Genomic DNA, 56,928 nt, shown 5'->3' with positions numbered 1-56,928 from the left:
CGTGGCGCTGGGCAACGGCCAGGCCGTGATCAAGCTCGCCAAGCTGGACGGCGCCGCCATCAAGCAGCTGTCGGACACCTACAACCAGATCGTGCGCCAGTACATGCTGGGCGCCAGCGACGAAGGCCTGAAGGACGAGCAGTTCGACGCCGTGCTGGAAAACGCCGGCAAGCTGCTCAACGGCAACCCCACGTTCAGCATCGACCCGATCAGCTGGAAGACCGACAAGGGCGAAAGCAAGCTGACCTTCGCGCTGGACCTGACCAATCCGCCCAACGTCAAGGACCTGACGCCGCAGGAGATCATGGTCAAGGCCATCAAGCAGATCGATGCGACGCTGGTCATCTCCAAGCCCATGGTGCGGGAACTGATCGTCCAGTACGCCGTCAAGAAGCAGGGCTTGACCGCGGAAAAGGCGGCCGAGGAAGCCGACGACCAGATGCGCTCGATGTCCGGCATGGCTGAAATGCTCAACGTCGGCAAGAACGACGGCGACAACATCATCGGCAAGTTCCACTACGCCGATGGCATGGGCGACCTGAACGGCCAGAAGATCCCCGCCGACGAACTGTTCTCGGGCCTGCTGGGCGCGACCGGAATGGACGACGACATGGATGACATGGACGGCATGGAAGAGGAAGGCGAACCGGCCGAAGGCGCGGAACTTGCCGCGCCCTCCGACACCGCGTCCGTGGCCGGCTACATGCAGGACTTCGACCTGGACACCGTGACGACCATGCTGGACGACATGGTCTACAACCCCCGCAAGCAAGACGGCGACGAAGGTCCCGTCCTGATCCTGGATCCCCGCGACACCGGCGCCAGCGAGCTGCGCGTCGACTTCCTGTGCAACGACTTCACCGAGAAGTGCCATGACCTCGTCGTGACCGCGACCTACAGCAGCAAGAAGCCGGTCTCGCTCAAGGCCATCAACGCCTGGAACCAGGAATACCGCTGGACCCGCGCCTACCTGGACGACAAGAACCGGGCCGTGCTGCAGATGGACATGAACTCGGAAGGCGGCATCGGCAAGGAAAACCTGCAGATCATGCTCAACACGTTCTTCAGCATCGCGGAAGACTTCTCGGTGGCCAGCAAGGCCGCGCCGGCGAAGTAAACCTCGGCTGACGCGAGACAAAAAAATCCCCCATCTTTCGGATGGGGGATTTTTTTTGCCTTGGGCCCGGCTCGCGCCGGGCCTCCCGGCCCGCATTTATGCGTAGGCTTCGATCGGCAAGCAGGCGCACACCAGGTTGCGGTCGCCATAGGCGTTGTCCACGCGGGCAACCGGCGGCCAGTACTTGGCGTCGCGCAGCGAGGCCACCGGGTAGGCGGCCTGCTGGCGCGGGTACGCGTGCAGCCATTCCTCGGCCAGCAGCATCTGCGCGGTGTGCGGCGCGTTCTTCAGGACGTTGTCCTCGGCATCGCGCTCGCCGCGCTCGACCTGGGCGATTTCTTCGCGGATCGAGATCATCGCGTCGATGAAGCGGTCCAGTTCGGCAACGCCTTCCGATTCGGTCGGCTCGACCATCAGCGTGCCGGCCACCGGGAAGCTCATGGTGGGCGCATGGAAGCCGTAGTCCATCAGGCGCTTGGCGATGTCTTCGGCGCTGATGCCGCTGGTTTCCTTGAGCGGACGCACATCGAGGATGCACTCGTGCGCCACGCGGCCGTTGCGGCCCGCGTACAGGACCGGATAGTGGTCACGCAGGCGGGTGGCGATGTAATTGGCGTTCAGGATGGCGACTTCAGTGGCGCGGCGCAGGCCGTCGGCGCCCATCAGCGAGATGTACACGAACGGAATCGGCAGGATGCCCGCGGAACCGAACGGCGCGGCCGACACCGGACCGACCTTGGCGTCGCCAGGCAGCTTGCCCTGCTCGTTCACCACGCCCGGCAGGTACGGAGCCAGGTGCGCGCGCACCGCCACGGGGCCCACGCCGGGGCCGCCGCCGCCGTGCGGAATGCAGAAGGTCTTGTGCAGGTTCAGGTGGGACACGTCCGAACCGAACTTGCCCGGCTGGGCCACGCCCACCATCGCGTTCATGTTGGCGCCGTCCAGGTAGACCTGGCCGCCGGCCTGGTGCACCAGATCGCAGATCTCGGTGACGGCTTCCTCGAACACGCCGTGGGTCGACGGATACGTGATCATCAAAGCGGCCAGCTTGTCGCCGACCTGTTCGATCTTGGCGCGCAGGTCGGCCAGATCGACGTTGCCGTTGGCATCCGACGCCACCACCACCACGTCCATGCCGGCCAGTTGCGCCGAGGCCGGGTTGGTGCCGTGCGCCGACGACGGGATCAGGCAGATGTTGCGCTGATGCTGGCCGTTGGCCTGATGGTAGCCGCGGATGGCCAGGAGGCCTGCGTACTCGCCCTGCGCACCCGAGTTGGGCTGCAGGCTGATGTTGTCGTAGCCGGTGATCTCGCACAGCGCGGCCGACAGGCGGTCGATCAGTTCGTTGTAGCCCTGGCTTTGCGAAGCCGGCGCGAACGGGTGGATCAGCGCGAACTCGGGCCAGGTGATGGGGATCATCTCGGCGGTCGCGTTGAGCTTCATGGTGCACGAGCCCAGCGGAATCATGGTGCGGTCCAGCGCCAGATCCTTGTCGGCCAGCTTGCGCAGGTAGCGCAGCATGTCGGTTTCCGACTGCACGCTGGAGAACACCGGGTGCGTCAGGATCGCGCTTTCGCGCGCCACGCCGGCGGGAATGCCGCTGGCGGCGGCCGCGTCCAGCGCGTCGATGTCGAGTTCGACGTCATCGCGTTCCAGGCCGGCGGCGAAGACGTTGACCAGCGCCTGCAGGTCAGCCGCGGTCACGGTCTCGTCCAGCGACACCGCCAGGCGGGCGCCATCGACGCGGCGCAGGTTGATGTGCGCGCAATCGGCGGCGGTCAGGATGGCGGGCGTGGCCGCCCCGGTTTCCAGCAGCAGCGTGTCGAAGAAGGTGTCGTTGACGACCTTCACGCCCAGCTTGACCAGCTCGGCGCGCAGGATGGCGGTGCTGCGCTGCACGCGTTCGGCGATGCGGCGGATGCCGGCCGGGCCGTGCCAAACGGCATACATGCCAGCCATCACGGCCAGCAGCACTTGCGCGGTGCAGATGTTGGAGGTGGCCTTTTCGCGGCGGATGTGCTGTTCGCGCGTCTGCAGCGCCAGGCGCATGGCCGGGTTGCCCTGCGCGTCCTTGGACACGCCGACCAGGCGGCCAGCCATGTTGCGCTTGAAGGCGTCCTTGCAGGCCATGAAGCCGGCATGCGGGCCGCCGAAACCGAACGGCACGCCGAAGCGCTGGGCCGAACCGATGGCGATATCCGCGCCCCATTCGCCGGGCGCGGCCAGCAGGGCCAGCGCCAGCAGGTCAGTCGCGACGGCCACGATGGCGCCCTGCGCATGCGCGGCTTCGGCCAGCTTGCGGTAGTCGGCGACGGAGCCGGTGCTGTGCGGGTACTGCAGCAACACGCCGAAGCACTCGGGCAGGCCTTCGGCCTCGTCGCCGATGGTGATTTCGATGTCCAGTCCTTCGGCGCGCGTGCGCACGACTTCGATGGTCTGGGGATGCACGTGGCGCGAAATGAAGAACACCGGGCTCTTCGACTTCGCGCTGCGACGCGCCAGCGTCATGGCTTCGGCGGCGGCGGTGCTTTCGTCCAGCAGCGAGGCGTTGGAGATGTCCAGCCCGGTCAGGTCGGCGACCATGGTCTGGTAGTTCAGCAGGGCTTCGAGGCGGCCCTGCGAGATCTCGGGCTGGTAGGGCGTGTAGGCCGTGTACCAGGCGGGATTCTCAAGAATGTTGCGCAACACCACGTTGGGCGTCTGCGTGCCGTAGTACCCCTGGCCGATATAGCTGCGGTAGACCTTGTTGCGGCCGGCGATCTGCTTCAGTTCGGCCAGCACGTCGGTTTCGCTGCGCGAGGCGGGCAGCGCCAGCGGGGCCTGGCTGCGGATCTTGGGCGGCACGACTTCTTCGATCAGGGCGTCCAGGCTGGCGCTGCCGATGACGGCAAGCATGGCGGCCTGGTCGGCGTCGGAAGGGCCGATGTGGCGGGGAATGAAGTCGGTGTGGGTGTCTAGGGCGCGCGACATGGAGAGGTCTCGGGATAGCGGGTGTCGTCGGAGGACGGACGGTATTGCATCTTGCGGAACAGGCGCGTGGCGGGTGCCCTGCGCCCGTTCCAGCCAGGCTGGCTTAGCCGTTGGCGACGGCTTCGTAGCCGGCGGCGTCGAGCAGCTTGTCGGCGTCGGCGGCGTTGACCGGCTTGATCTTGAAGATCCAGGCGGTGAAGGCCGATTCGTTGATCAGGTTGGGATTGTTTTCCAGCTCTTCGTTGAACGCGACGATCTCGCCGGCCACGGGAGCGTAGATGTCCGAAGCGGCCTTGACCGATTCGACCACGCCAGCGGTTTCACCGGCGTTCAGCTTGGCGCCGACCTTCACGTCGCCAACGAAGACCAGGTCGCCCAATTGATCCTGGGCGGTATCGGTGATGCCGACGACGAACACATCGCCTTCGGCTTTGACCCATTCATGGGACTCGGTGTACTTGCGATCGGTGGGCAGACTCATGGGAACTCCTGAGGGAATGCGGGTAGATGAATGGTGTTGCGCGCCTCGCGCGGGCGGCCGTCGCCCCAGGGGCCGGCGGCTCGCGCGAAGCTTCGAGTTTACGAGTGTTCGACCGCTTTGCCGTTACGCACGAACGGCAATTTGCAGGCCAGGGCGGGCACCCACTTACCGCGGATGTCGACCTCGACCGTGTCGCCCGCCTTGACGCCTTGAGGCAGACGGGCAAAGCCGATCGACACGCCCAGCGTAGGCGACATGGTGCCGCTGGTGAGTTCGCCCGTGCCTTCCTTGGTGCGCACGGCCATGTGCGCGCGCATCACGCCGCGCTCTTGCAGCTTCAGGCCGATGAAGGTGGCGGGGGTGGCGAATTGTTCCAGCGCGTCGCGGCCGATGAAGCGGCGCTCGGCGTTCTTCAGGGACACGGTCCAGGTCAGGCCGGCCTGGTCGGGCTGGGTCAGCTCGTCCATGTCCTGGCCGTACAGATTCATGCCGGCTTCCAGGCGCAGCGTGTCGCGCGCGCCCAGGCCGCAGGGACGCACGCCCTGGGCGACCAGGTCGCGCCACAGCTGCACGACTTCGGCGGCCGGCAGCACGATTTCAAAGCCGTCCTCGCCGGTGTAGCCGGTACGGGCCACCAGGGTGTCGTCGCCCACGCGGGCGGCCACGAAGGGGGTCAGCGGCTCGCTGGCGGCCTGCCAGGCCGGGCGCGCGGCCCAGACCTTGGCGCGGGCGTTGGGGCCTTGCACGGCCACCATGGCCAGATCGCGGCGCGGCGTGATGGCAACGTCGAACTGGCCAGCCTGCTTGACGCGCTGCATCCAGGCGACGTCCTTGTCGGCCGTGCCTGCGTTGACCACGACGCGCCATTCGTCGGCGGCGAAGAAATAGATGATCAGGTCGTCGATCACGCCGCCTTGCGGGTTCAGCATGCAGCTGTACAACGCCTTGCCGGGCACGGTCAGCTTGGACACGTCGTTGGCGACCAGGCGCTGCAGGAAGGCGAACGTGTCGGGACCGGCCACGTCGACGTTCAGCATGTGCGACACGTCGAACATGCCGGCGTCCTGGCGCACGGCGTGGTGCTCTTCCAGCTGCGAACCGTAGGCCAGCGGCATGTCCCAGCCGCCGAAGTCGACCATGCGGGCGCCAGAGGCGATGTGTTCTTCGGCCAGCGGGGTGCGTTTGAGGGTTGCGGACATGCGCGGAAACTCCGGGGCGGCAGTGTTGCCAGGGTTACGGAATGCCAGTGGTGCCAAGCGGGGTGCGCTTGTACAACGGCTGAATCTTCCGCCCCTCTGTCCTTTTGCCTGAGAGTTGCCCCGCATGGCGGGTTTGCACCTTCGGCGCCTGGGCTGCTCGCTATGTCCCTAGTTCAGGGCCGGCGCCAGGTCTCTCCAGAGTACTGTTTTGCCGCGTCCGCACGGTGAGAAAACCGGGACAGGGCAAGCATGGGCGGTATGGGTTACCTGAGCGATTCCGGGCGAATTGCGCCTTCGGCGGCGGCCGGACGTACAGGCCGCTCTCTCCCGCAACATGCGTGACAGCGGCGCAAGCATACAACGAAAGCCGCGGCCAGGGAATGCCCGCGGCGGCTCAGCCCAGCGCCGTGTCCAGCAGCATCATCAGCACGAAACCCAGCATCAGGCCGCAGGTCGCGTAGACCTCATGCCCCTTGCGGTGCGATTCGGGGATGATCTCGTGGCTGATCACGAACAGCATGGCGCCTGCGGCAAAACCCAGGCCCCAGGGCAGAAGCGGCTCGGACCAGCCGACCACTGCGGCGCCGAGCACCGCGCCCAGCGGCTCGACCAGCCCGGACAGCATGCCCAGCGCCACGGCGAAGGCGCGCTGATAGCCCGCCGCCAGCAGCGCCACCGCCACCACCAGCCCCTCGGGAATGTCCTGGATCGCAATGCCGGTGGCCAGCGCGGTGCCGCGCATGGCGTCGTTGCCCGCGTAGCCCACGCCTATGGCCAGGCCTTCCGGCAGGTTGTGCAGGGTGATGGCGAAGACGAACAGCCAGGTGCGGCGCAGGCGGTGCGCCTCGATGCCTTCCCGGCCCTTGATGAAATGTTCGTGCGGCAGGGTACGGTCCATGAGCAGCAGCACCGCCGCCCCCAGCAGTACGGCCGCGCCCACCGTCAAGCCGGCGCCCCAGGGGCCATAGCCCAGGTCGCGGCCCGCGGCGATGCCCGGCGCCACCAGCGAGAAGGCGCTGGCGGCCAGCATCACGCCGGCGCCGAAGCCGAACATGCTGTCCTGCATTTTCTGGGGGATGGTCCGGGCAAACAGGATGGGCAAAGTACCCAGGGCCGTAGCGCCCGCGGCCACCAGCCCGCCCAGGAGGGCATCGGCCACGTGCGGCGCGCGCACGTCCAGATAGGCCCACAACTGGTGCAGGCCCAGGCATGCCACCAATACGGCCAGGGTCCACACGCTGATGCTGGTGGCCGCCGGCCGCACGCGATGACGGCTGAAGGTATTCATGTGCCGCTGCCCTCCTTGCGAGAGATGCGCTCAGCGCTGGGCTGCCGCGTAGCGGCGCGCCACTTCAGGCCAATTCACGACATTGTAAAAGGCGCCGATGTACTCGGGCCTGCGGTTCTGGTACTTCAGGTAATAGGCGTGCTCCCACACGTCCAGCCCCAGAATGGGCGTGTTGCCGTGCATCAGCGGGCTGTCCTGGTTGGCGCTGCTTTCCACCGCAAGCTTGCCGGCCGGCGTGACCGAGAGCCAGGCCCAACCGCTGCCGAAGCGGGTCAGCGCAGCCTTGGTGAACGCGTCGCGGAAGGCGGCCTGCCCGCCCAGTTCGGACTCGATGGCCGCTGCCAATGCGCCGTCCGGCTCACCCCCGCCCTCGGGCGACATGACCGACCAGAACAGGCTGTGGTTGGCGTGGCCCCCGCCGTGGTTGCGCACGGCGCCGCGGATGGCTTCGGGCAACTGCTCCAGCCGCGCCACCAGGGACTCGACCGGCTCGTTGGTGACGATGCCCGCGCCTTCCAGCGCGGCGTTCAGGCTGTTGACGTAGGTCTGATGGTGCTTGCTGTAGTGGATCTCCATCGTCATCGCGTCGATGTGAGGTTCCAGGGCGTCGTAGGCATACGGCAGGGGCGGAAGAGTGTAGGCCATGCATGTCTCCGTTGGATCCGCCCCCCGATTCAGGGTTTGGATCAATATCGAAAACATAAATGATAAGTATTTTTATTTGATATAACAATGGCAGGCTTCCAATACCTGCCATAGCGCCGGCCTATCGGCGCCCTGTCCCGCCAGAGGACGCTACAGCGCCTTGCCGCAGGCCACGCCCGAAGCCCAGGCCCACTGGAAGTTGTAGCCGCCCAGCCAGCCCGTGACGTCCACGGCTTCGCCGATGAAATAGAGGCCGGCGACGGTCTTGGCCTGCATGGACTTCTGGTCCAGCCCGCGCGTGTCCACGCCGCCGCGCATGACTTCGGCCTTCTTGTAGCCGGCCGTGCCGCTGGGCACCAGGCTCCATTGATGGATGTCCTGGGCCAGCGTGCGCAAGGTCTTGTCCGGCGCGTCGGCCGGGCGCAGCGCCGCCAGGCCCGGCTTGCCGCCCTGCTCCGCCAGGTGCAGCCAGCGGTCGGCCAGGCGCTTGGGCCAGAGGCCCGCCAGGACGGTATGCAGCTGCTGCCGGTTGCCCGACTTCGACGCCAGCAGTTCTTCCGCCAGATCGCGGCCAGGCGCCAGATCGATCACGATGGGCTCCCCAGGTTTCCAGTAGCTGGAGATCTGCAGAATGGCAGGTCCGGACAGGCCGCGATGGGTAAAGAGCAGGTCCTCGAGAAACTCGCCGCGCGCCTTGCCCTGCCCCGTGTGCAGATTGACCTCCAGCGCCACGCCGGACAATTCGGAAAGGGACCGCCACTGCTCGGCATCGAAGGTCAGCGGCACCAGGGCGGGACGCGGTTCCACGACCTTCAGGCCGAACTGCCGCGCGATCTTCAGGCCAAAATCGGTGGCGCCCAGTTGGGGAATGGCCATGCCGCCGGTCGCGATCACCAGTTTCGCGGCGCGGATCGTGCCCTGGCTGGTGTGCAGCTCGTAACCCTGCTCGCCATGGCCGATCTCGGCCACCGAGCATCCCATGCGCCACTGCACCCTGCCCGCGTCGCACTCCGCGCGCAGCATTTCGATGATGGATTCGCTGGAATCGTCGCAGAACAGCTGGCCGCGATGCTTCTCATGCCAGGCGATGTGGTGGCGCTTCATCAGCGCCAGGAAATCCTGCGGCGTGTAACCGGCCAAGGCCGAACGGCAGAAATGCGGATTGTCGGAGAGGAAGTTGGCGGGGCCGGCGCCGATATTGGTGAAGTTGCAGCGGCCGCCACCGGAAATGCGGATCTTCTCCGCCAGGCGCTCGGCGTGGTCGACCAGCACCACGCGCAAGCCGCGCTGGCCGGCGACCGCGGCACACATCATGCCCGCGGCGCCGGCGCCGAGTACTGCTACATCGAACATCAGTCTTCGATCAGGCAGTCGACGTAATAGCGCTTTTCGCCATCCGGACCCACTTCGTCGGCCAGGCCGTGGATGTAGGTTTCGAAGCCCGGGAAGCGCTGGTTGAACTCGCGCGCGAACTGCAGGTACTGGACGATGGTGCGGTTGAAGCGTTCGCCCGGGATCAAGAGCGGGATGCCCGGAGGATACGGGGTCAGCAGCACGCCGGTGACGCGGCCTTCGAGCTTGTCGATGTCGACGCGCTCGACCTCGCGGTGCGCCATGCGGGCGAAGGCATCCGACGGCTTGAGGGCCGGCACCATGTCGCTCAGGTACATCTCGGTGGTCAGGCGGGCCACGTCACGCGCGCGATAGGCTTCGTGGATCTCCTGGCACAAGTCGCGCAGGCCCATGCGCTCGTAGCGGCGATGGTCGCGGCAGAATTCCGGCAGGATGCGCCACAGCGGCTGGTTGCGGTCGTAGTCGTCCTTGAATTGCTGCAAGGCGGTCAGCAGCGTGTTCCAGCGGCCCTTGGTGATGCCGATGGTGAACAGGATGAAGAACGAATACAGGCCGGTCTTCTCGACCACCACGCCGTGCTCGGTCAGGTACTTGGAGACCAGCGCGGCGGGAATGCCGGTTTCGCCGAAGCTGCCCGACATATCCAGGCCCGGGGTGATGATGGTGGCCTTGATCGGGTCCAGCATGTTGAAGCCTTCGGCCATTTCGCCGAAGCCATGCCAGTGGTCGTTGGACTCCAGGATCCATTCGTCGCGGTTGCCGATGCCTTCCGAAACCAGGCGGTTCGGCCCCCAGACCTTGAACCACCAGTCGTTCTTGCCGAATTCGGATTCCACCTTGCGCATGGCGCGACGGAAGTCCAGGGCTTCGCGGATGCTTTCCTCGACCAGCGCGGTGCCTCCCGGCGGCTCCATCATGGCGGCGGCCACGTCGCAGGACGCGATGATCGCGTACTGGGGCGAGGTGGACGTGTGCATCAGGTAGGCTTCGTTGAAGACGTTGCGGTCCAGCTTGCGGGTCTCGGACTCCTGCACGATGATCTGCGAGGCCTGCGAAATGCCGGCCAGCAGCTTGTGCGTGGAGTGGGTGGCGAACACCATCGCGTCCTGGCTGCGCGGACGGTCCTGGCCGATGGCGTGCATGTCCTGGTAGTACTCGTGGAACGACGCGTGCGGCAGCCAGGCTTCGTCGAAGTGCAGCGTGTCGACGTAGCTCCCCAGCTGCTTCTTGATCATTTCGACGTTGTAGATGACGCCGTCGTAGGTGCTCTGCGTCAGCGTCAGGATGCGCGGGTTCTTGTTCACCGCTTCGCGCGCGAAGGGGTTGGCCTCGATCTTCTTGCGGATGTTGTCCGGGTGGAATTCTTCCAGCGGAATCGGACCGATGATGCCCAGGTGGTTGCGCGTGGGGCGCAGGAACACCGGAATCGCGCCCGTCATCGTGATGGCGTGCAGGATCGACTTGTGGCAGTTGCGGTCCACCACCACCACGTCGCCCGCGGCCACGTTGGCATGCCACACCACCTTGTTGGAGGTGGAGGTGCCGTTGGTCACGAAGAAACAGTGGTCGGCGTGGAAGATGCGCGCGGCGTTCAGTTCGGATTCGGCCACGGGACCGGTGTGGTCCAGCAGCTGGCCCAGTTCGTCCACGGCGTTGCAGACGTCTGCGCGCAGCATGTTCTCGCCGAAGAACTGGTGGAACATCTGGCCCACCGGGCTCTTCAGGAACGCCACGCCGCCGGAGTGGCCGGGGCAGTGCCAGGAGTACGAGCCGTCCTGCGCGTACTTGACCAGTTCACGAAAGAACGGCGGCGGCAGGCTGTCGACGTAGCTGCGGGCTTCGCGGATGATGTGGCGCGCCACGAATTCGGGGGTGTCCTCGAACATGTGGATGAAGCCGTGCAGCTCGCGCAGGATGTCGTTGGGGATGTGCTCGGACGTGCGCGTCTCGCCGTACAGGTAGATGGGGATGTCGGCATTGCGGAAACGCAGCTCGCCGATGAAGGCGCGCAGGTTCTTGATGGCGCTGGCCACGTCCTCGGGCGAATCCACGTCGAACTCTTCGTCGTCGATCGACAGGATGAAGGCGCTGGCCCGGCTCTGCTGCTGGGCGAACGAGCTCAGATCGCCGTAACTGGTCACCCCGATCACCTCGACGCCCTCGGCCTCGATCGCCGCGGACAAGGCGCGGATACCCAGACCGGACGCGTTCTCGGAACGGTAGTCTTCGTCGATGATGAAAATGGGGAAGCGGAATTTCATGCAGGCGCTCCTGGGGGCAAGGCGGGTTCGGACGCGTAACGCGGCGCGAGTGTACTTCTAGTAAAAATCCGCCTGATGACAGACGGCGCGAGCACCCGCCAGGGCGGCGGGAATGGCCGAATTGTAGGGCTGTTTTTCTTACAGCCCTAAGGGAAATCCCGGAATGGCCCGGACGGCCGTTGTCATCGCGCCAAAAGCGGACGTTTTCAGCACAGAGAGCCGGGCCGCACGGGGAAGCAAACCGGGCGCCCGAAGCGCCGGGACGCTAGCGGATGGTGCGGGCCTCGCCCGCCTGCAAGGCCATCAGGAACTGTTCGAAATAAGGTGGGATGGCCTCGGCGGAGCCGTAACGGATGCGCCTTTCGACCTTGGCGATGGCGCCGAAGCAGACCTCGGAATCGGGCTCGCCGCAGACCAGCACCACTGGGTCCTCGTCATCGCACACTTCGTAGAGGCCGCCATACGCGCGGCGTCCCACCTCGTAGAGGTAGGCGGCGGCGCCGACGGTCTGCATGGGAGTGAGAGGCAAGGTCCCGAGATGGGCGGCCTCCAGCGCTTCGTCCAGCGCATGGACGCTGGATGGCGTGTAATCCAGCACGGCGCCAGCCGAGCCGGCTGCCTGGACGAAGTCCTGCGCAGCACCCGCCACGCGCGCCACGAACTCTTCCTGGACTTCGTCGCGCTTGGCGTCCTGGTTTGTCTTGAGGAAACCGAACATCATTGGCTCCTTTGTGAAAACCGCAAGCGGCGTTAGGACCATTATAGGCAGCGCGTCCCCCTATACTGGCGAATCCACCGCCGAACGTTCCCTATTCCCAACACTTGCCGACCATGTCCCCGATCACCGTCCGACGCCTTGTTCCCGCCGACGCGGCGCCGCTGCGCCAATTGCGCCTGGACGCCCTGGTGGAAACCCCTGAATCGTTCGGATCGAGTTACGAAGAGGAACACACGCTGACATTGGAGGATATCCGCGGCTGGATCCAGCCTTCGGACGACAGCGCAATGTTTGGCGCGTTCTGCGGCGGGGTCCTGGCCGGCATGGTCGGCGTGGGCCGCCAGCGCAAACTGAAGATGCGCCACAAAGCGCACATCTGGAGCATGTACGTGGCGCCGGCGCAGCGCGGTCAGGGCCTGGCCCGGCAACTGATGCAGGCGGCGATCGCCCATGCCTCGGGCATGCGCGGCATCCGCCAGGTGCAGCTGAGCGTGACCGCCAACAATCAGGCGGCCACCGCGCTGTATCTAAGCCTGGGCTTTGCCGAATACGGGCGCGAGCGCGAAGCGCTATGCGTGAACGGCGAACTCTACGACGAAGCGCTGATGGCGCTGCCGCTGGCCGGCAAGTAGCGGCGCGGCATCAGGCCGCGCCAGTCCGGCGCCGCGTGCTGAACGCCCGCACCAGATTGCGGCCTTCGTCCTTGGCTTTGTAGAGCGCCTGATCCGCCGCCTTGATCACCGCGTCGGGCGCGCGCAGGGAGTCGCTGCGTTCGGCTACGCCTATGCTGACCGTCACCCGCAGCGGCCGCGCATTGCGCGCGTCGCGCCCGCCGCGGCGGCGCAGGCCGATCTGGTCGGCCTTGGGGCGCACCGGCTTGTCGCGCAGGCGCATCTGGTAGGCCTCGATGGAGCGCCTGACGCTTTCCAGGTGCGGCATGCTTTCCGCCGCGGTCTTGCCCGGGAACACCAGCGTGAATTCCTCGCCGCCGTAGCGGTAGGCCCGGCCGCCGCCCGGCACGCGCCGCAACTGCGCCGCCACCATGCGCAGGACCTGGTCGCCTACGTCATGCCCGTGGGTGTCGTTGAAAGCCTTGAAGTTGTCGACGTCGGCCATCGCCAGCGTATAGACGCGCCCCATGCGCTGCAGACGCTCGTTCAGCGCGCGCCGGCCCGGCAGGCCGGTCAGCTCGTCGCGAAACGCCATGTGGAAACCTTCGTGGGCCAGCGAGATGCACAGGGCCGTCAGCGCGGCGGTAGACATCAGCGCCAGTTCGACGGGATGCTCCGCCCCGCGCGGCAAGGCCCACGCCATGCACACGAATCCTAGCCACTGCCCCGCCTGCTGCGGACGCCCATAGCGCAGCAACAGCAGGGTCAGCGTCAGGCCCGTGGCCAGCAAGGCGATCAATCCTTCGATCGGCACGCTCAGGTGGGCCAACCTGCCCTGCACGGAGAGCATGCCAAGCAGATCGTTCACGCCGTCCTTGCCGGCCAGCGCAATCGCCGCCGCGCCGGCGGCGATCATGCCGATGCGGGCGGCCAGGTCCAGCAACATGCTGGAGCGCTCGGACCACAGGGCGTTGATGGTGTAGGCCAGGGACCACCACGCCAGCGCCGGTCCGACGGCCCAGGGCGCTTCCGTGGCCAGCGCCGGCCAGGCCGCCGTGGCGGCCAGCACGCTGAGCATCAGCACCATGGTCTGTGCGCGCTGGTACATCAGGCACACGGCAACGCCGATCAGCGCCATCACCCAAGGCACGAACGGCACGATCTGCGTCAAGGCCGGCGGCCATTCGCGCCACAGCAGCAGCCCCACCGCAGCGGCCACCGGCAGCGCAGGATAGAACAACAAAGGCAGCCAGGGGATATGGGGGTAACGCACGGGTCGGGGCTTTTTTACGCTTGCGGAGATGACGTCGCCAAATCGGCAAACACATGTACTGTCATTTACGGACGCGGCCGCGATGTTCTTTAGCGGATTTGCAAGTAACACCGCGCGCCGCGGCCATGATATGTTTTTTTCTTCACTCAGCAGACGGCCCCACAATGCACATCCTGGTCAACATCGACGTGCCCGATCTCGAACACGCCATCGACTTCTATCAACGCGCGTTCGGCCTGGCACTGCGACGCCGGATAGGACCGACGGTGGCCGAGATGGCAGGGGCCGAGGCGCCCATCTATCTGCTGGAAAAGGCGGCGGGTACGCCTGCCGCCGGCGCCACGCGCCAGCCGCGCGACTATGCGCGGCACTGGACGCCGGTGCATCTGGACGTGGTGGTGGAGGACGCGGACCGCGCGGTCGCACAGGCGGTGGCCGCTGGCGCGCGCCTGGAAGACCCGGCCGTCTCGCACAACTGGGGCCGCATCGCCCACCTGAGCGATCCCTACGGTCACGGTATCTGCATCCTGCAGTTCCTGGGCCGGGGCTACGATGAGCTGTCCACGCCGCAGCTGCAATACGCCCCGGTCTCGGAAGCGGATTTCGAAGACCTGCTGGCGCTGCGCATCGAAGCCATGCGCGAAAGCCTGGAGCGCCTGGGGCGCTTCGATCCTGAACGCGCGCGCTCGCGGCTGCGCAGCACATTCCGGCCGGAACACACCTGGTCCATCGAGCAAGATGGCCAGCGGATCGGGTTTTACGCGCTGCGCCCGGAGGGTGACGGCTTGCGCCTGGATCATCTGTACATCCGCCCCGCCGCGCAGGGTTCGGGGCTAGGCGGACAGGTCATGCGCAAGATCCTGCAGGAGGCCGACCGCCTGGGGCTGGCGGTAAGCCTGGGCGCGCTGCGCGACAGCGATTCCAACCGCTTCTACCGCCAGCACGGGTTCGTGCAGACGGGCGAAAGCGAGTGGGATATCGACTACCTGCGTCCGGCGCCGCGGCGCGCGGACTGAGACTTCAGGTGCGCGGCAGGGTCACGCCGCGCTGGCCCTGGTACTTGCCGCCGCGATCGCGGTAAGAGGTCTCGCAGACTTCGTCGCTTTCCAGGAACAGCATCTGCGCGCAGCCTTCGCCCGCGTAGATCTTGGCCGGCAGCGGCGTGGTGTTCGAGAACTCCAGCGTCACGTGGCCTTCCCATTCGGGTTCCAGCGGCGTGACGTTGACGATGATGCCGCAGCGCGCATAGGTGCTCTTGCCCAGGCAAACCGTCAGGACGCTGCGCGGGATGCGGAAGTACTCGACCGTGCGGGCCAGCGCGAAGGAATTGGGCGGGATGATGCAGACGTCGCCCTTGAAATCCACGAACGAGCCTTCGTCGAAGTTCTTCGGATCGACGATGGTGGAATTGATGTTGGTGAAGATCTTGAACTCGTCCGCGCAGCGCACGTCGTAGCCGTAGCTGCTGGTGCCGTAGCTGACGATACGCCCGCCATTGGCCGTGCGGACCTGCCCTGCTTCGAAGGGTTCGATCATGCCGGCTTCGGCCTGGCGGCGGATCCAGCGGTCGCTTTTGATGCTCATGGTGGGAATGGTGCTAGGGAATGGAATGGACGCCATTTTATCCCGAGTGCGGATGCGCCACCGGCGAGGGGCCGGGCGGGACCGTGCCGCCCGGTTCCGCCTCAGTTCCCCCAGAAGGTCCGGTAGACCAGCGCGATGCCGTTGACCGCCCCGCCCTTCAGGTCCACCGACAAGCCGCGCGCCAGCCTGTAGCTGGCGCGGCCGACGGTATCGCTGCCCGCCAGCGCCTGTTCCACGCTCAGGGTGATGCCGTTGGCGAAGGTCTTGCTGGCCACCAGGAATTGCGTGGCCAGCTGGCTGTCGCTGTCCCGGTTGACGTCGCCGGCCACCGTGCGGTCCGGCAGGATGCTGCCGGAGCTGCCGATGTTGCCCGTCTTGATGCTGACGTCGTCCAGGCCGAACTGCTTGTAGAACGGCTGCCCGCCGCCCAGCAGCGCGGTACCCACCGACATCAGCAGCGCCGCGTCGCCGCCGCTTTCGTCGGGGCCGCGGCCGAGCAGCAGCCAGGACAGCTTTTCCACGTCGCTGACGTCCGGGTACGACACCAGGTCGATGCGCGGCCGCTGCGCCGTGCCGACCACCTTGACGCCCGCCTCGACCTGTTCGCCCGTGCGCAGCGCCTCGATATCCAGCAAGGGGTTGTCCAGACGGCCCTGGAAGGTCAGCGTGCCGCGGCTCAGGCGCAGCTTCTGGCCGTAGGCTTCGATGCCGCCGCCACGGGTGCGCAGCGCGCCCACGCCGGTCAGGCGTCCATCGTTCAGCATGATCTGAATGGAGCCCAGCAGGCCGGCGTCCAGTCCCATGCCGGTGATGTAGAAGCGCGGCCCCATGTCGAACTTCAGGTTCATGCTGGTCTGCAGCGGCGTGGAGACGGTGCCAGGGTCATCGCCGGGCCGGCGCACCTTGACGTCATCGTCCAGCGACGGCACGCCCTGCAGGATTTCCAGGCTGAACCAGCCGGCGTCCGCCTTCAGGTCGCCCACGATGTCGATGCGCGGCATGGCCGCCTTCACGTCGATGACCCCGGACACCATGGCGTAGCGGTCCGAACGCTGCAGCGCCGGGAAGCGGTACAGGGTCAGCCGGATATCGCCGCCGCCATCGATGAAATTCCACTGCCCCTTGGCTTCGGCGTAGCCGCCCTTTGCCTCGGGATTGGTGGTGATCCATTCCTTGGTGCGCCATTCGGCCGGCATCACCCGCAACGAGGCCGGGAAGCGCAGGCTTTCCAGCACCACCCGGTCGCCGTCCAGGCGCGCGGACAAGGTGCCGTCGATCAGCCGCACGCCGTCGTCGATGCGCACCACGCGCAGCTTGTCGCCGCGGATGCTGCCGCTGGCCGACCATTTGCCCGCCAGGGTGCCCTGGGCTTCCAGATTGGCCTTGACCGTGCCGCCGACTTCCATCGAGTCGCCCACGAACAGGCCAACCCAGGCCAGGTCGGCGATATCCGCGTCCAGCTTGGCGCGCAGCGGCTGGCGCGGGTCCAGCGCCATGCCGCCCTTGGCGTCCACCACCAACACGGCGGTGCCGGTGCCGTTGATGAGGCCCATCTTGTCGGTGGCCAGATTGACCTTGGCGTCCAGGCGGCTGGCGTTGGCGGAGGTCGGCGTGGCGGTCAGGTCCAGCACCAGCGCCTTCAGTCCCAGCGGGATGGGAGGATCGCCCGGTATCAGCAGGTCGCCCTCGCGGCGCGCGATGCGCGCGCGGCCGCCCAGCCGGCCGTCGAACTTCAGGTCCCACAAGACGTCCAGCGCGATGCGGCGCTGGCCCTCGGGCACCATCGCGTTCACGCGGCCGGGCCGCTTGCCCAGCTTGGCCGCGGCCTCGGGATCGAAGGCGCCTATCACCTGGCGCGCCATGGCGGCCGTGATCACCAGGTTGTCGGCCTTGCCCGCCGTTTCCCAACGCTTGCCGCCCCCCCGCGAACCCTGGTGCGCCAGGACCACGCGCTCCTTGCCAGGCAGGGTCAGGCTCAGCGCCGTCTGCCCCACCTGCCACTGCCATTGCGGTTCCACGGCGGAAGGCACGAAAGCCAACGTAACCGGACGGTCCACGGCCACGGTGAAGCCGGCGGTCTCTGCCGTCAGCCTCGAGAACGTGCCGCGCCATCCCGGCAGGGCTGCGTCGGGCGTGCCGGCCGGCCCCTTGCCCCAGGAACCGGCAAAGACGATGTTGGCCTTGGCGGGCGCCTCGCCCAGCACGCCCGGGCGCGGCTTGGGCGGCGTGTAGCCGGCCGCGAGCTCGCCGCGGTGCGCAGCCAGCGTGCCCGCCAGCTTGCCCTTCAATTCCGCGCCGCCGGGGACGCCCGGCCAGAACGCGTCGAGCTGGGGCGCCTGGGCGTCCAGCAACAGCGCGCCGTCCTTGGCGTCCAGCTCGCCCCTGGCCTGGACCCGGTTGCGGCCCAGCTTCAGGTCCACGTCCAGGCCGTGGATGCGCAGCCCGGCCAGAGGATCGGCCTCGGGCAAGGCGGCACCGTTCGGCACGGCGGCGGATTCCGCGCTATTGGTCGCTGCGGCGATATCCACCTGGGCCTTGAGCGCGCCAGTCAGGGGCTGCTTGTTCCAGCGCGTGCCCTCTTCGAAGCGCAGATCGACCGCGGCGTGGCGTAGCTGGCTCAGGTTCTCGATGTCGGCTTGGACGTCGCCGCGCACGGTCAGGACCGCAGGCGGAACATCCTTGCCCAGCCAGGGCGACAAATCCAGGCGCTGGGCGCTTATCGTGCCCGCGATGCGGTCGCGGCCCGTCCCTTGCGTGCTATCGGATTGCAGGTCTAGCTGCGCGGCCAGGGTCGATTTGTCAGGCAGTTGCGCCTGCGCCCGGGCGCTGCGCAGCACCAGCGCCGTGCGCGGCGCAAGGTCGGCGGTCAGGTCCAGCAGCAGGCCGGAGCCCTCGCCCTCCAGCTTGGCCTGGATACCATCCAGGGAACCGGCGGCATCGGCGCGCAGCACCACCTGGCAGGCGGGCCGGGGCGGCTCGGAAGGCGTCGCCTTGGGATCTGTCCTGGCCCCGGCTTTGGATTCATCCTTGGGGTCGGCCTTGGCGCCAGGCTTGGGCTCAGGCTTCTTGGCAGCGCCCGCCTGACGCTCATACACGCCACTCAGCTTGTCGGCTTCGCACAGCGGGGAATCGGAGCCGGTCCCGCGCGCGGTCACGTCCAGGCGAGCGGCGAACGGCCAGGGATCGGCCATGCCTTGCAGTTCGGCCTGCCCGGAGATGTCCGCCTGCGCAGCCTCGTGGCCCACCCGCAGGCTGGCGATGCGCAACTGCGCGCCCTGCTTGCCCGCGGCGAAGGTGGCGTCCAGATTGCCCAGGGTCACGGGCAAGGGTTCGCCGTCCTGGTCCAACTGGAAGTCGCCCAGCGCCACCCGGTCGATAGCGATGTCCACCGGCAGTTCGGGCAAGGAGAAAGGCTCGCCGTCGTCCTCGGCAGGCGCCGTCTCGGGTGTTGCGGTCAGGCCGATGTAAACCGAGCCCGCCGATACATCGCGCACGTGCAGCAGACGGTCGCCCAGGGCGCGCCAGTTCACGTCCAGGTGCAGGTCCGTGATGTCGACGCGGGTGCCGCTGACGTCCAGGTCCAGCTTGCCCACGGAGACGCCGCGCAACAGCGAGCCGCTCACGTCCAGCGCCTGGCCATTCAATTGCTGGGCGGCGGTGGTCAGGAGCAGCCGCGTGCCGTTCTGCGAACCGACCAGCCAGAACAGGAAGCCGCCCGCCAGCACGGCCAGCATGGCCAGGCCCGGTAACCACCACACCAGCACATGGCGCAGGAATTTGCGCAAGGCCTTCAAAACGCGATCCCCAAGGAAAAGTGCAGGCGCAGGTCGCGGTCGCGCTGGCCATAGGCCACGTCCAGGAACAAGGGCCCGGCCGGCGTGCGCACGCGGGCGCCTACGCCGTAGCCCACCGCCATCGACATGTCGCCGAACGATTCCGCGGCGTCGCCCGCGTCCACGAACACGCCCATGCCCCAGCGCTCATTGAAATAGTGGTCGTACTCGATGCTGCCGACCAGCAGCGTGGGCGCGCCCACCACAGCGTCGTCTTGCTTCACGCCTATGCTCTGGTACTTGTAGCCGCGGATCGAACGCGCGCCGCCGGTGCGGAAACCGAAATCGTCCGGCACGCGCACCTTGCTGTTGGACCAGACCCGGCCGACTTCGCCGCGCACGGTCAGCACGTCCAGCTTGCCGATGGGCCACCATTTCTGGGCCCGCAGCCGGGCGCGGGTGTAGGGTTCGCCGGAGTCCAGCGTCACGCCCACGCCGCCGCCCACCGCGATCAGGTTGCCTTCGCGCGGGTCGTACTTGTTATCGACATCGCGGCGCAGCCATTCGGCCGTGGCGGTCAGGGTCGGCAGCTTGTACTGGTCGCCGCCGTCGATCTTCACGTGATCCTCCGCCAGCAGCAGGCCCCAGCGGGTCTCGTATTCGACCCGGCTATCGCCCGCGCCCTTGCGCTCCTGCAGGCGCGTAGCGCCCAGCGCGTAACGCGTCACGTCCAGCCCCTGGATGTCGGAGTGGTCGTACAGGACTCCGAAGGAATCCTTGTAGCCGCGCTGGTTCGGCGGCAACAGGAAGTCCGCGTAGGCGCGCTGCTGCAGCCGGTCCACGCTGAAGCCCGTCTCCAGGGTGACCGGCTGGCCAAAGACCACGTTCTGCCGGTACAGCGACTCCACGCGCAGGCCGGCCTCGTCGTCCACGCCTATCGATCCGGTGAACCGCTTGGGCGGCGCTTCCACCACCCGTACCTGCACCGGCAAGGTCACTTCGCCGTTCGAGTCGTAGGCGGGCGCAGGCGGCGGCATGCCGCCGGACACGGAAGGATCTCCCGCCGGCGTGGCAGCCGCCAGATCGGTCGAGCCCGGCGCGCGTGCGCGGTCGGCATTGGGCGCAGGAGTCGGCTGCGCCTGGCCCGGCTGCTCCAGCGACACGAACGCGCCGCGGAAGAACGCAGTGGATTGCAGGTCCTGCTGCCAGGTGTCCAGCTTGTTCTGGTCATAGGCGGCGCCCGGCGAGTAGCGCACATAGCGCTCCACCAGCTTCTCTGGCACCCGTTTCAGGCCTTCCGTGGTGAGCTCGCCCATGCGCACCTGGGGGCCGCTGTCTATTGTGACGCGCAGGGCGGCCGATGCCGTATCGGCCTCGATTTCCGCCTGCGACGCGGTCATGCGCGCCAGCATGAAGTCACGCGAGGACACCGCGTCCAGCAGGTTCGACTTGGCCTTGTTCCAGTCGCTGTTGATGAAGGGCTGGCCCGTCTTGAGCTGCCAGTCGTCGCGCAGTTTCTGCACCCGCGCCGCGAACTCGGGCCGGGTGATGCGGCCGGTGAAGCTCAGGTCCACGGACGTAACGGTGGTGCGCTTGCCCGAAACGATACTGATGTCCCAGGTTTCTCCGCCGATATCGGTGCCGGCTTCGAGCTTCACCGTGGGCGAGAAATAGCCCTGGGTGGCCAGGGCCGCCAGCGTCGCGTCGCGCGCGCGCCGACGCAGGCGGTTGATTTCACCGCCGTCCTGGTCTTCCGCCAGCCGCGCGATCGCATCGACGGCTTCGGTAATCGCCTGCAGGGCGGCCGGCGGCACGCCGCCGGGGTCCACAATGATTTCCGGGCGCTTGGCCAACGCCTCGCCCGTCACCACAACAAGTCCTGCCAAGAAGGCGCGGGCTGCCCACCGCATGCGTCAGGTCGGTTGCTGCACGACGATGGACGGGAACTTCCCGGCCATGTCGCGGGGAAGCGCCGCCACGCCAGCTGCCAGCTTGCGGGCGATGCCGCGATACAGCGCCGCGGCTTCGCTGCCCGGATCCGACACCACGGTCGGCGAACCGGCATCGGTCTGCTCGCGGATCGCCAGCGTCAGCGGCAGGCTGCCCAGCCAGGGCGTCTGGTATTGCTCCGCCATGCGCTGGCCGCCGCCCTCGCCGAAGATATGCTCGGCATGGCCGCATTGCGAGCAGATGTGGATGGCCATGTTCTCGACCACGCCCAGGATCGGCACATCAACCTTCTGGAACATGCGCAAGCCCTTGCGCGCGTCCAGCAGCGCCACGTCCTGCGGCGTGGTGACGATGACGGCGCCCACCACCGGCACCTTCTGCGCCAGGGTCAGCGCCACGTCGCCCGTGCCGGGAGGCATGTCGACGATGAGGTAATCAAGATCGCGCCAATTGGTCTGGCGCAGCAGTTGCTCCAGCGCCTGCGTCACCATTGGGCCGCGCCAGATGGCGGGCGAGTCGGCGTCGATCAGGAAGCCGATGGAGTTGGCCTGCAGGCCGTGGCCCGTGAGCGGCTCCATGCTCTTGTTGTCCAGGCTTTCGGGACGGCCCGAGATGCCCAGCATGGTCGGCACGCTGGGGCCGTAGATGTCGGCGTCCAGCACGCCCACCTTGGCGCCTTCCGCCGCCAGGGCCAGGGCCAGGTTCACGGCCGTGGTGCTCTTGCCCACGCCGCCCTTGCCGGACGCCACCGCAATAATGTTGCGCACATTGGGCAAGGGCTTCAGCCCTTTCTGCACGGCATGGGCGGCGACCTTCCAGCTCACCTCGACCTGGGCGTCGGCCACGCCGGCCGCGGCCAGCGCCGCCACGGCGATATCGCGGACCTGGGCGCGCGCGGCATCGGCCGGATACCCCAGCTCGAGCGCCAGCGAAACCCGTCCGCCTTCCAGCTTGATGTCACGATCTTTTACAGAAACGCCCAAATCCATACCGGTATTCGGGTCCTGCGCGGCGCGCAGCGCGGCGCGAATTTGTTCTATCGTTATACTCATGTCACTATGGTTCCGTAGGCAGCGCGGCTTCTGCGGCCCGCCATCCCCTAAAGGATAGCGGATACCCGGGAACCTTTCCCTGCGTTTTGCATCCGATCTTCATGACCAACACACTTATCCGCTTCTTTCGTGCCGTCCTATTCGCCGCCCTGGCCTTGATCGGCATGGCGATGGCGCTGGTGTTCATGCTTTCCACGGCGATCGCCGTGGCGATCCTGTACGTGGTCGCCAAGGTGCGCGGCAAACCTTTCGGCGTACGCGCCTATTGGAGCCAGCGCCAGGGCGCCCGCCCGGGACCGTTCCAGTCCGCCACCGCCCCCTTCGCCACGCAGCCGCGCGGCGACGTGATCGACGTCGAAGCCCGCGAAATCCGCTGACGGCGGCTTTCCAGCATGCTTGCGCCGCCCGCGGCGCAAGCGGACCGTGGGCTTGTGCGTCCGCGCGGCGGAATTGCCGTGTATTCGCGCCCATCCCCGCATTCTTTCGCAACCCGCCTGATTCGCCTGCCGCGAAGGGCGGGTTGAGCCATTGACGGGCCGCTGTCCGGCAAGTCTGCGCGCTTGCCCTAAAATGGCCGGCCTACCCCTTTTTTCCCTCAACCTCCAAAGACAACCATGTCTCGCACCCTTTTTGTCACCACAGCGCTGCCCTACGCCAACGGATCTTTCCACATCGGCCACATCATGGAGTACATCCAGGCCGATATCTGGGTTCGTTCGATGCGAATGGCGGGCCACACGGTGCACTTCGTGGGTGCGGACGACGCGCACGGCGCGCCGATCATGCTGAAGGCGGAAAAGGAAGGCATCACGCCGCAGGCCCTGGTGGCGCGCTACGCCGCCGAGCGCCCGCAGTACCTGAACGGCTTCCACATCCGTTTCGACCACTGGCACTCGACCGATTCGGCCGAGAACGTCGCGCTATCGCAGGACATCTACCGCGCGCTCAAGGCACAGGACCTGATCGAAACCCGCTCCATCGAGCAGTTCTACGATCCGGTCAAAGGCATGTTCCTGGCCGACCGCTACATCAAGGGCGAATGCCCCAAGTGCCACGCCAAGGACCAGTACGGCGATTCCTGCGAAGTTTGCGGCGCGGTCTACGCGCCCACCGAGCTGATCAACCCGTACTCGGCCCTGACCGGCGCCACGCCGGTGCTGAAGTCCTCGGACCACTTCTTCTTCAAGCTGTCCGATCCGCGCTGCGTGGAATTCCTGCAGCAATGGACCACCGGCTCCAACGCCGCCGGCGGCAAGCATCTGCAGCCTGAAATGCTGGCCAAGACGCGCGAGTGGCTGGGTTCGGACGATGGCGAGGCCAAGCTGGGCGACTGGGACATCTCCCGCGACGCGCCCTACTTCGGCATCGAGATCCCGGACGCGCCGGGCAAGTATTTCTACGTCTGGCTGGACGCGCCCGTGGGCTACCTGGCCTCGCTGAAGTCGTATTGCGCGGTCAAGGGCATGGACTTCGATGCGCTGCTCGATCCTGCCGGCCCCACCGAACAGGTCCACTTCATCGGCAAGGACATCGTGTATTTCCACGCGCTGTTCTGGCCCGCGATGCTGAAGTTCGCCGGCCGCAAGACGCCTGACGCCGTGAATGTGCACGGCTTCATCACCGTCAGCGGCGAAAAGATGTCCAAGAGCCGCGGCACCGGCATTTCGCCGCTGCGTTACCTGGAACTCGGCATGAACGCCGAATGGATGCGCTACTACATCGCCGCCAAGCTGAACGCCCGGGTCGAAGACATGGACTTCAACCCCGAGGACTTCATCGCCCGCGTCAACAGCGACCTGATCGGCAAGTACGTCAACATCGCCAGCCGCGCCGCCAGCTTCATCACCAAGCATTTCGATGGCGTCCTCGGCTATTCGGGCGACACCTCGGCGCTGGCCGCGGAGTACGCCGAACAGGCGGAGTCCATCCGCGCCGCGTTCGAGGCGCGCGAATACAACCGCGCCATCCGCGAAATCATGGCCTACGCCGATCGCATCAACCAGGCGTTCGACACGGCCCAGCCCTGGGTGCTGGCCAAGGGCATCGCCACCGCCGATGACGCTCAGAAGGCCGCCCTGCAGGACATCTGCTCGCGCTCGCTAGCCGGCTTCAAGGCCTTGTCCGTGATGCTGGCGCCGGTGCTGCCGGCGCTGTCCGAACGCGTGGCGCTGGAACTGTTCGGCGCGCAGGCGCCTTTCACCTGGGCCGATGCCTCGGTGCTGCCGCAGCGTGTGGCGCCCTTCAAGCACCTGATGCAGCGCGTCGAACCGCAGATGCTGGAAGACCTGTTCGAGCCGCCGGCCGCCCCCGTGGTGGTGCCTGGCGGCGAGCCCATCGCCGAGACCATCTCCATCGACGACTTCGCGCGCGTCGATCTGCGCATTGCGCAGATCGTCAACTGCGAACACGTGGAAGGCTCGACCAAGCTGCTGCGCCTGACGCTGGACGCGGGCGAAGGCCGTCACCGCAACGTGTTCTCGGGCATCAAGTCGGCCTACAAGCCGGAAGACCTGATCGGCAAGCTGACCGTCCTGGTGGCCAACCTGGCTCCGCGCAAGATGAAGTTCGGCGTATCCGAAGGAATGGTGCTGGCCGCCAGCCATGCGGATGAGTCCGTGGACGCCGGCATCTACGTGCTGGAACCCTTCCCCGGCGCCAAGCCCGGCATGCGCGTGCGCTGATCCCGCGCCCCCGCTGAATGCAAAAAGCCCGCCAGTTCAAATCGGCGGGCTTTTTGTTATTGAGCGCGGTACGTCAGGCCTTGCTGGGCGCCAGCGCGGGGTCCAGCGAAATGCGTTCGTCGAAGACGAAGCATTTGCCGTCATAGCCGGGACCGCCGGTTTCCTCGAAGTACTTGAGGATGCCGCCATCGAGTTGGTAGACGTGCTCGATCCCGGCCTCGTTCATGTAGATCGCGGCCTTTTCGCAGCGGATCCCGCCGGTGCAGAAACTGACCACGGTCTTGCCTTCCAGTTCGGCCCGGTGCGCCTGCACCGCCGCAGGAAATTGCGTGAAGCGTTCAATGCGCCAATCGATGGCGTTCCTGAAGGTGCCTTCGTCGACCTCGAAGGCGTTGCGCGTGTCCAGCATGACCACGGGCCGTCCGGCGTCGTCCATGCCGGCCTCGAGCCAGCGCGCCAGCGTCTTCGCATCCACGCCGGGCGCGCGTCCCGCTTCCGGGCGGATCGCCGGATGATTCATGCGGATGATCTCGCGCTTGATCTTCACCAACAGCTTGCGGAACGGCACCGCCGCGCTATGGCTGAACTTCACTTCCAGGTCGGCGAAGCGCGGATCGGCGCGCAGGGTGCGCAGAAACGCGTCGATGCCATCCGCCGAACCCGCCAGGAACAGGTTGATGCCCTCTTCGGCCAACAGGATGGTGCCCTTGAGCGCGGCCAGGCCTGCCTCGTCCAGAAGGCGGGCGCGCAACTCGGGCAGAGCATCCAGCGAAACGAATTTGTAAGCGGCGATATTGACGACGGAAGTCATGGAAAAGCGGAAAAAAGCGGGCGGCGAAAGGCGTAATAGTAATCGCTGGGCGGTTTTCCCCGCCCGCCGCCCCGTTTGATCCGGCTCAACGATTGACGATTTCCTGCTCGACCACCGCGTCCAGCACCCACTGCAACGTCGACGCGTCGGCCGGCGGATTCGGGTTGCGGACCTCGACCACGCGCAAGCGGTAACGCACGCCAGGCTGGAAGTTGAACCCCGTGATTTCGCCGTACCAGAGCTGCCAGGGCTGTCCGGCGCTGTCGCGCACCTGGTAGCACATGGCGCGGCCCGCGCCGGCGGTGCAAGGCACGCGCTCCGAATTCACGTAGACCAGCTTGGTCGGTCCCTGCTGGCCGCCTGCGATGGGATCGGTGCGGCGTCCGAAGTCCAGCCTGTCGCCCGAGCTGAGCACCCAGGTCATGCGCTGCGGATTGTTGGCGTTGTCCACCGACGTGGCGGTGATGCTGGTCAGCGCAGCCAGGAAATCCTGCTCCAGCTTCATGTTCTGCGGCGCGCAGGCCATCATGGTCGACACCGGGCGCCCCTGCACGATCAGCAGGCCGTTGGCGACGGTATAGGAGCCGTTGTACTGGTTGCAGCCGGAGAAACCGGAAATGCGCGGCGCCCCCTGGTCATGGACGAAGCTCGCCGTAAGCGGGCGCGAATTGGAAGAGGGATGCGGAATCTGCCGCAAGCCGCCGCCGGGCAAGGTCCAGCGCGCCAGATCCCAGCTGGTCTGCGCCAGCATGTCGGAAGCGGACGCGGGCTGAAAGCGCGGGTCCTGGCCATCCGCGGCACGCTTGGGCGGCGCCGAGCAGGCGGCCAGGCCGATGGACAACAGGCAAGGCGCCAGCCAGCGCAAAGACGCGGGAAGGGACATGAGGGTCTCCGAAAAAGCGAGGAATGCAGCGCCCGCGCAAGGCGGCGGGCCGGACCACGCCATTGTAGGCGCGGCCTGGCGCCGTTATTCGCGGCTTAACACTCTTTGATACGCGGTCCGCTGGCTACGTCAGGGGGTGGGCGGATCCTGGCGCCGCGCGAACTCCAGCACGTCGCCGCCGCGCAGATTGAAGGTCAGGTGCCGCGGCGCGCCGCCGTTGTCCAGCGTGAACGTGTCGATGGACGCCAGGCCGCGCAGATAGTCCGCTTCGAGGCGGGCGCGTTCCGGCGCGGGGCAGGCCATGCGCGTGGCGGCGGGCGCGTCGATGTAGAGCTTGCCGCCTTCGAGCTTGTAGGTGCCCATGTAGCGGTTGCAGCCGGAAAAGCCATTGACGCGATATTGCTTGCCTTGCGCCAGGAAGGTCAGGCGTACCGGTTCGCCGTTGTCGCCATGGGGAATGTCGCGCAGCGCGCCGCCCGCCTGCGTCCAGCGCACCAGTTCCCAACTGGTTTGGGCCAGCGAATCCGCGCTGCTGGCGGCGTTGGCCGCAGCTGCGCCTTGCGGGCGCGCGCCGCCAGTCGATCCGGCGCAACCGGCCAGGGCCGCGGCCAGCAGAGCCGGAGCAATCAAGCGGCAACGCGTGGACAAGAGCTTGGACATGTACGGGACTCCATCAATTACACATCCCTCGACTGTAACCGCCCTTTCGGTCCAGCACGCGTGTTCTAAGCCCATAAGCGGTATCCAAAAGCAGCACGGCAAATGCATGGCCACGCTCCAATTGCATGGCCTTGCTGCATCGAACGCCCCATGGCGGCGGCACACGTCGACGCGCAGAATCAGTACAGATCGTCACCCGTGCCTGGCCGGCATGCAAGGCGCGGCAGCCGATCGCAACGACCGCAGGCGCAGGTGTCCGGCTCCTCACGGGGGCCAAAAATAAGATCAATCCGGGGGAGACACGGCGATGGGCTTTTTGAGAACCTTGTTGGCATTGTCGGTGGTGCTGGACCATCTGGGCGCAGGCGCCACCGATCATCTGGTGGGCGGCCGTCTCGCGGTACAGCTGTTCTACGTCATTTCGGGCTTCCTGATTTCCTATGTGCTCACCGCCACCGACCACTATCAAGGCGCGGTGGGCAAGTTCTATGCAAACCGCTTCCTGCGGCTGTTCCCGATCTATCTGGCCGTTGCGGCGCTGACGCTGGCCGCGCACGTGATGAGCGGCGGCGCATTCTTCCGCATCTACGACGCGCTGCCCTTCAGCGCCGAACTGTTCCTGGTGCTCTCCAACATTTTCATCATGGGCCAGGACTGGCTGATGTTCTTCGGCATCGAACATTCCGCGCTCAAGTTCACTGGCAACTTCGCGCACAGCGAAGTCCCGCTTTACGAAGGGCTGCTGGTGCCGCAGGCCTGGACCCTGGGCGTGGAGATGAGCTTCTACCTGGTCGCTCCCTTCATCCTGCATTCGCCGCGCCGGCTGCTCGCATTGCTGGCCGCATCGCTGGCGTTGCGCGGCGTGCTGATCGCCACCGGCATAGGCTTGGGCGATCCCTGGACGTATCGGTTCTTTCCGACCGAACTCGCCCTGTTCCTGCTCGGTTCGCTGTCGCACCAGGTGCTGTTGCCGCGCTATAAGGCCTGGACGCAACGGATCAAGCGCCTGCCGGAAATCGGCACGGCCGTGCTGGCGGTCTACTGTGTGCTGCATTTCTCGATCGCCATGAACCAGACCGTGCGCGACGGCCTGGCCGTGCTGCTGTTCGCGGCGCTGCTGCCGCTGGCCTTCCTGTTCCAGTCGCGCCACAGGCTCGACAAGGCGATCGGCGAGTTGAGCTACCCGATCTACATCTGCCATTCGCTGGTGATCATGTTCTTCAAGTGGCTGCTTGAAGAAGCGCATCTGGACCAGCCGCTGCTCTTCATGGCGCTGGTGATCACGAGCACCATCGCATTCTCGGCCCTGCTCAACAGCGTGATTGCGGATCCCATCGAGCGTCTGCGCAGCCGCCTGCGCACCGACGACCGCGATCCCGCGCCTGCGTCCGACACCCGGCGGCGCCCCGCTGGCGCGCCCGCGCAGCCCCTCGGGTCTATTCGCCGCGTGCCTTGATGTAGGCGGCCAGCACTTGTTCGATCTGCCGTTTTTCCTGGGAGCTCAGGCGCGCATAGGTGGCATAGGAGATGGATTCGAACGGCCAGGCGGCAGGGAGCGCCACACGCTCCGCGCCCGCCTGGATGACGCCCGGCTCCGGGTTCAGCATCGGCCCCTCGCCGGTGCTGAGCCACATGGGATTGACGCATAGCGCGCGGGTCAGCTTGATGAGCGCGTCGCTGGATGGCCGCCGGCGCTGCCCGCTCTCGTAGTTGCCGATAGCGCTTTGCGACAGGTTGCTTGCGACCGCCAAGTCCTTTTGAGTCCATCCCTGAAGCATTCTTGCGTTGCGCAGACGATGGCTAAACGTGTCCAATCGATCAACCTGAGACATTAATAAGAATTTATTTATTTGATTAAAACATCTCAATACTGGCGGCAAATAAACGGATTACACCCGAATTGCGGGGCTAATCCGTAAATCGCGCCACGTAGCCGACTGCGCGCGCTTCAAGCCTGTTCCAGGCGCTTCGAAGCGCGTCGATGCGCCATCAAAAAGACCATATCTATCATTGGCTTGCATTTGCCACATCGGTATTGCCGCGCAGCTGCATCCCCTGTCATGCAAGCGTGCCGCGGCCGCAAGAGCGTGGCGAGTTTAGGGCGTTTCACGTATTCAAAATCGAAAATAATGTATCGGCGATACATAATGCGTTAACACCCGCTTCCCAAAACAAACAGTATTTCAAGCGTTTCCATAGCGCTGCCCCTGCGCTTTCTGTTACTGTCAGAAACTACAGAAACGTATCTTCACAAAAAAACACGCCCGTGTTTAAATGAAACACGGGCGTGACTTCCAAGCAGCATCGAAGCATGGGCGGCCATCGGCGTAAGCACGAAACCAGGGGCAATCCCCCCGGCCTCGCGCCCATCCGAACAACACCGCCCGGCGCTCTCGCGCCTCGGCGCGCAGCACAGGGAGACGGGTATGACACGCAGCGCCCCGCCTAGGCATCAGGCACAGCCGCCTAGGCATCAGGCACAGCCGCCCAGGCCTGTCTCCTCATTGGAAGCATCAATGAACAACACGCTGGATGTCATATTTCTGGGCCACGACGACGCCAGGCATGCCGGACTCATCGAAGCCCTTTCGCACCTGGGTTTCAATGTGCGCCGCTGCCATGACCTGGCCGACGTCTACGACAGATACTCGCGCCGCCCCTGCCCGCTGGTGGTGCTGAAAGCGCCCCTGCCCGACATCCACAATGCCGCCGTCCGGCTGCGCGCCGTGGACCGAGGCCTGGGCATTGTCGCCATTGCCGCATTCGCCGATGCCGAAAGCCGCATCCGTACGCTGCTCTGCGGCGCGGATGCCTGCCTGCCGCCGGACGTATCCGGGCTGGAGCTGGCGGCGGCGCTGCAGGCGCTGGTGCGCCGCGCCGTGGGCCTGGACGGCGCGGACGCCGCATCCGACGGACACACGCTGGATGAATCCATGCACGACACCTGGCGCCTTGCGAACAAGGGCTGGACCCTGATCAGCCCCACGGGCCGCACGCTGGGGCTGACCACCGGCGAGCGCGACTTCCTGTCACGGCTGGTCAACGCGCCCGACCGCAAGGTCAGCCGCGACGCCTTCTACGCGGACGGCGCGGACGAGGCCGACAGCGGCATCTCGCGACGCCGCTTCGTGGACGTCATGATCAGCCGCTTGCGGCGCAAGGCGACGGCCAACGAGATGACGCTGCCGATCCGCGCCGTGCATGGCTGGGGCTACATGTTCGCAGCGGACATCACGCTGGACCTGGAATTTCGGGTATCTGGGGAAGAAAGCCGCCTGGAGGCCCAGGGCGACTGGCGCCGAGAAACGGCGGACGCGAACGCGTCCATCTGAGGTCCGGCCCGCAACGGGCCAGGACGAAAAAAACGCGGCGCTGCCTCGAAAGGTAAGACGCCGCGCTAAAACAACACGTGAGCCTGGAGTCATCAGCCGGCACTGATGCCTACTACCTGGATCACGCGATTCCAACATTCGTGCCTCATACTGCTCACGTACGGTCAGACCGTGAACCTGGGCGGGGTCTCTAGTCCCTGCACAGGCTGCAACGTGATCAACGCCAGGCGATTCGTCCGTTTGCTAAAACAGCGGCCGTCCCGCCCTTATCAGCGGCGTTCCTCATGGATAGCCGCTTGATGCACGAAGTTTAGGACCTCGGGCAGGTTTGCAGTAATTCTTTGTTGATAGCCTTCCATACATATCTGGTATAGCGCGGCACGCCCCCTACAATGCCGCCAAAGGACTTGGGATCCGTTCCCGCCAAAGCCATGCCCACACTACCCGTTCCCCTCAAGCACCGCTTGCGCAAGCTGCTGGCGCTGTTTCCGCCCAACTGGTGCCTGGCCATCCTGGTGGCGCTGGACGGGTACGCCTTCATGCATCCGGTGCTGCGCGAGGTGCGGGCGCGCGAATACGGATTCTGGCTCGCCATCGACAACTGGCATGAGGTCATGCGCGTGGTGGGCCTGCTGGAGATACCGCGCCTGGTGTTAGGCGTGGGGCTGCAGGTCATCGCGCTGGGACTGATCCTCAAGGCGCGCATCGCCTGGGCGTTCTCGCTGGTGCTGCTGATCGGCGTGGGCACCTTCGCCATCATGGGAGACAGCGGCCGCGCCGGCCTGGGCATCTATACGCTGGTCCTGGTCATCGCGCTGATCGCCTACTGGCGCCGTTTCGACCGCGCCAGCGTGACCGCCGGCTCGCTGTTCGCCCTGGTCAGCATGCTGTCGCTGCTGATCTACGCGGTCTTCGGCACGCTCTATCTGGGCAACGAATTCAATCCGCCCATCACGGACGCCACCACCGCGCTCTACTTCTCCATCGTATCCATGTCCACGGTCGGTTATGGCGACATCACGCCGCACACCGGAACCGCGCGGCTGTTCACCGCGTCGATTATCATCCTGGGCATCACCATCTTCGCCACCTCCATCAGCGCGATCGCCGGGCCGGTGATCGGCGGCAATCTGAAACGGCTGGTCAAAGGCAGGTTCTCCACCGCCATGCGCAAAAATCACATCATCATCGCGGGCGCGACGCCCCTGGCCATGAGCGTTTACGACGGCCTGCGGCGCCGCGGCGACGAAGTCACCGTCATCGTGCCTCCTGGCGTGCCACAGGAATATCCGGCGGCCACGGACCTGATCGAAGGCGACCCGTCCAGCGTGGATGTGCTGCACAACGCGGGCGTGACCCGCGCGCGCTACGTGCTGGCGCTGCGCGACGACGACGCCGAGAACGCCTTCATCGTGCTGGCCGCGAAGGAAGCTTGCGGCGAAAACGGCGCCAAGACGGTCGCGCTGGTCAACACCAGCAAGCACCTGGAGAAGATCCGCCGGGTGAATCCCGACCTGGTGTTCTCCGTGCAACTGCTGGGCGCCGAGCTGCTGGCCCGCGCCATCAACGGCGAGCCCATGGACAGCCAGAGCATCACCGACCTGTTCTTCGCCAAGGCCGCCCCCAACGGCAAAGCCGCCTGAAGACTACGCGTCGCCGGGCGGTTCATGCCCGGCGTACCAGCGCACGAACTCGGCCGACGGCATCGGCCGCGCAAACAGATAGCCCTGGATGAACGCCACGCCGCGCGCCTTCAGATAGTCGAACTGATATGGCGTTTCCACGCCTTCCGCCACGACCGACAGCCCCAGACGGTGCGCCAGCGTGATGATGGCGTCCAGCACTGGCGCTTCCTCGCCCGCGGGCCCGATGGCCTGCACGAAGCCCTGGTCGACTTTCAGGTAGTCCACCGGAAATTTCTGCAGGTACGACAACGAACAGTGGCCGGTGCCGAAGTCGTCGATCGCCACGCGCAGGCCCTGGGCGCGCAAGGCATCGATGTTGCGCCGTGCCTGCCCGTTGTCCATGATCAGGCTGCGCTCGGTGATCTCCAGCACCACCAGCGGATGCCGCGCCGCGATCTTGGCCGCGAAGGCCTGGACGTCAGGCAGCAGTTCCACGCTGGATAAGTGTTCGGCCGCGATGTTCACGCCGATGTGGAAATCCGGCGGCGTGGGCCAGGTCCGCATGTCACGTTCGATCAGCGTGAGCAGATGCTGGGTCAGCGGAATGATCATGCCTTCGGCCTCGGCCTCGGCGATGAAGACGTCCGGGCGCACCGGCCCGATGCCCGGCCTCTCCCAGCGCATCAGCGCCTCCACGCCCTCGCAGCGGCCCGTGGCCTGCCCGTACACGGGCTGGTAGTGCACCAGGAACTCGCCAGCCCGCATGGCGCGGCGCAGGCGTTCCTTGAACGAACGCCTGCTGACCTGCAGCCGGTGCGTGGCCACGGCCAGGCCCAGCCCGAGCAGCAGCGCCACCGGAAGATACGTCGCCATGGACCGCGACCACGCGCGCACCAGGGTCTCGGGCGGCGCCAGGACGTTGACTCTCAGGCCCGTCGCGGTGGCATCGTCCTCGTCGCGCAGCGGCACCGCGCGCGCCGCCGCGCCGCCCCAGGAATCGCTGCGTATCGGCGCGCCGTTCCTGCCGACGACCAATTCCAGCTGCAGGTCGTCCATGGTGGCCACGGCATTCACCAGGTCCTGCACGTAGCGGCCATCCACCACCACGATGCCGCCATGGCCGTCGGCGCCGGACTTGCCTATGAGGATGGCCGGCCGCTCCGGCGCCAAGGGCGTGCCGGCCACCGAGATCTGCCAGTGGTCCGACACGATGTTGATTTTCCACTTGCTGAAATCGTCGAGCGAGGCGTCCACGGCGCCTACCGCCGATGAGCAGTAGACGCGCTGGTTGCGCACCAGGACCAGGGAACGAAAATACGGATTCAAGGTGCCCCAGCGCTGCAGCATGGGCAGCACCTCGTCACAAGGCTTGCCCGCCTGTTCCGCCACCCGCCCCAGCATGTCCTGGGATTGGATGAGGATGCTCTCGGCCTGGGCGCGCACGATGCGCGCGGCGGTCTCGCCTTCGAGCCGCTGTGCGTTGTGCGCTTGCAGCCATGTCCAGCCAACACAGGCCAGGATGGGAAGCACCAAAGCCAGGGCCACTGGCAGATAACGCCAGGACGGTGTGTCGCCAGTCACTCCCGATGTCGCCATGTCACCTCGCCGCGTAGGTCGTGCATGGCCGCCGCGCGACCAACTCTGGATAGGACACCAAGCCGGGCGCAGCGTCAAGGAACTCCGGGGCCCTCCGTCACGCAGGGCTCTGGCGCAGAAGCTCGCAGATCAGCGCCACATGCGCCTGCCGCCGCTCGGGCAGGTCGATGCGCTCGTCAGGTCCCATCAGCGCAGACATGACCAGGGTATGAACGATGGGCGACAGCAGCAGCCAGGGATGCTTGAGCGCGACGCAATCGGCGCACAGGCCGCGATCGCGCGCGCGCTCCAGCAGCCGCGCGATGTCGGTTTGATGCGCCTGCGCGGTCTCCTGCCGCCAGCGCGCGGCCAGGTGGGGCACGCGCCCGCTTTCGGCCAGCAGCAGCCGCATGGTGCTGATCATGGCCGCGTTTCCGAGGCTGACGTAGAGATGATTGACGATGCGTTCGGCCAGATGGCGCGGCGACTGGGCGCCATCCACCACCGCCTCGATGTCGAGCCGCGAGGGGCTGAGGTGGCGCGTCAGCAGGGCTTCGAAGACCGCTTCCTTGCTGTCGAAATGCGCATAGAGCCCACCCTTGGACAGGCCAGCCCGCAGCGCGATGTCATCCATCCTGGCGCCGGCATAGCCCGCCTGCGAGAACTCCTGGAGCGCGGCATCGAGAATCTGCCCGATCCGCACCACCGGAGGAAGACGACGGCGCTGCATGACCATCCTTCTGCTCCCTGTATATGTGCAATTCATTAAAAACCGACCAGTCAGTCGCTACTTTGATTCTGATCAAGGAATGCGTAGCCGCCGCACTGCACAATATCTGCAAGCATGAACCCGGTATCGGGTCCGCCCCGAAGGCGGCGTCACAAGCCTGCCCTGGGACGCGCCCGGCCCCCGCGCTGGAGAGACCCCGCATGACACTCCGCCCGTTTCCGGCCACGATCGCCACGCGCCTCGTTCCCGCAGCCCTGCTGACGCTGCTGGCCAGCGGTTGCGTGTCCATGGCGCCCGAATACGAACGCCCCGCGCTGCCCGTGCCTGCCGCCTATACAGCCCCAGGGCCCGAAGCGACCGCGGCCCACGCCGCAGCCGCCGCCGAAATCGGCTGGCGGACCTACTTCCCCGATCCAGCGCTGCAGACGCTGATATCCACCGCTCTGGACAACAACCGCGACCTGCGCCGCGCCCTGCTGCGCGTGGAAGAAGCGCGCGCGTTGTATGGCATCCAGCGCGCCGACCAGTTCCCCACCATAGGCGTGCAAGCGGACGGCTCCCGCGCCCGTGTACCGGGCGACCTGAACCTCACGGGACAGCCGCTGGTCTCCAGCCAATACCAGGTGGGCCTGGGCATGGCCAGCTGGGAGCTGGACTTCTGGGGCCGCGTGCGCAGCCTGAAGGACGCCGCCTTGCAGAATTACCTGGCCTCGGATGCGGCCGCGCGGGCCGCGACGCTGAGCCTGGTCGCCGAAGTGGCGGACAGCTACCTGTCCTTGCGCGAACTGGACGAGCGCCTGGCGCTGACCCGCGAGACCATCGCCTCGCGCGAAGAGTCGCTGCGCATCTTCCGCCGCCGCTTCGAGGAAGGCGCGATCTCCAAACTGGACCTGACCCAGGTCGAAACGCTGTGGCAGCAGGCCAAGGCGCTGGGCGCGGACCTGGAACAGACCCGCGCCGCCCAGGCCAGCGCGCTGGAGCTGCTGGCGGGCGCGCCGCTGAACCTGCCCAAGCTGCCCACGCGCCTGGACGACAACGCCGTCATGCGCGAGTTGCCGGCGGGCCTGCCCTCGGACCTGCTGGTCAACCGCCCCGACATCGTCGCCGCCGAACATCAGCTCCAGGCCGCCAACGCCAACATCGGCGCGGCCCGCGCCGCCTTCCTGCCGACCATCACCCTGACCGGCGCGTTCGGCACCGCCAGCAGCGAGTTGGACGGCCTGTTCTCGGGCGGCAGCCGCGCCTGGAACTTCGCGCCCAGCATCAGCCTGCCGATCTTCGACGGCGGCCGGCGCTCGGCCAACCTGGACCTGACCGAAGCGCGCCGCGACCAGGCCGTGGCCGCCTACGAACAGACCATACAAACCGCCTTCAAGGACGTGTCCGACGCGCTGTCCGCGCGCTATTGGCTGGCGGAACAGGTGGACGTGCTGCGCGCCACCGTGGCGGCGCAGAACGAACGCGCCCGCCTCGCCCAACTGCGCTACGACCATGGCGCCTCGCCCTATCTGGAGGTGCTGGACGCGCAGCGCGATCTGCTGGCGGCCCAGCAGAAGCTCGCGCAGACGCGCCGCGCCCTGCTGTCCAGCCGCGTGCGGCTGTATGCGGCGCTGGGCGGCGGCACGCAAGCGCCGCCCGCGGCGCAGACCGCCTCCGCGCCAACCGCCAGCCCCCCTATAAACCAATAATCAAGGATCCCCGATGCGCCTGCCCACCCGAAAACTGGTCCCTGTCCTGATCGCCCTGGCGGTTGCCGCCGGCGGCTACTACGGCTGGCGGTTGCTGTCCGACAGCGGCCCGGGCGAGGGATTCATCAGCGGCAACGGCCGCATCGAAGCCACCGAAATCGACGTGGCTGCCAAGCTGGCCGGCCGGGTGCAGGAAGTGCTGGCGGTCGAAGGCGATTTCGTCACCGCGGGCCAGCCGCTGGCGCGCATGCAGATCGACACTTTGCAGGCGCAGCGCGAGGAAGCGCGCGCCCAGCATCAGCAGGCCGTCAACGGCGCGGCCAGCGCCAGCGCGCAGGTCGCGCAACGCGAGAGCGACAAGCTGGCTGCAGAGGCCGTGGTGGTGCAACGCGAAAGCGAGCTGGACGCCGCGCGCCGCCGCCTGGCCCGCTCTGAGACGCTGTCCAAGGAAGGCGCCTCGTCCATCCAGGAACTGGACGACGACCGCGCCCGCGTGCGCAGCGCACAGGCCTCGGTGCATGCCGCGCGTGCGCAGGTGAAGGCCGCGCAGGCCGCCATCGACGCCGCGCGCGCCGCCGAGGTCGGCGCGCAATCCGCCGTCACCGCCGCACAGGCCACCATCGCCCGCATCGAGGCCGACATCGCCGACAGCGAGCTGCGCGCCCCGCGCGACGGCCGTGTGCAGTACCGCGTGGCACAGCCTGGCGAAGTGCTGGGCGCGGGCGGCAAGGTGCTGAACATGGTGGACCTGGCCGATGTCTACATGACGTTCTTCCTGCCCGAGCAGGCGGCCGGCCGCGTGGCGCTGGGTCAGGACGTACGCATCATCCTCGACGCCGCGCCGCAATACGTCATCCCCGCCAAGGTCTCCTTCGTGGCCAGCACCGCGCAGTTCACGCCCAAGACGGTGGAGACCGCCAGCGAACGGCAGAAGCTGATGTTCCGCGTCAAGGCCCAGATCAGCCCCGAGCTGCTGCAGCGGCACTTGAAGCAGGTCAAGACGGGCCTGCCGGGCGTGGCCTGGCTGAAGCTCGATGCCGACGCGCAATGGCCCGCCAATCTTGAAGTCAAGGTGCCCTGATGACCTCCCCGGACACCGCGCCCGTGGTGACGCTGTCCGGCGTCAGCCTGCGCTACGGCAAGACGGTGGCGCTGGACGGCATCACCCTGGACATTCCCGCCGGCCGCATGGTCGGGCTGATCGGCCCGGACGGCGTCGGCAAGTCCAGCCTGCTGGCCCTGATCGCGGGTTCGCGCGCGGTGCAGGAAGGCAAGGTGGACGTGCTGGATGGCGACATGGCCAGCCGCCGGCACCGCGACGACGTGTGCCCGCGCATCGCCTATATGCCGCAGGGCCTGGGCAAGAATCTCTATCCCACCCTGTCGGTCGAAGAGAACCTGCAGTTCTTCGGCCGCCTGTTCGGCCATGACGAAGCCGAGCGCCGCCGCCGCATCGACAGCCTGACGCGCAGCACCGGCATGTCGGCCTTCCTGTCGCGCCCGGCCGGCAAGCTGTCCGGCGGCATGAAGCAGAAGCTGGGTCTGTGCTGCGCCCTGATCCACGACCCCGACCTGCTGATCCTGGACGAGCCCACCACCGGCGTGGATCCGCTGGCGCGCGCGCAGTTCTGGGACCTGATCAACGAGATCCGCCGCGAGCGCAGCGGCATGAGCGTGATCGTGGCCACGGCCTACATGGACGAGGCGCAGCGCTTCGACTGGCTGATCGCCATGGACGAAGGCCGTGTGCTGGCCACCGGCACGCCCGCCGAACTGCAGCAGCGCACCGGCGCGGACTCGCTGGAAGCCGCCTTCATCTCCTTGCTGCCGGAAGAAAAGAAGCGCGGCCACAAGCCGGTGGAGATCGTGCCGCTGGCCATCGACCAAGACGCCGAGATCGCCATCGAGGCGCGCGACCTGACCATGCGCTTCGGCGATTTCGTCGCCGTGGACCACGTGAACTTCCGCATCCGCAAGGGCGAGATCTTCGGTTTCCTGGGTTCCAACGGCTGCGGCAAGTCCACCACCATGAAAATGCTGACCGGCCTGCTGCCGGCAAGCGAAGGACAGGCCTGGCTGTTCGGCGCCGAGGTCGATCCGCGCAACATCGATACCCGCCGCCGCGTGGGCTACATGTCGCAGGCGTTCTCGCTGTATGGCGAACTGACCGTAATGCAGAACCTGGTGCTGCACGCGCGCCTGTTCCACGTTCCGGAGGCCGAGATTCCGGCGCGCGTGGACGAGATGGTGCGGCGCTTCGACCTGGGCGAAGTGCTGGACACCTTGCCCGAGAATCTGCCCATGGGCGTGCGCCAGCGCCTGTCGCTGGCGGTGGCCATGGTGCACAAGCCCGAACTGCTGATCCTGGATGAACCGACCTCGGGCGTGGACCCCGTCGCGCGAGACAACTTCTGGCGCCTGCTGATCGCGCTGGCGCGCCAGGACCAGGTCACCATCTTCATTTCCACGCACTTCATGAATGAGGCCCAGCGCTGCGACCGCATGTCGCTGATGCATGCGGGCAAGGTGCTGGTCAGCGCGTCGCCCGACGAGATCACGCGCATGCGCGGCGCGCAGACGCTGGAGGAAGCCTTCATCGCCTACCTGATCGACGCGGGCGCCGGCACCAAACCAGAAGACGCTGACGCGCAAGCCGCTCCCCCCTTGGCGTCCGCCTCCGCCGAAACGCCGGAACACCGCGGCTTCAGCCTGCAGCGCATGCTGAGCTACATGTGGCGCGAATCGCTGGAACTGCGCCGCGACCCGGTGCGCGCCACGCTGGCCCTGGCCGGTTCGCTCTTGCTGATGTTCGTGATGGGCTTTGGCATCAGCATGGACGTGGAGGACCTGCGCTATGCGGTCATGGACCGCGACCAGACCGGCCTGAGCCACAACTACAGTCTGAACCTGGCGGGCTCGCGCTACTTCATCGAACATCCGCCCATTTCCAGCTACGAGGAGATGGACGCGCGCATGCGCAGCGGCGAGCTGTCGCTGGCCATCGAGATACCGCAAGGCTTTGCGCGCGACGCGGAGCGCGGCAACGGCGCGCAGATCGGCGTCTGGATCGACGGCGCCATGCCGCAGCGCGCCGAGACCATCCGCGGCTATGTGCTGGGCATGCACCAGGGCTGGCTGATGCAGCAGGCGCGCGAACGCCTGGGCTCGGACGCGACCCTGCCGGTCAGCATAGAGACGCGCTTCCGCTACAACCCGGATGTGCGCAGCCTCCCCGCCATGGTGCCCGCCGTGATCCCGCTGCTGCTCCTGATGATGCCGGCGATGCTGACGGCGCTGGCGGTGGTGCGCGAAAAGGAGCTGGGTTCCATCATCAATCTGTACGTCACGCCCGTGACACGGCTGGAATTCCTGCTGGGCAAGCAGGCGCCCTACGTGGCGCTGGCCATGCTGAATTTCCTGCTGATGACGCTGCTGGCCGTGACGCTGTTCGGCGTGCCCATCACCGGCAGCTTCCTGACCCTGCTTGCCGCCGCGCTGATCTACAACGTGGTGGCCACCGCCATCGGCCTGTTGGCCTCCACGTTCACCCGCAGCCAGATCGCGGCGCTGTTCTTCACCATGATAGGCACCCTGGTGCCCGCGGTGCAGTTCGCCGGCCTGCTCAACCCGGTGTCGTCGCTGGAAGGCGCCGGCCGCCTGATCGGACAGGTCTACCCCGCCACGCACATGCTGACCATCAGCCGCGGCGTCTTCAGCAAGGCCCTGGACTTCTCCAACCTGCAAGGCTCGTTCTGGCCGCTGCTGATCGCCATTCCCGTCATCCTGGGCGCCTCGGCGCTGCTGCTGAAGAAACAGGAGACCTGAGATGCGGCACCTGGCCAATATCTACCGCCTGGGCGTGAAGGAGCTGTGGAGCCTGGCGCGCGACCCGATGATGCTGATCCTGATCCTCGTGTCGTTCACGCTGATGATCTACACCGCCGCCACGGCCGTGCCGGAAACCTTGCACAACGCTCCCATCGCCGTGGTCGACGAGGACGTCTCGCCCCTGTCCGCGCGCATCACGTCGGCCTTCTATCCCCCGCACTTCACACCGCCGGAAGTAACGACTTCGGCCGAGGCCGATGCCGGCATGGACGCGGGGCGCTACACCTTCTCGGTCAACATTCCGCCCAATTTCCAGCGCGACGTGCTGGCTGGCCGGCCCGCTGAAATCCAGCTCAACGTGGACGCGACCCGCATGAGCCAGGCGTTCACGGGCAGCAGCTACATCCAGCAGATCATCAGCGACGAGATCAACGAGTTCGTCAAACGCTACCGCGCGCCCACCGAACTGCCGGTGGAGCTGGCGGTGCGCATGCGCTTCAACCCCAATCTGACCCAGGCCTGGTTCGGCGCGCTGATGGAGATCATCAACAACGTCACCATGCTGTCCATCATCCTGACCGGCGCCGCGCTGATCCGCGAACGCGAGCACGGCACCATCGAGCACCTGCTGGTCATGCCGGTGACGCCGACCGAGATCATGGTCGCGAAGGTCTGGTCGATGGGGCTGGTGGTGTTGGCATCTGCTGGGCTATCGTTGACTTTCGTGGTACGCGGCTTGCTGCAAGTGCCGATCGAAGGATCGGTGGCGCTGTTCCTGGTCGGGGCGGCGCTGCACCTGTTCGCGACGACCTCTATGGGCATATTCATGGCCACGCTTGCGCGCAGCATGCCGCAGTTCGGCATGTTGCTTGTACTAGTGCTGCTGCCCCTGCAAATGCTGTCGGGCGGCACCACGCCGCGCGAAAGCATGCCGCAGTTCGTGCAGGACATCATGCTGGCCGCTCCCACCACCCACTTCGTGGAACTCGGCCAGGCCATTCTCTACCGCGGCGCGGGCTTGAGCGTCGTGTGGCAACCCTTCCTGGCGCTGGCGCTCATAGGCTCGGTCCTGTTCGCGTTCTCGCTGGCGCGCTTTCGCAAGACCCTCAGCCAGATGGCTTGAGGCCTGTGTGTTCGTTACCCCTTACCACTCTCTTAAAAGGACGGATGATGAAGAAAACCACTGCCTCCACGCCTCAGGGCCTTGCCAGCGCCAATGCCGCCTATTGCCAGCGCATGGCGCAGCTTGCGCAGGAAAGCCAGCAGCGCTGGGTTGAACTGGGCCGCCGCCTGGCCGGCGGCAACGCGGAACAATACCTGGCCGCACTGGCGCCCTTGCAACAATCCGGCAACTGGCAAGAGATCGCGCCCGCGCTGGGCGAAATGACGCGCAAGCAATGGCAAAGCCAGCTTGAAGCCAGCCAGGCCATCACCCACGCGCTGCTCGAAGAACAGGCCACCCTGGCCGCCGGCATGAGCGAAGCAATGCGAGGCTGGCTGAAGCAGGCCACCGGCGGCGCCATGGGCATCGAAGACACCCCCATGGCGCAGATCTGGAAGACGCTGTCGAACCAGATGGCGTCGGCGTGCTCGGCCATGCGCGACGCAAGCCAACCGGGATCCCATCATGACGGCTGAACGCACTGCGCTCGTCACAGGCGGGGCCGGCTGCCTCGGGCAAGCCATCGCGCGCGCCCTGCACGATGCCGGCCACCAGGTCATCATCACCTACCACTCCAGCGAAGACGCCGCGCGGGCGTGGGTGGACGCGGAGGCGGCCCAGGGCCGCCGCTACGCCATGTACAGGGTGGACGTGGCCGATTACGACTCGTGCCAGGCGCTGGCGCGGCGCCTGGAGGAAGACGGCCGCCAGATCGACATCCTGATCAACAACGCCGGCCTTACCCGCGATGCCAGCCTGCGCAAGATGAGTCACGAAAACTGGACGGACGTGCTGCGCGGCAACCTGGACTCCATGTTCAACATGACGCAGCCGCTATGCGGCGCCATGGCCGACCGGGGCTGGGGCCGCATCGTCAACATCTCGTCCGTCAACGGCAGCAAGGGGTCGTTTGGCCAGACCAACTATGCGGCCTCCAAGGCCGGCATCCACGGCTTCACCAAATCCCTGGCGCTGGAGCTGGCCAGGAAAGGCGTGACGGTGAACACCGTATCGCCGGGCTACCTGGCGACGCGCATGGTGGAGGCCGTGCCCGAAGAGGTGTTGAAGGAGAAGATCCTGCCGCAGATCCCGCTGGGCCGGCTCGGCCGCCCGGAAGAGATCGGCGCGCTGGTCGCCTTCATCTGCAGCGATGCCGCGGCGTTCATGACCGGTAGCAATGTCGCCATGAACGGCGGCCAGCACATGTGTTGATGCGGCTACGGGCCGCCGCGGCTCATTCCCGCGGCGCGCCCAGTTCTTCCAGCAGGAAGTCGACGAAGGCGCGCACCTTGGCCACCATGTGGCGGCGCGAGGGATACACCGCATACACGTAGGTCTCGTCGGGTTTCCAATCCTGCAGCACCGCCTGCAGCGCGCCGCTGTCCAGGTCCTGCTGCACGTACACGCGCGGCACCAGGCTGACGCCAAAACCGGCGCGCAGCGCATCGCGCACCGCCAGGCTGGAACTCACCCTGTAGCGGCCCCGCACCGGGACGCGTTCGGTCTCCCCCGCGCGCTTGAAGGTCCATTCGTCCGAGTGGCCAGACAAGGTGAACTGCACGCGTTCCATGTTGCGCAGCGCCAGCGGCGAGGCCGGCACGCCATGGCGCTCGAAGTAGGCCGGCGCGCCGCAGAGCACGTGGTCCAGCGTCATCAGCTTGCGCGCCACCAGGCTGGAATCCTCCAGCCGGTCGGTGCCGCGGATGGCCAGGTCGTAGCCTTCCTTGACGATGTCGATGCGGCGGTCCTCCAGGTTGAGGTCCAGCGATACCTGCGGATAGCGCTCCAGGAAGCGCGGCATGGCGGCGGACAGCCGGACCAGGCTCAGCGACATGGGCGCGCTGACCCGCAAGGTGCCCGACGGCGCCTGCTGCAAGGGCCCCAGCGATTGCTCGGCTTCGCTCAGGTCGTCCAGGATGCGCGCCACCTGTTCGTAGTAGCGCGCGCCGGCTTCGGTCAGGCTCATGCGGCGGGTGGTGCGGTTGAGCAGGCGCGCCGCCAGGTGGGTTTCCAGTTCGGCGATGTTCTTGCTGACCGCGGCGGGCGACAGGCCCATCTGCCGCGACGCGGCTGCGAAGCCGCCCCGCTCCACCACTTGCCTGAACACCCTCAGCGCCGTCAGATGATCCATATATTATTCACTATTGGTGAATTATATTGCCATTGAATTGGATATTATCGCCAAACAAGGATTCAATTAGCCTGTGGACATGGAGACGGCGCGCATCTGGCGAGCCGGCAATCTCAGCAAATCCCAAGGATGGCAGCCATGAACCACGCCCTGACCGACGCAATCGCGCAACGCGTTTCCGCCAACTTCTTCGATCCCGCCCGCGACGTGGACGACGACATCATCCGTACCCTGGTCTCCTGGGCCACCCGCGCGCCCACCGCCTTCAATCTGCAGAACTGGCGCTTCATCGCCGTGCGCAGCCAGGAGGGCAAGCGCCGGCTGCGCGAGTTGGCGTGGAACCAGCCCAAGGTGAGCGAATCGGCGGTGACCTTCATCGTGCTGGGCGTGCTGCCCCAGGCCGCCTGGATGGCCGACCGCCTGCAACCGTCCGTGGACGCGGGCTTCATGCCCGCGGCCATGGTGCCATCCTGGGAAGCCGCGGCCAGCCGCCTCTATGCCGACTCGCCGCAGACGCAGCGCGACGAGGCCGTGCGCAGCGCCACCTTCGGCGCCTCCACCCTGATGCTGGCAGGACAGGCCCAAGGCCTGGCCGCCAGCCCGATGACCGGCTTTGACGCCGCCGGCGTGGCCCAGGCCTTCGGCTTGCGCCAGGAGGAGGTGCCGGTCATGCTGGTCGCCATGGGCTACGCGCAGGAAGGCAATTGGCCGCAGAAGCCGCGCCGCCCCGTCCACGACGTGCTTGAACTTGCCTGAGCTAGCCGGAGCATGACCATGAACCGCGGTTCCGATCTGCTGTTGACTGCCCTGGCGCCCGCCATCTGGGGCAGCACCTACGTCGTCACCACCCTGATGCTGCCGCAGGACTATCCGCTGACGGTCGCCATGCTGCGCGCGCTGCCGGCCGGCTTCCTGCTGCTGCTGATCGTGCGCCAACTGCCGCAAGGCATCTGGTGGCTGCGCGCCTTCATCCTGGGCGCACTGAACTTTTCCGTTTTCTGGGCTCTGCTGTTCGTGGCGGCCTACCGCCTGCCGGGCGGCGTGGCCGCCACGCTGGGCGCGGTCCAGCCGCTGGTGGTGATCCTGCTGGCGCGCAGCCTCCTGGGCACACCCGTGCGCGGCCTGTCGGTGCTGGCGGCGCTGGGCGGCCTGGGCGGAGTGGCGCTGCTGGTGCTGACGCCCAAGGCCGCGCTGGACCCGGTAGGCATTGCGGCCGGGCTGATCAGCGCCGCGTCGATGGCCCTGGGCACGGTGCTCAGCCGCCGCTGGCAGCCGCCTGTATCGGCGCTCACCTTCACATCGTGGCAGCTGACGGCGGGCGGCATCCTGCTGGCGCCGCTGGCCTTCGCCGCCGAGCCCGCCCTGCCGCCGCTCACGGCGCTTAACGTGGCCGGCATCGCCTACCTGGGTTTGATTGGCGCGGCGCTGACCTATGTGCTCTGGTTCCGGGGCGTAGCGCGGCTGGAGCCCGCGGTGGTCTCCTCGCTCGGCTTTCTCAGCCCCATTACCGCCGTGCTGCTGGGCTGGGGCATGCTGGGCCAGCAGCTGAGCGCCGCGCAGATCGCCGGCATGGTGATCGTGGTCGCCAGCGTGTGGCTGAGCCAGCGCGCCCAGCGTCCGGCCGCCGTCACGCCTGCCCCGCGTCCGCTGTAACGGCACTGGCGCCGCCGCAAATAGTTGTGGCGGCGCCGTCCTGGCCGGCGCATGATCGTTGCTCCATCCCGAGGAAGGAGCCGCATCATGAGCAGCAAACCCAGCATCATTCTTGTGCACGGTTTCTGGGGCGGCGCCGCCCACTGGAGCCGCGTCATCCTGGAACTGGCGCGCAAGGGCTATCAAGACCTGCACGCCGTCGACATGCCGCTGGCCTCCCTGGCCGGCGACGCCGAACGCACGCGCAAAATGATCGCGCAGCAGAAGGGCCCCGTGCTGCTGGTGGGCCATTCGTACGGCGGCGCGGTCATTACCGAAGCCGGCAACCAGCCCAACGTGGCCGGCCTGGTGTACATCGCCGCCTTCGCCCCGGACGCGGGAGAAAGCCCGGGCGGCATCACACAAGAAATGCTGCCCGCGGCCGCGCCCAACCTGGCGCCCGACAGCGACGGCTACCTCTGGCTGCGCGCCGACAAGTTCCATGAGAGCTTCTGCCAGGACCTGTCCGCCGACGAGGGCCTGGTCATGGCCGTCACGCAAAAGGCGCCCCTGGCCAGCGCCTTCGGCGAAACGGTGTCCGTCCCCGCATGGCGCAGCAAGCCGTCCTGGTACCAGATATCCAGCCAGGACCGGATGATCGCCCCCGAAAACCAGACGCGCATGGCCGCGCGCCTGAACACCCGCAAGACCATCACGCTGGACGCCAGCCACGCATCGCTTGCGTCGCGCGCCGCCGAGGTGGCCGGCCTGATCGACGAAGCGGCGCGCGGCTGCGCATCCTAGGCGCCGGCCTGGCGGGCTGCGCACTCAAAAACCAGCGTATCAGGGGACGCACCCGCCTTTTCTGTGCTGCTTTTTTTGTAACTTCATCGTCTTCGCAAGACTTGCAGCACAGATGTTTTCCCTATGGAAAGCCCATTTTCTTCCGGCAATCCATCCAAACTGATCCGCTTTTTTATTCATGCTCTGAATCTGTACTGATCCAGGCTGCGGCTCTAACTTCACGGTGTAGGTCAAACACCCGTCAGCGCACGCCGTCTTGTGGCGGTTGAGGCGCGCTGGCGAAGAAGTCAGGAATACCGCCATGGATAGCGACGCGCTATTGCTTGCCCGAATACAGTTCGGCTTCACCATCTCGTTTCACATCATCTTCCCCGCCATCACCATCGGCCTGGCCAGCTATCTCGCCGTGCTGGAAGGCCTGTGGCTGCGCACGCGCAACACCGTCTACCGCGACCTCTACCATTTCTGGACCAAGATCTTTGCCGTCAACTTCGGGATGGGTGTGGTGTCCGGCCTCGTGATGGCGTATCAGTTCGGCACCAACTGGAGCTTCTTCTCGGATTTCGCCGGCAGCGTGACCGGGCCCTTGCTGGCCTATGAAGTGCTGACCGCCTTCTTCCTGGAAGCCGGCTTCCTGGGCGTGATGCTGTTCGGCTGGTCGCGCGTCGGGCCGGGCCTGCATTTCTTCTCGACCGTGATGGTGGCGCTGGGCACGCTGGTGTCGGCCACCTGGATCCTGGCCTCCAACAGCTGGATGCAGACGCCCGCCGGCTATGAAATCCTGGACGGTCGCGTGGTGCCCACGGACTGGCTGGCCGTGATCTTCAATCCGTCCTTCCCCTACCGCCTGGCGCACATGGGCATCGCCGCGTTCCTGGCGACCGCGCTGATGGTGGGCGCATCCGGCGCCTGGCACATGTTGCGCGGCGACCGCAGCCCCGCCGTGAAGAAGATGTTCGCGATGGCCATGGGCATGCTGCTGCTGGTGGCCCCGCTGCAAGCCGTGGTGGGCGACTTCCATGGCCTGAACACGCTCAAGCACCAGCCCGCCAAGATCGCGGCCATCGAAGGCCATTGGGAAAACGAGCCTGGCGCTGGCGTGCCGCTGACACTGTTCGGCATCCCCGACATGGAGCGCGAGGAAACGCGCTACGCGGTCAACATTCCGCGCCTGGGCAGCCTGATCCTCACGCATAGCTGGGACGGCCAGTTCCCGGGTCTGAAGTCCTATCCGCCCGAAGACCGTCCCAACGCCACGGCCGTGTTCTGGTCGTTCCGCGTGATGGCGGGCCTGGGCATGCTGATGATCGCGCTCGCCCTCTGGGCCGCGTGGTCGCGCTGGCGTGGCCGGCTGTACGAATCGCGCTGGTTGCACCGGTTTGCGCTGTGGATGGGACCTTCCGGGCTGATCGCCATCCTGGCCGGCTGGTACGTGACGGAAATCGGCCGCCAGCCCTGGGTGGTGTACGGCGTCATGCGCACCGCCGACGCGGCCACGCCGCACGGACTGGGCGAACTGACGCTGACGCTGGCGCTGTTCGTGGTGGTGTACCTGCTGGTGTTCGGCGCCGGCGTCTCGTACATGCTGCGCCTGATCCGCATGGGCCCCAGCCCCGCCCCCGGCCACGCGCCGCTGTCGGGCGGCCCGGGAGAACCGCGCCAGCCCTCGCGGCCGCTGTCGGCCGCCTCCACCCTGGCGGGCATCGAGCCCGCGCAACGCAAGCATTCGGGAGTCTGAGGCCATGGGCATCGACCTTGCACTGGTATGGGCCGTCATCATCCTGTTCGGGGTGATGATGTACGTGATCATGGATGGCTTCGATCTGGGCATCGGCATCCTCTTTCCGCTGATCTCCGATCGCGAGGAACGCGACGTCATGGTCAACACCGTGGCGCCCGTGTGGGACGGCAACGAGACCTGGCTGGTACTGGGCGGCGCCGGCCTGATGGCCGCGTTCCCGCTGGCCTACTCGGTGATCCTGAGCGCGCTGCACCTGCCGCTGGTATTCATGCTGCTGGGCCTGATCTTCCGCGGCGTGGCGTTCGAATTCCGCTTCAAGGCGGACGAGCATCACCGCCCGCTGTGGGACCGCGCCTTTGTGCTCGGTTCCGTGTGCGCCACGTTCTTCCAGGGCGTGACGCTGGGCGCCTACATCGAAGGCATCCCGGTCGTGGACCGCGCCTATCAAGGCGGCGCCTGGGACTGGATCAGCCCGTTCTCGCTCTTCACCGGGGCGGGGCTGGTGGTGGCTTACGCGCTGCTCGGCTGCACCTGGCTCATCATGAAGACCGAAGGCCGCCTGCACCGCCACATGTGCGACATCGCCCGTCCGCTCACGCTGCTGCTGCTGGCCGTGATCGCGGCGCTCAGCGTCTGGACGCCGCTGGCGCAGCCGCAGATCGCGCAGCGCTGGTTCAGCCTGCCCAACATGTTCTGGTTCCTGCCCGTGCCGCTGCTGGTCGCCGTGACCGGCTTCGATCTCATCCGCCGCGTCAAGGGCATGCCCAACGCCGGCCCCTTCGTGCTGTCGCTGGCGCTGCTGTTCCTGGGGTACAGCGGCCTGGGCATCAGCATCTGGCCCGCCATCATCCCGCCTGACGTGTCCATCTGGACCGCATCCGCGCCGCCGCAAAGCCTGGGCTTCGCGCTGGTGGGAGCGCTGGCGATCATTCCGATTATCCTCATGTACACCGCCTGGTCGTACTACGTGTTCCGGGGCAAGGTGCGCCTTGGCGAGGAGTTCCACTGATGAACGGCTCCCAATCCTCCCTGCCCTCATGGCGCAGCCGCCTGCTCTGGCTGGCGATGATCTGGGCATGCAGTGTCGCGGCCCTGGGCGTGGCGGCCTATGCGCTGCGCCTGGTGATGAGATCCATCGGCATGTCGACCTGAACCCGCTCCAAACAAACGGACCCGCCCATGAAGCGCTATGAACGGCTGACAGAAGAAATCACCGCCTCGATCCGATCGGGCCTGCTGCAGGCGGGCGACCGCCTGCCCTCGGTGCGGCAGACCAGCGCCAGCCGCGGGGTCAGCCCGTCGACGGTGTTCAAGGCCTACTACCTGCTGGAAGCCCGCGGCCTGATCCGGGCGCGCGACCGCTCCGGCTATTACGTGCTGCGCGCGCCGCACGCCACGCTACCGGAGCTGGACGGATTGTCCAGCGCCAGCGCCGGACGCCATCCGGTGGACGTCAGCGACAACGTGCTGCAGGTGCTCAACGCCACCCTGCGCCGCGACATGCTGCCCTTCGGCTCGGCCTTTCCCAACCCGTCGCTGCTGCCCTACGGACGCCTGGCGAAGTTCATGGCAGCCACGGTGCAGCGCCTGGACCCCTGGGGCTCGATCGACGACCTCAGTCCGGGCGACGCGGCGCTGCGCCGCGCCATCGCGCTGCGCTACCTGGCCGACGGCATGTCGGTGCCGGTGGACGACATCATCATCACCAACGGCGCGCTGGACGCGCTGAACCTGAGCCTGGCGGCGGTCACCGAGCCCGGCGACGCGGTCATCGTGGAATCCCCCACCTTCTACGCCGCGCTGCAATCGCTGGAGCGCAACCACCTGCACGCCATCGAAGTGGCCACGCATCCGCGCGAAGGCATAGACCTGCGGGCGCTGGAGCAGGCCATCCTGCGCCACCGCCCCAAAGCCTGCTGGCTCATGACCACCTTCCAGAACCCGCTGGGCAGCCTGATGCCCGACGACAAGAAGGAAGCGCTGGTGCGGTTGCTTGCGAGCCACGACGTGGCGTTGATCGAAGACGACGTCTACGGCGAGCTGTACTTCGGCGAGCAGCGTCCGCGCCCCGCCAAGGCCTACGATCGCGATGGCATCGTCATGCACTGCTCTTCGTTCTCCAAGACCCTGGCGCCGGGCTACCGCGTGGGCTGGGTGGCCGCCGGCCGCTACACGCGGCGCATCATGCGCAACAAGCTCACCACCAGCCTGGCCACCGCCGCGCCTACGCAGGCGGCCATCGCAGCCTATCTGGAAAAAGGCGGCTTCGACCGCCACCTGCGGCAATTCCGCCAGGCGCTGGCCCAGCAGCAAGGGGAACTGCTGCAAGCCATCGCCCGCTACTTCCCCAAGGGCACGCGCGCCACGCGACCGCTGGGCGGCTACTTCGTGTGGGTGGAGCTGCCGGCCCATATCGACACGCTCAAGGTGCACCGCGCCGCGCTGGGACACGGCATCAGCATCGCCCCGGGTCCGCTGTTTTCAGCGTCAGGCGCCTTCGGCAACTTCCTGAGGCTGAACGGCGGCCATCCCTGGAATCCCGAAATGGAGCAAGGCATGGCGACGCTGGGCAAGCTGCTGGCGGGCGGCTGATCCGCGAGCGTCGTTCAGCGGCGCTTTCTCGCGGCCTCCAGATCGCTGCGCAAGGACGCAGCGTCCGGCCGCAGGGGCAGCGCCAGGACGCCCTTGCGGTCGATGGCGCCCCAATCGCCGCCGACCATCACGGAATGCTCGCCATCCTGCACGCTGACGCAATGGCTGCACACTGCGGCCAGACCGCTGCTGAAAGGCTCAGCCCACGCATAGGAGGTGGCCAGCGCCAGCTCCAGCTGCTTGTCGTAGTAGGCCATGCCTTCCGGCCTGCGCCCGCGCGCCAGCCCTTCCTCGAACTCGTCCGGGCCGTTGTCGTAGGTAATCACGGACACCGACCGGCCATCCGGCCGCACCCAACGCCAGCCAGCGACGGCCGCGGGCGCCAGGCCATCGGCGCCGAACTGCATGCGGCGCAAGATTTCGGGGTTGAAGACGATGCCGCCGCCGTCCTCGCGGGCGCACTGTTCCGCGTGGCCGAATGCGCCTTCGTCGGTCTTGTCCGCATAGAAGCAGGAAAGTTCGAAGGCAGCCGCGTTGCCCGTTGCCAGGGCCAGCGTGGTGAGCAGGGCAATAAGCATGCGTCATTCTAGGACACTGCCCCGCTCTACGCCCCCGGTATCAGTTCGCCGTGGCGCCCGAATCCTTGACGGCCTTGGCCCAGGCCGCAATCTCGCTCTGGATGAAGGCGCCAAACGCCGCCGTGTTCAGGCTGGAGGCCTGCGCGCCCTCTTCCATCAGGCGCTGCTTGACCGCAGGCGCGGCCAGCGCGCCGCTCAACGCCTGGTTCAGCGTGGCGACCACCGCGTCCGGCGTGCCCGCCGGCGCAACGATGCCGTGCCACGACACGGCCTGAAAGCCCGGCAGGCCCGATTCCGCCATGGTGGGGATATCCGTCATGGCGGGCGAACGCTGCGGCGAGGTAACCGCCAGCGCGCGCAGCGTGCCGGCCTTTACGTGCGGCAGCACGCCGGGAATGGTCGTGAACATGAAGTCGATCTGGCCGCCGATCAGGTCGGTGATGGCCGGACTGCCGCCCTTGTAGGGGATGTGCGTGAACTGGAGCTTCGCGGCGCTCTTGAACATCTCGCCGGCCAGATGGCCAGGCGTGCCCGCGCCGGCCGAGCCCATGTTGATCTTGTCGCCCTGCGAACGGATGTAGGCAACCAGCTCCTGCACATTGGCAGCCTGCACCTGCTTGCCCACCACCAGCACATTGGGCACGGTGGCCAGCAGCGTCACGGGCGTGAAGTCCTTCACCGCATCGTACGAAATCCGCGAGTACAAGGACGGATTGATGCCGTGCGTGCTGGCAGTTGCCAAGAGCAGCGTGTAGCCGTCCGGCGCGGACATCGCCACCTGCTTGGCGGCGATGGTGCCGTTGGCACCGCCCTTGTTGTCGATGACGATGGTTTGCCCCAGCGTCTTCGCCGCCTCCGCCGCAACGGTGCGCGCCAGGATGTCCGAGGTGCCGCCCGCGGAATGCGGCACCACCAGCGTGATCGGCTTCGAGGGGAAGGACTGGGCTTGCGCCGGCAAGGCCGGCAGCAGACAGGCGGCCAGCGCGGCACGCGCCAGCAAGGAAGTGCGGAACATTGAAGTCTCCTGGTTTGTTGTCGGTCGCGGCGCCGTCGACGGACGCCGTCATGGCCGCGCGGCTGCGCGGTGCTTCAATCCGAGCCCAGTTGCAGCTTGTTGGGCTGGCGTTTCTCGATGGCCCACTTCAACAACGCGGCCGAACGATAGATGCCGTGGGCGAACTTGCCGTAGGGCAGCGTCAGGAATAGCGCCATCACCACGCCCAGGTGAATCGCCAGCAGCAGCGCCATCGCGCCGCCGTCGCGGCCGGCCAGCAAGGCCAGGCCCGTGGCGCTGGTCAGGAACAGCAGCGCAATGAAGCCGCGGTCCATGGGCTTTTGCGCCGCGTCGCCCTGCTGCGGATGACGCTTGAGGTTCAACCACAGCAGTCCCGCGGGTCCGATCAACAGGCCGAAGCCGCCTGCCGTACCCAGCAGCACAGGCGCGCTCCAGAAGGGATACGGCGCTTGCTGGTCCAGCAGATAGTGATACAGCGTCGCCACGCTGGTGGCGGCGAAACACAGCATGAAGCCGTAGAACGTGAAGTGATGGAAGCGGCGGCGCCACAAGGTGAAGGCGTCGTCCGCGTTGTTGCAGCCCTTGCCATGCCCCCCATCCAGGTAGCGCAGGCGCAGGGCGTCATGCGCCGCTTCCGCCACTGCAGCGCCTGTAGCCGCGCCCGGACTGACATTGCGCCAGAAGCGCGTCACGCCCACGCCCAGCGCCAGCATCGCAAAGCCGAACACCGCGCCGAACATCAGCGCCAGCGTGTTGTGCGGGAATATGGCATAGAAGTTGCCGCCCATGGGCTCATGCAGCAGCCCGCCCCCCATCAGCGCCGCCAGGGCCAGGAACAGCGCCAGGCCTGCGGCCGTCGCCAACGACAGGGCCAGGCCGTTGCGCTTGTACAGCCTGCCCAACACGGGCGGCCAGGCGTAGTCGGTGTACGTCTGCATCCGCACCCGCGCCATGGATTGCGGCACGTTCACCGCGAACTCGTGCGGCGGCGCGTACTGGCAGGCATGCAGACAGGCGCCGCAGTTGTGGCACAGGTTGGCCAGGTAGTTCAAGTCGGCCTTGCCGAATTCCAGGCGACGGGTCATGGCGGGAAACACCGCACAGAATCCTTCGCAATAGCGGCAGGCGTTGCAGATCTGCATGACGCGGGCGACTTCGGTTTCATCGCCCGTCAGCAGATCCGCCCGGCGTTCGGCCTGTTTGCCATGCCAGCGCACCGGCTGCTCTGCCATGACGGGCGCTGCCTCGCCATGCTGCGTGGAAAAGGACTGGGCCTCGCGGGCCAGGGCTTCAAGCTGCTTCATGTCGTGCTTCCGCGTTATGCCGGCCGCGCGCGGCGGCGGCGGCCCGGGTGCCGGCGATGCGGCCGAAGGCCGTGCCGATGGACATCCCCACCCCGGCCGTATAGCCCTTGCCCAGCACATTGCCTGCCATCATTTCGCCCGCGACGAACAGGTTGTCGCTGGGCACGTCGCTGAACCGGACCGCGGCGGTGTCGTCCACCTTCAGGCCCAGGTAGGTAAAGGTGATGCCAGGCCGCAAGGCATAGCCATAGAACGGCGCCGTGTCGATGGGCCGCGCCCAGTGCGTCTTGGCCGGCGCCAGGCCTTCGGTATGGCAGTCGTCCAGCGCCGTATGGTCGAACTTGCCGACGCGGCAGGCCGCGTTGTAGTCGCGCACGGTCTGCTCGAAGACCGCCGGGTCCAGCCCCAGCTTCACCGCCAGTTCCGGCAAGGTGTCGGCCTGCACGCCCGGGAACACCGGCGGCATGAAGCGGCCCACGGCCTTGGCGTCAATGATGGAATAGGCGATCTGGCCCGGCTGCATGGCTGTCAGGCGGCCCCAGATCGCGTAGCGCTTGGGCCAGAAGTCCTCGCCCTCGTCGTAGAAGCGCCTGGCCTCCCGGTTGACCACCACGCCCAGCGACACGCAATCGATGCGCGTGCAGATGCCGCCGTCGTACAGCGGCGCGCGCGCATCGATTGCCACGCAATGCGACTGCGACGGATCGCCGATGCTGTCCGCGCCGGCGTCCAGCATGAACTTCAGCAGCACGCCCATGTTGTAGCGCGTGCCGCGGATCAGGAAATTGTCGGCCGGCCATTCGCCGCGCTCGTTCTGGCCCCAGGCTTCGCGCAGCCATTCGCGGTTGGATTCGAAGCCGCCGGCCGCCAGCACGCAGGCGCGCGCCTCGATGCGCTCATGGCCGATGCGCGCCGCCACGAAGCGCCCTTCCTCCAGCTCCAGCGAGTCGACCGGCGCGTCGTAGCGGATCTGCACGCCCAGCGCTTCGGCGCTGCGATAGTAGGCGTTGACCAGGGCCTTGCCGCCGCCCATGAAGAAGGCGTTGGTGCGCGCCACGTGCAGCGCGCCGGACAAGGGCGGCTGGAAGTTCACGCCATGGCGGCGCATCCAGTCGCGACAGGTGGAGGACTCGCGGATGACCAGCCGCGCCAGATGCTCGTTGGTCAGCCCGCCCGTCACCTTGAGCAGATCCTGCCAGTATTCTTCCTCGGGATAGGCCTCGACCAGCACGTCCTGCGGCGCGTCGTGCATGCAGCGCAGATTGCGCGTGTGCTGCGAATTGCCGCCGCGCCATTCGCGCGGCGCCGCTTCCAGCAGCAGCACGCTGGCGCCGGCCTCGCGCGCCATCAGGGCCGCGCACAGCGCCGCGTTGCCCCCTCCCACCACCAAGACGTCGACCATGCCATCGTTCCTCTTCCAAGGAACGGACTGTAGCGAGCGGCAGCGCCCGCCGATATCAGCCAGCCGTCAACAGGTCTTCATGAATCGTGAAGAGCCACCACCGGCCATTTGCCCTCGCGCGCCAGCGTGCGCGACACATCGGCCAGCACCAGGCGGGCGGCCAGCGCCGCAGGCGACAGCTCGTCCTCCGACAGGCTGGCCAGCAGATTGGGGCGGTACAGGTGCGCGTCGTCGATGCGCGCCATGTGCAGCTGGCCCGGCGCGATCCGGGCCATGGCGGAACTGGGCTGGATGGTGGCCACGTGGCCCAGTTGCACCACGTCCATCAGCACCGGCAGGCCGTCCACCTCCACCGCCACCAGCGGCGTGCGGCCCGACTGCTGATACGCGTTGTTGACCAGCGCCCGCAGCCCGTGGCGTCCACTGGGCAGGACCAGAGGCAGATGCGCAATGGCCTCGATGCGCGTGGTCACGCCGGCAGGCAAACCCGCCATGTCCGGCCGCGCCAGCAGGAACAGCGGCTCGTCCAGCAAGGGCGTCACGCTCCAGCGGCGCGCGGATTCGGCCTGGAACACGATGGCCAGGTCCAGCATGCGGCCATTGAGCATGTCGCTCAGATGGCCCGACAGCGCCTCAACCAGATGCAGACGGATGTCGGGATAGCGCTCGTTCATGGCCTGCACGAAGGGCGCGCCCAGGATGGCGGCGGTGGTGGAAGGCAGGCCCACGCTGACGTGGCCCGCCAGCCTGGCCTGCTGCGCGGCATGTACCGCATCGTCGGCGTGGCGCAACGCCAATTGCGCCTGACGGAAGAACGCCAAGCCCGCGTCGGTGGGCTCCACGCCGCTGGCGCTGCGCCGCAGCAGCCGCGTGGACAGCTCGCCCTCCAGCCGGCTGATCTGTTGGCTGAGCGCCGACGTCACCATTCCTATGGACTGCGCGGCGCGGCCGATGCTGCCCGCCTCCACGACGCGGACGAAGTAACGCAGTTGGCGCAGTTCCATGGGCGGCCCCGGCTTTCCAGAAGGGATGACAGGGCCGATTGTAGAGGCAGGGTACGCGCGGCGTTATCCGGGGATCGTCAGGCCCCTGGCCACCGCAGGACGCGCCACGAAGGCTTCCAGCACCCGGGCGACATTCTTGAAGCGCGAGAACTCCACCAGCTCGCCCGCGCCGTAGAAACCCACCAGGTTGCGCACCCAGGGCAGGATGGCGATGTCGGCAATGGTGTACTCGTCGCCCATCACCCAGTCACGGCCTTCCAGGCGCTGGTCCAGCACGTTCAAGAGGCGCTTGGATTCTTCCGCGTAGCGGTCGCGCGGGCGCTTGTCTTCATAGTCCTTGCCCGCGAACTTGTGGAAGAAGCCCAGCTGGCCGAACATCGGGCCGATGCCGCCCATCTGGAACATGACCCATTGCAGGGTCTCATAGCGCCCCGCCGTGTCCGCCGGCAGGAACTTGCCCGCCTTGCTGGCCAGGTAGATCAGGATGGCGCCCGACTCGAACAGGCCCAGCGGCTTGCCCTCGGGACCATTGGGATCGAGGATGGCCGGGATCTTGTTGTTCGGGCTGAGCGACAGGAATTCGGGCGAAAACTGGTCTTTGGCGTCGAAGCTGACCCGGTGGACCTCGTAGGGCAGCCCGGTTTCCTCCAGCAGGATCGACACCTTCACGCCATTGGGCGTGGGCAGCGAATACAGCTGGATGCGGTCGGGGTGCCGGGCGGGCCACTTCTTGGTGATGGGAAAGGCGCTGAGGTCGGTCATGCGGGGGCTCCAGGGAGGGGCGGAAAGGTCGGGGTAATCCTAGCGCAAATCCGGTCCGCCGCGCCGCCGGATGAAATCCCCTAGCGCAGGTCTTCGGGATTCATCGACGCATCGCGCACGTACTTGTCGCCCGGCTCAGGTTGCAGCGTGGCCTCGATCTCCGGCGGAAACGCCGGGATCTTGCTGGTCTGCATCACCGCCCAGCGCATGATGGCATGCAGGTAGTTGAAGGGCACCATGACCAAATACATGAGGCCAGGGCTCTGCGCATCATTGGCGAAGATGCGTTCCTTGCTGAAGGCGAAACTCTCGCGCTTGCCGTCGACGGGCATGCAGTACAGGACCGCATCCAGCACCGCCTGAGGACCCTCTTCCATGTACCGGCGCAGGAACTCCCAGTGGGAATAGGCATTTTCGACGCGGCTGGTGGCGATGCAAAAGGCGAAGGTGTCCTGCACCGTGACGCCGTCCTCGGCCAGGATCAGGCCGCGTATGTCCCAGTTGAGCCAGCCGAACGTGCCCTTGCCTCGGCCCAGCGTGAAGTAAATCTTGTCCCAGGGCGCCGTCAAGACGGTGCCATTCAGCCGGAACACGTGTACCAGCCGGCGCTTGCGATCCAGCGCGATGGGATAGTAGGTCCAACGGAACATCTCCTTGCACGCAATCCAGACGCCAGCCAAGCCCAGCATGGCGAACATCGCCATTCCGATGAA

The 56,928-nt window shown here is 66.8% G+C and carries 48 protein-coding genes and 2 riboswitches (2 of these 50 cut by a window edge); of the genes, 21 read left to right on the top strand and 27 right to left on the bottom strand.

All coding sequences use genetic code 11. The annotated features are described in order from the left end of the window. On the top strand, positions 1–1,117 hold the 3' portion of the coding sequence (locus AC1RHV_RS17285) for a DUF945 family protein (RefSeq protein ID WP_175180589.1). 857 nt of this gene lie to the left of the window's left edge; the window shows 1,117 of its 1,974 coding nt (coding positions 858–1,974); its start codon lies off the left edge, out of view; its stop codon occupies positions 1,115–1,117. Positions 1,118–1,213: 96 nt separating this feature from the next. Here the strand turns inward: AC1RHV_RS17285 and gcvP are convergent, their stop codons facing one another. From gcvP to AC1RHV_RS17245, 8 genes are all read right to left on the bottom strand, one after another. Next, on the bottom strand, positions 1,214–4,087 hold the full coding sequence (gene gcvP, locus AC1RHV_RS17280) for an aminomethyl-transferring glycine dehydrogenase (RefSeq protein ID WP_054451992.1): 2,874 nt from the start codon (positions 4,085–4,087) through the stop codon (positions 1,214–1,216). 103 nt (positions 4,088–4,190) lie between these two features. Beyond that, a complete protein-coding gene (gene gcvH, locus AC1RHV_RS17275; RefSeq protein ID WP_042795177.1) occupies positions 4,191–4,568 on the bottom strand; it encodes a glycine cleavage system protein GcvH in 378 nt (125 codons plus the stop codon). A gap of 98 nt (positions 4,569–4,666) precedes the next feature. After that, positions 4,667–5,767 (bottom strand): glycine cleavage system aminomethyltransferase GcvT, encoded by a 1,101-nt coding sequence (gcvT, locus tag AC1RHV_RS17270; RefSeq protein WP_492301470.1) that lies wholly within the window; start codon positions 5,765–5,767, stop codon positions 4,667–4,669. A gap of 86 nt (positions 5,768–5,853) precedes the next feature. Continuing rightward, a riboswitch (glycine riboswitch) is annotated at positions 5,854–5,976 on the bottom strand. Positions 5,977–6,011: 35 nt separating this feature from the next. Then, positions 6,012–6,107, bottom strand: a riboswitch (glycine riboswitch). Positions 6,108–6,161: 54 nt separating this feature from the next. Further along, positions 6,162–7,055 carry a ZIP family metal transporter gene (locus AC1RHV_RS17265; protein WP_054451994.1) on the bottom strand — a complete coding sequence of 298 codons (894 nt, stop codon included), beginning with the start codon at positions 7,053–7,055 and terminating at the stop codon, positions 6,162–6,164. Positions 7,056–7,085: 30 nt separating this feature from the next. Then, the gene (locus AC1RHV_RS17260; protein ID WP_088154256.1) at positions 7,086–7,700 is read right to left on the bottom strand and encodes a superoxide dismutase; all 615 of its coding nucleotides are present in this window, start codon (positions 7,698–7,700) and stop codon (positions 7,086–7,088) included. A gap of 150 nt (positions 7,701–7,850) precedes the next feature. Next, entirely contained in the window at positions 7,851–9,053 is a 1,203-nt protein-coding gene (locus AC1RHV_RS17255; RefSeq protein ID WP_492301468.1) for a BaiN/RdsA family NAD(P)/FAD-dependent oxidoreductase, read from the bottom strand. After that, positions 9,053–11,314: an arginine/lysine/ornithine decarboxylase gene (locus AC1RHV_RS17250; RefSeq protein WP_054451997.1), complete on the bottom strand. Its 2,262-nt coding sequence runs from the start codon at positions 11,312–11,314 to the stop codon at positions 9,053–9,055. Before AC1RHV_RS17250 ends, AC1RHV_RS17255 begins: the two co-directional genes overlap by 1 nt. A 265-nt stretch (positions 11,315–11,579) precedes the next feature. Next, a complete protein-coding gene (locus tag AC1RHV_RS17245; RefSeq protein WP_054451998.1) occupies positions 11,580–12,032 on the bottom strand; it encodes a hypothetical protein in 453 nt (150 codons plus the stop codon). 113 nt (positions 12,033–12,145) lie between these two features. Here AC1RHV_RS17245 and AC1RHV_RS17240 point away from each other — a divergent pair, with 113 nt between their 5' ends. Next, entirely contained in the window at positions 12,146–12,664 is a 519-nt protein-coding gene (locus AC1RHV_RS17240) for a GNAT family N-acetyltransferase (RefSeq protein ID WP_054452319.1), read from the top strand. Between the two features lie 10 nt (positions 12,665–12,674). Here the strand turns inward: AC1RHV_RS17240 and AC1RHV_RS17235 are convergent, their stop codons facing one another. Further along, positions 12,675–13,916, bottom strand: a complete 1,242-nt coding sequence (locus tag AC1RHV_RS17235) for a GGDEF domain-containing protein (RefSeq protein ID WP_175161315.1) — start codon at positions 13,914–13,916, stop codon at positions 12,675–12,677. Between the two features lie 164 nt (positions 13,917–14,080). Here AC1RHV_RS17235 and AC1RHV_RS17230 point away from each other — a divergent pair, with 164 nt between their 5' ends. Then, entirely contained in the window at positions 14,081–14,932 is an 852-nt protein-coding gene (locus AC1RHV_RS17230) for a GNAT family N-acetyltransferase (protein ID WP_492301465.1), read from the top strand. Positions 14,933–14,936: 4 nt separating this feature from the next. Here AC1RHV_RS17230 and dcd read toward each other — a convergent pair whose 3' ends face one another. The 4 genes from dcd to apbC all read right to left on the bottom strand — a co-directional run bounded on the left by dcd (position 14,937) and on the right by apbC (position 22,275). Next, positions 14,937–15,500 carry a dCTP deaminase gene (dcd, locus tag AC1RHV_RS17225; protein ID WP_041654363.1) on the bottom strand — a complete coding sequence of 188 codons (564 nt, stop codon included), beginning with the start codon at positions 15,498–15,500 and terminating at the stop codon, positions 14,937–14,939. A gap of 101 nt (positions 15,501–15,601) precedes the next feature. Next, a complete protein-coding gene (locus AC1RHV_RS17220; protein WP_492301463.1) occupies positions 15,602–19,294 on the bottom strand; it encodes a translocation/assembly module TamB domain-containing protein in 3,693 nt (1,230 codons plus the stop codon). Next, positions 19,291–21,183 (bottom strand): autotransporter assembly complex protein TamA, encoded by a 1,893-nt coding sequence (locus tag AC1RHV_RS17215; RefSeq protein WP_054452001.1) that lies wholly within the window; start codon positions 21,181–21,183, stop codon positions 19,291–19,293. The genes AC1RHV_RS17220 and AC1RHV_RS17215 overlap by 4 nt, the downstream gene beginning before the upstream one ends. 3 nt (positions 21,184–21,186) lie before the next feature. Then, positions 21,187–22,275 (bottom strand): iron-sulfur cluster carrier protein ApbC, encoded by a 1,089-nt coding sequence (gene apbC / locus AC1RHV_RS17210; protein ID WP_192352776.1) that lies wholly within the window; start codon positions 22,273–22,275, stop codon positions 21,187–21,189. A gap of 101 nt (positions 22,276–22,376) precedes the next feature. Between apbC and AC1RHV_RS17205 the strand changes: the two genes are divergently transcribed. Together AC1RHV_RS17205 and metG are read left to right on the top strand one after the other, a co-directional pair. Next, positions 22,377–22,652 (top strand): hypothetical protein, encoded by a 276-nt coding sequence (locus AC1RHV_RS17205; RefSeq protein ID WP_006226181.1) that lies wholly within the window; start codon positions 22,377–22,379, stop codon positions 22,650–22,652. Between the two features lie 237 nt (positions 22,653–22,889). Continuing rightward, the gene (gene metG / locus AC1RHV_RS17200) at positions 22,890–24,956 is read left to right on the top strand and encodes a methionine--tRNA ligase (RefSeq protein WP_054452003.1); all 2,067 of its coding nucleotides are present in this window, start codon (positions 22,890–22,892) and stop codon (positions 24,954–24,956) included. A 73-nt stretch (positions 24,957–25,029) separates the two neighbouring features. Here the strand turns inward: metG and AC1RHV_RS17195 are convergent, their stop codons facing one another. The 3 genes from AC1RHV_RS17195 to AC1RHV_RS17185 form a co-directional block, all read right to left on the bottom strand. Next, a complete protein-coding gene (locus tag AC1RHV_RS17195; protein ID WP_054452004.1) occupies positions 25,030–25,767 on the bottom strand; it encodes a sulfurtransferase in 738 nt (245 codons plus the stop codon). Between the two features lie 85 nt (positions 25,768–25,852). Next, positions 25,853–26,650 (bottom strand): META and DUF4377 domain-containing protein, encoded by a 798-nt coding sequence (locus AC1RHV_RS17190; protein ID WP_175180584.1) that lies wholly within the window; start codon positions 26,648–26,650, stop codon positions 25,853–25,855. A 129-nt stretch (positions 26,651–26,779) separates the two neighbouring features. Beyond that, a complete protein-coding gene (locus AC1RHV_RS17185) occupies positions 26,780–27,310 on the bottom strand; it encodes an META domain-containing protein (RefSeq protein ID WP_054452006.1) in 531 nt (176 codons plus the stop codon). 307 nt (positions 27,311–27,617) lie between these two features. Between AC1RHV_RS17185 and AC1RHV_RS17180 the strand changes: the two genes are divergently transcribed. After that, positions 27,618–28,766 (top strand): acyltransferase family protein, encoded by a 1,149-nt coding sequence (locus AC1RHV_RS17180; RefSeq protein WP_125470121.1) that lies wholly within the window; start codon positions 27,618–27,620, stop codon positions 28,764–28,766. Here the strand turns inward: AC1RHV_RS17180 and AC1RHV_RS17175 are convergent. Further along, positions 28,747–29,142, bottom strand: a complete 396-nt coding sequence (locus AC1RHV_RS17175) for a helix-turn-helix domain-containing protein (protein WP_119450332.1) — start codon at positions 29,140–29,142, stop codon at positions 28,747–28,749. The two genes, AC1RHV_RS17180 and AC1RHV_RS17175, sit on opposite strands and share 20 nt — an antisense overlap. A 684-nt stretch (positions 29,143–29,826) precedes the next feature. Here AC1RHV_RS17175 and AC1RHV_RS17170 point away from each other — a divergent pair. Beyond that, positions 29,827–30,642 carry a response regulator transcription factor gene (locus AC1RHV_RS17170; RefSeq protein WP_054452009.1) on the top strand — a complete coding sequence of 272 codons (816 nt, stop codon included), beginning with the start codon at positions 29,827–29,829 and terminating at the stop codon, positions 30,640–30,642. Positions 30,643–31,073: 431 nt separating this feature from the next. Beyond that, the gene (gene kch, locus AC1RHV_RS17165) at positions 31,074–32,285 is read left to right on the top strand and encodes a voltage-gated potassium channel protein (RefSeq protein ID WP_054452010.1); all 1,212 of its coding nucleotides are present in this window, start codon (positions 31,074–31,076) and stop codon (positions 32,283–32,285) included. A gap of 3 nt (positions 32,286–32,288) precedes the next feature. Here the strand turns inward: kch and AC1RHV_RS17160 are convergent, their stop codons facing one another. Next, positions 32,289–33,863 carry an EAL domain-containing protein gene (locus AC1RHV_RS17160; RefSeq protein WP_125470123.1) on the bottom strand — a complete coding sequence of 525 codons (1,575 nt, stop codon included), beginning with the start codon at positions 33,861–33,863 and terminating at the stop codon, positions 32,289–32,291. A 97-nt stretch (positions 33,864–33,960) separates the two neighbouring features. After that, positions 33,961–34,578 carry a TetR/AcrR family transcriptional regulator gene (locus AC1RHV_RS17155; protein ID WP_054452012.1) on the bottom strand — a complete coding sequence of 206 codons (618 nt, stop codon included), beginning with the start codon at positions 34,576–34,578 and terminating at the stop codon, positions 33,961–33,963. Positions 34,579–34,772: 194 nt separating this feature from the next. On the opposite strand from AC1RHV_RS17155, the gene AC1RHV_RS17150 reads away from it, so the two are divergent. From AC1RHV_RS17150 to phbB, 6 genes are read left to right on the top strand one after another with little or no spacing between them, the layout of a single operon-like run. Next, entirely contained in the window at positions 34,773–36,260 is a 1,488-nt protein-coding gene (locus AC1RHV_RS17150; protein ID WP_492301459.1) for an efflux transporter outer membrane subunit, read from the top strand. Positions 36,261–36,273: 13 nt separating this feature from the next. After that, positions 36,274–37,341, top strand: a complete 1,068-nt coding sequence (locus AC1RHV_RS17145) for an HlyD family secretion protein (RefSeq protein WP_192352778.1) — start codon at positions 36,274–36,276, stop codon at positions 37,339–37,341. Next, positions 37,341–40,085, top strand: a complete 2,745-nt coding sequence (gene rbbA / locus AC1RHV_RS17140; protein WP_192353906.1) for a ribosome-associated ATPase/putative transporter RbbA — start codon at positions 37,341–37,343, stop codon at positions 40,083–40,085. The genes AC1RHV_RS17145 and rbbA overlap by 1 nt, the downstream gene beginning before the upstream one ends. A 1-nt stretch (position 40,086) precedes the next feature. Next, on the top strand, positions 40,087–41,211 hold the full coding sequence (locus AC1RHV_RS17135; protein ID WP_059371289.1) for an ABC transporter permease: 1,125 nt from the start codon (positions 40,087–40,089) through the stop codon (positions 41,209–41,211). 47 nt (positions 41,212–41,258) lie between these two features. Beyond that, the gene (locus tag AC1RHV_RS17130; protein ID WP_082400836.1) at positions 41,259–41,726 is read left to right on the top strand and encodes a hypothetical protein; all 468 of its coding nucleotides are present in this window, start codon (positions 41,259–41,261) and stop codon (positions 41,724–41,726) included. Beyond that, entirely contained in the window at positions 41,716–42,462 is a 747-nt protein-coding gene (gene phbB, locus AC1RHV_RS17125) for an acetoacetyl-CoA reductase (protein ID WP_054452018.1), read from the top strand. The genes AC1RHV_RS17130 and phbB overlap by 11 nt, the downstream gene beginning before the upstream one ends. 22 nt (positions 42,463–42,484) lie before the next feature. On the opposite strand, the gene AC1RHV_RS17120 is transcribed toward phbB, so the two are convergent. Beyond that, the gene (locus tag AC1RHV_RS17120; RefSeq protein ID WP_054452019.1) at positions 42,485–43,381 is read right to left on the bottom strand and encodes a LysR family transcriptional regulator; all 897 of its coding nucleotides are present in this window, start codon (positions 43,379–43,381) and stop codon (positions 42,485–42,487) included. Positions 43,382–43,519: 138 nt separating this feature from the next. Between AC1RHV_RS17120 and AC1RHV_RS17115 the strand changes: the two genes are divergently transcribed. The 7 genes from AC1RHV_RS17115 (at position 43,520) to AC1RHV_RS17085 (ending at position 50,150) form a co-directional block, all read left to right on the top strand. Further along, positions 43,520–44,137: a nitroreductase family protein gene (locus AC1RHV_RS17115; RefSeq protein WP_175180579.1), complete on the top strand. Its 618-nt coding sequence runs from the start codon at positions 43,520–43,522 to the stop codon at positions 44,135–44,137. Positions 44,138–44,155: 18 nt separating this feature from the next. Further along, positions 44,156–45,034 carry an EamA family transporter gene (locus tag AC1RHV_RS17110; RefSeq protein ID WP_175161304.1) on the top strand — a complete coding sequence of 293 codons (879 nt, stop codon included), beginning with the start codon at positions 44,156–44,158 and terminating at the stop codon, positions 45,032–45,034. Between the two features lie 87 nt (positions 45,035–45,121). Then, entirely contained in the window at positions 45,122–45,817 is a 696-nt protein-coding gene (locus tag AC1RHV_RS17105; protein ID WP_492301455.1) for an alpha/beta hydrolase, read from the top strand. Between the two features lie 301 nt (positions 45,818–46,118). Beyond that, positions 46,119–47,555: a cytochrome ubiquinol oxidase subunit I gene (locus AC1RHV_RS17100; protein WP_054452023.1), complete on the top strand. Its 1,437-nt coding sequence runs from the start codon at positions 46,119–46,121 to the stop codon at positions 47,553–47,555. A 4-nt stretch (positions 47,556–47,559) separates the two neighbouring features. Beyond that, the gene (cydB, locus tag AC1RHV_RS17095) at positions 47,560–48,567 is read left to right on the top strand and encodes a cytochrome d ubiquinol oxidase subunit II (RefSeq protein WP_125470129.1); all 1,008 of its coding nucleotides are present in this window, start codon (positions 47,560–47,562) and stop codon (positions 48,565–48,567) included. Then, the gene (locus tag AC1RHV_RS17090; protein ID WP_082400805.1) at positions 48,567–48,710 is read left to right on the top strand and encodes a DUF2474 domain-containing protein; all 144 of its coding nucleotides are present in this window, start codon (positions 48,567–48,569) and stop codon (positions 48,708–48,710) included. Before cydB ends, AC1RHV_RS17090 begins: the two co-directional genes overlap by 1 nt. Positions 48,711–48,737: 27 nt before the next feature. Further along, the gene (locus AC1RHV_RS17085) at positions 48,738–50,150 is read left to right on the top strand and encodes an aminotransferase-like domain-containing protein (protein ID WP_054452025.1); all 1,413 of its coding nucleotides are present in this window, start codon (positions 48,738–48,740) and stop codon (positions 50,148–50,150) included. Between the two features lie 14 nt (positions 50,151–50,164). On the opposite strand, the gene AC1RHV_RS17080 is transcribed toward AC1RHV_RS17085, so the two are convergent. The 7 genes from AC1RHV_RS17080 to AC1RHV_RS17050 all read right to left on the bottom strand — a co-directional run. After that, a complete protein-coding gene (locus AC1RHV_RS17080; RefSeq protein WP_119450342.1) occupies positions 50,165–50,728 on the bottom strand; it encodes a WG repeat-containing protein in 564 nt (187 codons plus the stop codon). 40 nt (positions 50,729–50,768) lie between these two features. Further along, positions 50,769–51,743 carry a Bug family tripartite tricarboxylate transporter substrate binding protein gene (locus tag AC1RHV_RS17075; RefSeq protein WP_119450343.1) on the bottom strand — a complete coding sequence of 325 codons (975 nt, stop codon included), beginning with the start codon at positions 51,741–51,743 and terminating at the stop codon, positions 50,769–50,771. A gap of 74 nt (positions 51,744–51,817) precedes the next feature. Then, positions 51,818–53,047, bottom strand: a complete 1,230-nt coding sequence (tcuB, locus tag AC1RHV_RS17070) for a tricarballylate utilization 4Fe-4S protein TcuB (protein ID WP_492301452.1) — start codon at positions 53,045–53,047, stop codon at positions 51,818–51,820. Beyond that, positions 53,034–54,449, bottom strand: a complete 1,416-nt coding sequence (gene tcuA, locus AC1RHV_RS17065; RefSeq protein ID WP_125470132.1) for an FAD-dependent tricarballylate dehydrogenase TcuA — start codon at positions 54,447–54,449, stop codon at positions 53,034–53,036. The genes tcuB and tcuA overlap by 14 nt, the downstream gene beginning before the upstream one ends. A 77-nt stretch (positions 54,450–54,526) precedes the next feature. Then, positions 54,527–55,453: a LysR family transcriptional regulator gene (locus AC1RHV_RS17060; RefSeq protein ID WP_492301450.1), complete on the bottom strand. Its 927-nt coding sequence runs from the start codon at positions 55,451–55,453 to the stop codon at positions 54,527–54,529. Between the two features lie 63 nt (positions 55,454–55,516). Continuing rightward, a complete protein-coding gene (locus AC1RHV_RS17055) occupies positions 55,517–56,215 on the bottom strand; it encodes a glutathione S-transferase N-terminal domain-containing protein (protein ID WP_119450347.1) in 699 nt (232 codons plus the stop codon). A gap of 80 nt (positions 56,216–56,295) precedes the next feature. Next, on the bottom strand, positions 56,296–56,928 hold the 3' portion of the coding sequence (locus tag AC1RHV_RS17050) for a DUF6708 domain-containing protein (RefSeq protein ID WP_225588882.1). The gene runs 279 nt beyond the window's last position; only the last 633 of its 912 coding nucleotides appear in the window; its start codon lies beyond the right edge, outside the window; the stop codon is at positions 56,296–56,298.

It is taken from the genome of Achromobacter sp. GW823-FHT04E03 (assembly GCF_058796095.1).
The sequence above is the reverse complement of the archived record's forward strand: the minus strand, read 5'-3'. Positions and strand labels throughout refer to the sequence as shown.

Coding starts and splice junctions, on each gene's coding strand:
- gcvP (WP_054451992.1), bottom strand. CDS start 4,087: ATGTCGCGCGCCCTAGACACCCACACCGACTTCATTCCCCGCCACATC.
- gcvH (WP_042795177.1), bottom strand. CDS start 4,568: ATGAGTCTGCCCACCGATCGCAAGTACACCGAGTCCCATGAATGGGTC.
- gcvT (WP_492301470.1), bottom strand. CDS start 5,767: ATGTCCGCAACCCTCAAACGCACCCCGCTGGCCGAAGAACACATCGCC.
- AC1RHV_RS17265 (WP_054451994.1), bottom strand. CDS start 7,055: ATGAATACCTTCAGCCGTCATCGCGTGCGGCCGGCGGCCACCAGCATC.
- AC1RHV_RS17260 (WP_088154256.1), bottom strand. CDS start 7,700: ATGGCCTACACTCTTCCGCCCCTGCCGTATGCCTACGACGCCCTGGAA.
- AC1RHV_RS17255 (WP_492301468.1), bottom strand. CDS start 9,053: ATGTTCGATGTAGCAGTACTCGGCGCCGGCGCCGCGGGCATGATGTGT.
- AC1RHV_RS17250 (WP_054451997.1), bottom strand. CDS start 11,314: ATGAAATTCCGCTTCCCCATTTTCATCATCGACGAAGACTACCGTTCC.
- AC1RHV_RS17245 (WP_054451998.1), bottom strand. CDS start 12,032: ATGTTCGGTTTCCTCAAGACAAACCAGGACGCCAAGCGCGACGAAGTC.
- AC1RHV_RS17240 (WP_054452319.1), top strand. CDS start 12,146: ATGTCCCCGATCACCGTCCGACGCCTTGTTCCCGCCGACGCGGCGCCG.
- AC1RHV_RS17230 (WP_492301465.1), top strand. CDS start 14,081: ATGCACATCCTGGTCAACATCGACGTGCCCGATCTCGAACACGCCATC.
- dcd (WP_041654363.1), bottom strand. CDS start 15,500: ATGAGCATCAAAAGCGACCGCTGGATCCGCCGCCAGGCCGAAGCCGGC.
- AC1RHV_RS17215 (WP_054452001.1), bottom strand. CDS start 21,183: ATGCGGTGGGCAGCCCGCGCCTTCTTGGCAGGACTTGTTGTGGTGACG.
- apbC (WP_192352776.1), bottom strand. CDS start 22,275: ATGAGTATAACGATAGAACAAATTCGCGCCGCGCTGCGCGCCGCGCAG.
- AC1RHV_RS17205 (WP_006226181.1), top strand. CDS start 22,377: ATGACCAACACACTTATCCGCTTCTTTCGTGCCGTCCTATTCGCCGCC.
- metG (WP_054452003.1), top strand. CDS start 22,890: ATGTCTCGCACCCTTTTTGTCACCACAGCGCTGCCCTACGCCAACGGA.
- AC1RHV_RS17195 (WP_054452004.1), bottom strand. CDS start 25,767: ATGACTTCCGTCGTCAATATCGCCGCTTACAAATTCGTTTCGCTGGAT.
- AC1RHV_RS17190 (WP_175180584.1), bottom strand. CDS start 26,650: ATGTCCCTTCCCGCGTCTTTGCGCTGGCTGGCGCCTTGCCTGTTGTCC.
- AC1RHV_RS17185 (WP_054452006.1), bottom strand. CDS start 27,310: ATGTCCAAGCTCTTGTCCACGCGTTGCCGCTTGATTGCTCCGGCTCTG.
- AC1RHV_RS17180 (WP_125470121.1), top strand. CDS start 27,618: ATGGGCTTTTTGAGAACCTTGTTGGCATTGTCGGTGGTGCTGGACCAT.
- AC1RHV_RS17175 (WP_119450332.1), bottom strand. CDS start 29,142: ATGTCTCAGGTTGATCGATTGGACACGTTTAGCCATCGTCTGCGCAAC.
- AC1RHV_RS17170 (WP_054452009.1), top strand. CDS start 29,827: ATGAACAACACGCTGGATGTCATATTTCTGGGCCACGACGACGCCAGG.
- kch (WP_054452010.1), top strand. CDS start 31,074: ATGCCCACACTACCCGTTCCCCTCAAGCACCGCTTGCGCAAGCTGCTG.
- AC1RHV_RS17160 (WP_125470123.1), bottom strand. CDS start 33,863: ATGGCGACATCGGGAGTGACTGGCGACACACCGTCCTGGCGTTATCTG.
- AC1RHV_RS17155 (WP_054452012.1), bottom strand. CDS start 34,578: ATGGTCATGCAGCGCCGTCGTCTTCCTCCGGTGGTGCGGATCGGGCAG.
- AC1RHV_RS17150 (WP_492301459.1), top strand. CDS start 34,773: ATGACACTCCGCCCGTTTCCGGCCACGATCGCCACGCGCCTCGTTCCC.
- AC1RHV_RS17145 (WP_192352778.1), top strand. CDS start 36,274: ATGCGCCTGCCCACCCGAAAACTGGTCCCTGTCCTGATCGCCCTGGCG.
- rbbA (WP_192353906.1), top strand. CDS start 37,341: ATGACCTCCCCGGACACCGCGCCCGTGGTGACGCTGTCCGGCGTCAGC.
- AC1RHV_RS17135 (WP_059371289.1), top strand. CDS start 40,087: ATGCGGCACCTGGCCAATATCTACCGCCTGGGCGTGAAGGAGCTGTGG.
- AC1RHV_RS17130 (WP_082400836.1), top strand. CDS start 41,259: ATGAAGAAAACCACTGCCTCCACGCCTCAGGGCCTTGCCAGCGCCAAT.
- phbB (WP_054452018.1), top strand. CDS start 41,716: ATGACGGCTGAACGCACTGCGCTCGTCACAGGCGGGGCCGGCTGCCTC.
- AC1RHV_RS17120 (WP_054452019.1), bottom strand. CDS start 43,381: ATGGATCATCTGACGGCGCTGAGGGTGTTCAGGCAAGTGGTGGAGCGG.
- AC1RHV_RS17115 (WP_175180579.1), top strand. CDS start 43,520: ATGAACCACGCCCTGACCGACGCAATCGCGCAACGCGTTTCCGCCAAC.
- AC1RHV_RS17110 (WP_175161304.1), top strand. CDS start 44,156: ATGAACCGCGGTTCCGATCTGCTGTTGACTGCCCTGGCGCCCGCCATC.
- AC1RHV_RS17105 (WP_492301455.1), top strand. CDS start 45,122: ATGAGCAGCAAACCCAGCATCATTCTTGTGCACGGTTTCTGGGGCGGC.
- AC1RHV_RS17100 (WP_054452023.1), top strand. CDS start 46,119: ATGGATAGCGACGCGCTATTGCTTGCCCGAATACAGTTCGGCTTCACC.
- cydB (WP_125470129.1), top strand. CDS start 47,560: ATGGGCATCGACCTTGCACTGGTATGGGCCGTCATCATCCTGTTCGGG.
- AC1RHV_RS17090 (WP_082400805.1), top strand. CDS start 48,567: ATGAACGGCTCCCAATCCTCCCTGCCCTCATGGCGCAGCCGCCTGCTC.
- AC1RHV_RS17085 (WP_054452025.1), top strand. CDS start 48,738: ATGAAGCGCTATGAACGGCTGACAGAAGAAATCACCGCCTCGATCCGA.
- AC1RHV_RS17080 (WP_119450342.1), bottom strand. CDS start 50,728: ATGCTTATTGCCCTGCTCACCACGCTGGCCCTGGCAACGGGCAACGCG.
- AC1RHV_RS17075 (WP_119450343.1), bottom strand. CDS start 51,743: ATGTTCCGCACTTCCTTGCTGGCGCGTGCCGCGCTGGCCGCCTGTCTG.
- tcuB (WP_492301452.1), bottom strand. CDS start 53,047: ATGAAGCAGCTTGAAGCCCTGGCCCGCGAGGCCCAGTCCTTTTCCACG.
- tcuA (WP_125470132.1), bottom strand. CDS start 54,449: ATGGTCGACGTCTTGGTGGTGGGAGGGGGCAACGCGGCGCTGTGCGCG.
- AC1RHV_RS17060 (WP_492301450.1), bottom strand. CDS start 55,453: ATGGAACTGCGCCAACTGCGTTACTTCGTCCGCGTCGTGGAGGCGGGC.
- AC1RHV_RS17055 (WP_119450347.1), bottom strand. CDS start 56,215: ATGACCGACCTCAGCGCCTTTCCCATCACCAAGAAGTGGCCCGCCCGG.